Origin of the sequence: Limnospira indica PCC 8005 (assembly GCF_000973065.1) — a bacterium.
Taxonomy (GTDB): Bacteria; Cyanobacteriota; Cyanobacteriia; order Cyanobacteriales; family Microcoleaceae; genus Limnospira; species Limnospira fusiformis.
Window position 1 is genome coordinate 1,899,323 of record NZ_FO818640.1, and the last position, 57,671, is coordinate 1,956,993.

The following is a 57,671-nucleotide window of genomic DNA, read 5'->3' on the forward strand; positions in this document are numbered from 1 at the left end:
CTACCGACTCCAACCCGATACCCCTAAACAACTTTTCAACTGGTGACAATTACCGAGATGGGAATCGATACCCACATAATCCTCAGCAAGTCTCCAATCTTTGATGGTAATCATCCCGTGCGGAAACCGATACCAACATAATCAGTTCACCCCCAAAACCTTAGCCGTAAGTTGTAGGTAAAGCTATCTGTTAGGGGTAAAGTAGTTCTGGGTATTATGTGGACATTATAGGGTGAGCATTCATATAATCTAATTCTCATAATGAGTTCTCATAATGAGAGTAAAAAAATATGCAGACACCCCCTACAGTCAGAAACCATAGGGGGCAATTTAAGTTACAGCCTTTACACAAAACACAAAACACAAAGTACAGTATAATGTATGGCTATTGTATAAGTTATCACAACCAACTACCATGAGCCGTTACTCTTTAGATTTTCGGAAAAAGATAGTAGAAGCCTATGAAAAAGGAGACACTTCTATCCGAAAAGTAGCGAAACGCTTTTTGGTGAGTCCAGACACGGTAAGGCGACTGGTCAAACAGTATCGATTAACGGGAGACTTATCTCCTCGTAAGTGTGGCACTAAAAAGAAAAGCATTTTATCTAAGCATGAGGAAGCCGTGATAGATATTGTAGAAGCCCACCCCGACCTGACCTTATGGCAATATAGTGATAAGCTCAGAGACAAGCTGGGCATAAATGTCAGTACGACCATGATAGATAGATTTTTAAAGCAGCACGATATAAGTCTCAAAAAAAACATACAGGAGCGAAAAAGTAGTAACAGAAGAAGTACAGAAAGCGCGAGTAGATTATTGGTAAAGAATTAGAGATGTGGCTCCTGAAAAGCTTGTGTTTATTGATGAAAGTGGGTTATGGGTAGGGATGAGCAGACCGTTAGCCAGAGCGACGAAAGGGAAAAAAGTCTATGAACTGCGGAAATCCTATCGAGGTCAAAAAATGACAATAATTGGTGCAATTAAGCTCTCCGGAGTGGTAGCGACTCAAACATTAGAAGGGTCCATGAAAAAAGAGGATTTTCTCCAATTAATCAAGTTAGATTTATTGCCAAAATTAAAAAAAGGAGATGTAGTGGTAATGGATAACTGAAATTCTCATCATCGAGAAGAAGTCAAAGAAATGATAGAGTCAGTAGGAGCCAGGGTAGAATATCTGCCGGTGTATTCCCCTGAGTTTAACCCGATAGAGATGATGTGGTCACAGCTCAAAAGTTTAGTGTGCAAGTTCAGGACGGAGACCATGGAATTATTAGTGAGATTGGTAGAAGTGGCGGTAAGCCTTGTGGATTTACAGTGTTTTAATAACTGGTTTACCAAGTGTTGTTACTGTGCTTAATGATTGAAATAAAGGCTGTACTAGATGATTGCGAAAAAGAATTAACCATTACTGAACTCAAAAGACAATTGCTGATTAAAGAACTGAATTACACAAAACACTTAATGGATAAAGTCCAATAAATATCCGTCCGCCATGACGGTAAACTACGGCAAACAACACACTAAGAGGATAAAACCATATCATGAACGAAGAACAAGCAAGGTTGATGGTTATCGCGGAATTAGCACGTGATATTTACACCCAAATGATGTCACGAGATATCCCCTACTCTAACCAAGATATCAGGGTGAAATTAGCCGAAATCGCCCATAACGCCGCTGTTGATTTTATGGCGGTACAAGAAAAGTGGGTATCGTCTCAAGAGACAGTTATTCAGCCAGCATCATTTATGCCCGACTTTAGTGGCAATGGTTACAGTAGCGATATCTTTATGGGGGGTGACTTCAATGCCTAAGTTATTGCCAGTAATCAGCCTACATACTGGAAATTTCAGCAATTTCCTACAGGGCCCCGGTGGAACTTGTGTAGAACTAGATACGCCCGAGTGGTTTGACTACCTGAGAAAAAACAAGTCATTTTCGGTTGAGTTAAACGGCAAAAGGTTTACAGCTTGCAAAAAAACATCTATCAACGGTTTCGCGTACTGGAACCTAAAGGGCTGGGACGGTAAAATCAACCACCATATCTATATCGGAAAATCTGACCAGACTACCAATGAAAAGATTCAACAGGCTGCTATAGCTATGTTTTATCGGTGCAACCCCAAACTGGCGTAAACCCTAACACCTAATATCAAGTCCGGATAATCAATTATAGTAAAGTCTCGGTTTGAGGCCACCAATGAAAACTGGTCAAGCCTCGAATTAATTCGCGCTGTTTCCACAAACTTCGGCAGCGAGCACACAAGAGTTCCTCTAGCTGATCAAGATTCTCAAATGAACGATTGGCAATGGGTTCATCTACCAGAGGCCACAGTCTTTCTGCTGGTTGTAGTTCCGGGGAATGGGACGGTAGAAACATTAAATGCAGTCCTTCGGGTACTTTCAGATTCTTACTGATATGCCATCCGGCTTGATCAACCACTAACATAATGTGTTGATTTGGACCTAATTTAAATTCGGCAGCAAACTCCTGTAACACTCGACTAAATAGAGTTGTATTGACGTAAGGTATAATCCACCAATAAGTCTCTCCCGTTTCCGGTCTCACAAAACCATATAGCCATAACCACTCGAATTTCCAATTAATATGGGCGAGTGGTTGACAATCTTCCGCTACATAAATACGTCGCATCACCGGTTTGAGTCCCAGACGGTGTTCATCTTCGCTCCACAATTGCACCTGTGCATCAGGGTATCTCCGGCGAAGTCCCTCTAACTCCGTTACCAGTTTTTTTTTCCAGGCTTGCTGCTCGTCTTCGTCACTTTCGATGTGAGCCGGTCTCGGTACACGAAGCCGAAATGTCATTTGTCGCAGAATCTCCCATCCCCTTTGTCGGCTAATTTTTCGTCCAGTTACTCCTGTCAACCAGTCTGCCACCTGGCGACCGTTCCACAGTCCCCCATCCGGCGCTGTTCCTTGCAGGGCTTGCCATAACTGAGCTTGAGTCACATCATCAATTAACGGTGGATGTCCGGGATTTCCTTTTCGGCGCGCACCCAGCCCTTTTAATCCCAATTGGTTGTATCTCTTTACCAATTCATAAATCCAGATGCGACTGTAGCCCGTAATTTCTTGGACTTCCTCCGTGGTCTTCCCCTTAGCCAACAACCAAATAATTTGATATTGGCGACTTTCCAAGCCCTCTTGGGCTTGGTGATCAGCCCGGCCAAGTTCTTCGGTACTTAAGTGGGGAGCTATACTAATTCGTCTGGGCATAACGCAAGTTTGGCATTGGTCACTGATATTATAACCGATTAAGCGAACTTGATATAACACCTAACAGCTACCCCAATAACTTAAATTGCCCCCTATGGTTTCTGACTGTAGGGGGTGTCTGCATATTTTCCCAACACAGGCCTGAGAACACAGGCCTGAGAACGGTTTATATGAATGGGGGTGTCTGCATATTTTCCCAACACAGGCCTGAGAACACAGGCCTGAGAACGGTTTATATGAATGCTCACCCTATAATGTCCACATAATACCCAGAACTACTTTACCCCTAACAGATAGCTTTACCTACAACTTACGGCTAAGATTTTGGGGGTGAACTGATTATGTTGGTATCGGTTTCCACACGGGATGATTACCATCAAAGATTGGAGACTTGCTGAGGATTATGTGGGTATCGATTCCCATCTCGGTAATTGTCACCAGTTGAAAAGTTGTTTAGGGGTATCGGGTTGGTTCCGGTAGGAGATAGTTTAGATTAGGCGATCGCACATAGGTTTACCTATAGGTATAGTCCACGGAAAGGCGGTCTGATATCTTTGTACATTGATAGCTTGGGGAATTATCTTCTGCTGTTGTCGTGGTTGATTTTGAAACATATCCTCCCCCCAACCGGAACAAACACTCTTTGGGGAAACGACCGACGTGATAGCAGTCAAGGGTGAGGCACGAACCGATAGGGATACCCTTGACGGGTATCACAAGGGAGTTAACCTATCGCGTGTTTGGTTGGGGGGTGATATGGATATTTGACAGATTGACTAAGTTGTGCTTGTTGACTGAGTAATCATCCTATTGACAGAATTATTTTCCTGTGCTAGGACTAGATTGTGAGTAATATCTGAGTAATTAGGTACGACTACCGGGTTAAGTGTTCCCCGGCTATCGCAGTCAGGATCAGGTTTTTCCAAAAATGCCAGGAGGCGGACTTGAACCGCCGACACGAGGATTTTCAGTCCTCTGCTCTACCGACTGAGCTATCCCGGCTTATTCCCACGATTAACTATCGTATCAGCAGTAAATCGATTTTGTCAACCCCCTAGGCGGAATTTTTTTGATAGTGAACTCAAAAGCCGATGTATATGGGTTGATCAGCTATTGGGGGTCAATAGGGAAAACTCATCAAATTTGATCACTTGACTATTAGGCTGTTCTGTGTTAAAGAGATAGCTGCTAACAGTAGCCGTCCCCGTGTCCAAAATACTAAAAACTGTAATATCATTACTAGCGATATAGGGTTGAGGTGCGCCATCTCTATCAGAAACGGGACTAAGGTTAGGAATGATAGGTTGGAGTCCGTTGGGGTCTCCTAGGGGGGTATATTCTTCGGTAAATGCTGGGGGAACAAATCGGCGATTATTTCCCCAAGCCGCACCATAACTATTTCCGACATTGGAAGATTCTAAAAAGTTAATTCCGGTGGGTCCTATAAATCGGTTCCACAGGTGGGAATGTCCGTAATACACCAGTTGCACTCCGGCGGCTTCTAATAATGGCATAACATCCCTAATTAAATAATCAGATGGTTTGGGATATTCATAGCGAATCATAATAATCTTGCCGTTATTATCAACAGTCTTAATTTGCACAGGGTCTGTATAGGCGGGAACTATATTATCCCCTAAAGTGTGGGGAGGGTGATGGAACATAACGATTTTATATTTAGCCTGTTGAAATTCCGGGCTATTGAGTTCCTGTTGTAACCATATATATTGTTCGCTTCCGGCGGAAATAGGTTCAAACAAATGTTGTCCATAGCCCCAATTTTCCGGACGGTCAAAGTCTGCGTCTCTTTCTCGATAACGTCCTCTAGCGTGGGAGTCTAACCTATCAACTCGCCAAACATTAGTCGCCAATAAAACTACTAACCGGACATCTCCAAAGGTAGTAGCATAATAATTTTGAGGAGAATTGGGGAGAGTAAATATTTGTTTATAGGTATCTAAGTTGAAGCTATGGTCTTGGATCCATTGTTGTGCTATGTCGGGGTCATTATTGGGGTTGATGGTGGCAGAATTTTGTTGATAAAGCTGTTGGGCGGCAAATTGAGGGTAACTATTATTAAACTGGTTGTTTAAGCTGTCGGTTTCGGAAAAAGCCCCCATGATTTCATGATTTCCAATAGCGGGGAATAAGGGTACATTTTGAATTAAAGCGCCGCCTTTATAAGTAGTGGTAACACCATTTTTTTCGAGTTGATAATGGGCGCGACCTTGCAGACAGGGGAAAAAGGCCCCGCCGCGATTATCGTCGAACCATTCGGAAGCGCGATCGGGAATATTGACTAAATCACCAGCCATAAAAACAGCATCAATATCGACTGTTCTTGCACCTATATTGAGATTGGCGGCGGTCATGGGTTTAAGTTGGTGGTCGGAGGTGAGGAGGATTTTTAAAGGTGTCCCGGGTTGGGGTAAGCCAGCTAGGCTGAACACTTGGCTACTGATGGGGATGCCGTTGTCTGTGGTACTGTGAACTTGATAGGGAACCCGTTGGCCTGGGGTTAGGTCTGTAATAGTGGCTTCGTGTCGCCAAATGGGTCTGGAAATAGGTTGGGTGTAGATGCGGTTGTTTGGGGTTTGGACCCCTACCCAGGAATTTTGGTCTTCCCGAGTGCGAGTTAGTTGGGAGGTGGTGGCGATCGCATTTTGTTGGAGGTCTACCCCATAACTCACCTGATGATCAGAACCAGAAAACTCGGTAAACCACACGACCCGGACTGAGTTTTCTGTGGGTAGCTGTAAAAAAGGATCGCTAAGGAGATGAGGTTGTAAGGCTATTGAAACCATAATCAAAATCGAGATCACACTAGACAGTAACAGACCAAAAATCCCAAAATAGCGGGTAGCAGGAATCATGGGTGGAGGGGCGATCGCACCCGACTACAAACCGATCATAAGAAACCTATTAAGTTAAACGGTATCAGAAAAGCCGGCAATTTTTCCCGAATCTTTCCGATACAATATGGGGGATGTCGCGCCCTCGGTCTGGTGAACATGGGCAACCGCGTACAATCCTGGGTGTAACCTATTGTTGAGTTTCCTTATGGTGGAATTACTATGCTGATTGTTCAAAAATATGGTGGTACTTCTGTTGGGTCAGTAGATCGCATTCAAACGGTAGCCCGTCGGGTGGCGCAAACAGCCCAAGACCATTCAGTGGTGGTGGTGGTTTCGGCTATGGGAAAAACTACTGATGGTTTGGTGAAACTAGCCCAGGAAATTTCTAGCCATCCCTCTCGCCGGGAAATGGATATGTTGTTATCTACTGGCGAACAGGTGACGATCGCTTTAATGAGTATGGCACTACAGGAAATGGGACAACCAGCCATTTCCATGACCGGGGCGCAGGTGGGAATTGTCACAGAGGCTGAACATAGCCGCGCCCGGATTTTAAATATCCAAACTGAACGTCTAACTCGTCACCTAAAAGAAGGCAAGGTGGTAGTAGTGGCCGGTTTCCAGGGAATTAGCGATCGCGAAGAATTGGAAATTACCACCCTAGGACGAGGAGGGTCGGATACTTCTGCAGTCGCTTTAGCCGCAGCATTACAAGCCGATCGATGCGAAATTTATACCGATGTACCTGGAATTTTAACTACAGACCCCCGCATTGTTCCTAAAGCACAGTTGATGGATGAAATAACCTGTGATGAAATGCTGGAACTTGCTAGTTTGGGGGCAAAAGTTCTCCATCCCCGGGCCGTGGAAATTGCCCGAAATTATGGGATTCCTTTAGTAGTGCGATCGAGTTGGACTGATGATCCTGGTACACGGGTGACTTCCCCACCACCAGAGGTGCGACCTGTGGAAGGGTTGGAACTGGTGCGACCTGTGGATGGGGTAGAATTCGATCGCGATCAGGCGGCGGTTTCCTTATTGCGTATTCCCGATCGCCCCGGAATTGCAGCCCGTTTATTCGGGGGAATTGCCCTCCAGAAGCTGAATGTGGATTTGATTATTCAGTCGATCCATGAGGCGAATATTAATGATATTACCTTTACCGTCACTCATAACTGCTATAAACGGGCGATCGCTGTAGCTGACGCAATTTTACCAACTTTGGGACGCAACAATGACCCCGAAATTGGAGAACCGGAAGTGCGAGGCTATGATAGCCCTATTGCTAAAGTTAGCATTGTTGGGGCCGGGATGATTGGTCGCCCCAAAGTCGCTTCCCAAATGTTCCGCACTTTGGCGGAAGCCGGAATTAATATTCAGATGATTTCCACCTCCGAGGTTAAGGTTAGTTGTGTGATTGATGCCAATGAGTGCGATCGGGCGGTGGCTGCCCTCTGTCAAACCTTTGATGTGCTAACCCGTAACACCAAAAATATTCCAACTGTTGATCGACCTCATCTTCCGCCAGTGCGAGGGGTCGCCCTAGACCGTAACCAAGCCCGTTTGGCGATCCGCCATGTTCCCGATCGCCCCGGAATGGCTGCCGAGTTGTTTACTCTGCTGGCACATCACAATATTAGCGTTGATATGATTATCCAATCGCAGCGCTGTCACCAGGTTAATGATATTCTCACCCGTGATATTGCTTTTACTGTCGCTCAAGGTGATGCAGAAGAGGCTAAACTCGTGATTAAAAAGGCGATCGCTAAATGGGGTTATGGAGAAGTTACCCTGAATTCAGCGATCGCTAAAGTTAGCGCCGTAGGGGCTGGAATGGTCGATCACCCCGGAGTCGCCGCCCGTATGTTTGAAGCCCTCGCCGCCGAAAATATCAACATCTCCATGATTGCCACTTCCGAAATTAAAATCAGTTGTGTAGTCGATGACAAAGATGGCATCAAAGCCGTCCAGGCGATTCATGATGCCTTTGGTTTGTCCGGTGATGAGGTCGTGACTATTCCCACCCCCGCCGCTGCCTTGTAGAGTCAATAAACCCCCTAGGGCGGGTTGATTAATCTGCTCATCTATACCAGGTGATGATTAATCAGGGAACCCGCCCCCTCCAGACCATTACTCGTGGACAATCGCCAACTGATCAATAATAACTACCATCGGAAGGTGTACAATGTAGCCGTTAACCAGAGAGTGTGTAGTGCGAAAGTAGTGTCAACCATTCAAATTGAGACAGGATGCCATCAATAATAGTTAGCAAACTGAACGCTGTTTTCACCCTGTTTCTCAGCCTGTTAGTGGAGGCTATGCCCTTCCTGTTACTGGGTGTCATGTTGTCCAGTCTACTGCTGTGGTTAGTGGATGAACGCAAACTTCTATACTACGTTCCAACTAACCCTTTCCTGGGGGCGATTTTTGGCAGTCTGTTCGGGTTTATGTTTCCCGTGTGTGAGTGTGGAAATGTTCCCGTTGCCCGTCGCCTCTTGAGTCAAGGAGTACCTGCCTCAGCAGCGATCGGCTTTTTATTTGCTGCCCCCACCATTAATCCTATTGTGATTTGGTCAACTTGGGTAGCCTTCCGGGGACAACCAGAAGTCGTCGTTTTACGGATTTTATTTTCCCTGATAATTGCCATAACATTAGGCTTGGTTTTTAGCGCCCAAAAAGACCTGCGGCCGTTTCTACAAAAAGCCCTCGCCCGTTTAGTTCCTCAACCTGACTTCACCGAAAAAGCCGTCGATGAGATGCCCAAATCTTCCCTACTAACATCGGGAACTTATATTATGGGTCAGTCAGCCACACCCGTGCGTTTGCAGTCCATGCCTATGTGGAAAGCTGAGGGAAAAGGCGTTCAAGCCGTGGCTACTATGCCTCAAACAAGTGTCAGTTTCTCCTCTATTTTTATCCGCCCCACCCGCGACCGGGTTGGTTTAATGATTGAAAGTGGGGTGCAGGAGTTTCGAGAATTGGGGGGAATGTTGGTAGTCGGAAGTGCGATCGCTGCTATTATTCAAACAGTAATACCCCGCGAAATTATCCTCAGCCTAGGTTACGGTCCCATTTCCTCCATTCTGGCTATGTTATTACTAGCCGGAGTAGTTTCTATTTGTTCCACAGTTGACGCATTTTTTGCCCTCTCTTTTGCCGCCACTTTTACCACTGGTTCTTTACTAGCATTTTTAGTATTCGGACCCATGATTGATATTAAAACCGTCGGCTTGATGATGTCGATTTTCCAAACTCGCGCCATCATTTATCTGATGATTCTCGCTGCCCAGCTTACCTTTTTGCTAACCTTGGCTGTCAATCTCAATCTGAACTATTAATCTCAGCGCCTATGAACCGTGTTAGACCTCCATTAAATGGATTACCATCTCGTTTACAACTGTGGTTGCAGTCTCCTTGGGTGGACGCTATAGCTATATTAGCTTGGGGATTCCTCCTCCTCAGATATTGGCTGGCTGGACGACTTTATATCCTCATTCATCCTAACTATTTCCCCCTCGCTATCGGTGGCGGTTTTCTGTTATTAATTTTTGGAGGATTTCGGATTTGGGAACTGTCCCATAATTACCAAAAAACTGAAGCTCAGATAGACCAACAATCCCTACAACATATTAGTTTATTTCCCAAAGGTTGGAGTACCGCCCTACTCTTAATTTCTGTCCTGTTAGGTCTTTTCATTACCCCCCGAAATCTTGGTAGTTATGTCGCCTTACAACGGGGTATCATGGAGTCTTTACCCGCTACACAAATTCAGCCCCAAGAATTTCGTACCGCTTCTCGACCAGAAGAGCGATCGCTGATAGAATGGATTAGGCTACTTAATGTCAATCCCGAACCGGAGACATATAGAGGTCAAAGAGTCAATGTCACCGGGTTTGTCGTTTATCCCCCTAACCTTCCCCAAAATTTTATCTTTATTACCCGGTTTGTAATCACCTGCTGTGCCGCTGATGCTTACCCCATTGCGCTTCCTGTCATGCTTCCTGACAATAACCGGGGGGCATATCCCCAAGACAGTTGGCTACAGGTTGAGGGTGAAATGACTACCGAAGTTCTCAATAATCAACGGAGGTTAACTATCAAAGCCGACAGATTAACCCCTATTCCAGAACCTCGAAATCCCTATGAGTATTGATGTTTGATAATTGCAAATTGTTTTCGGAGACTTGGAAATGCAGCTAATCGATTTCATGAGTTTGATTCATCCATTTCTAGCCATAGTTGTCGTATTTCCCATAATTGGAATTTCTACCCACATGGCTTGGCAAACTCGTCAGCGTCGCCTACAAACCCTAGAAAAAGGAAGCACAAGTCGCATTCCCCCAATGGTAGGTCGGGAACACTTAAAAATGGGGCGTTGGCTGACCGGAACCGTCGTAGGAGTGACCCTGATTGCTTTAGCGTATTCCATTGGATTTAAGGGGGTATTTAAGGAACTTTCTGATGAGAATATGTTTGAGGCTATTTTTATAGTTTTAATCTTTATCGGAACGATCGCCTCCTTAGTTTTTCTGTACCGCGCTAATGCTAATCAACCCCTGTGGCGGGGTGTTTTTGCCACCTTAACTGGGGCAGGATTAGTAATTTTGGGAGCGCAAGATGGGGTATTTCGCCGAGGTTATGAATGGCACGTCTCCCATTACTATTATGGTATTACTTCCTCTTTATTGATGATTTTTGCCTTGGCAATTGTTCCCGATATTTACAAATCCTACAAATGGCGCATGGCTCATACCATACTTAATTGTATAGCCTTATTGCTATTTATAGGACAGGGATTTACCGGGTCTCGCGATTTGTTGGAAATACCCCTGAGTTGGCAACTAGACCATCTGAGAAAGTGCGATTGGGGCGCGCAAACTTGCCCTAATAATTCCCAGTCTCGCACACCGGAAGAGTTGATAATTCAGGCTATGTCGAAATAGTCTCTAATTGTCGGATAGCAGCGATCGCATGAAATTTGACACTATCATTAACATCCGTTTTGAGGACTTGCAGAACCTCCATAGTTTTGGCATCTCCTAACTGACCTAAAGCGTAAGCTACAGCCTGTTTAATCCGTGTTTCGCTGAGGCTAGGATGTTCGGTTCTGAATAAATCTAGCAACATTTGACCCGCCTGATTTTTGAGATTAGCAGTTTTTAAGCGACCTAACAACTGGATAGTTTCCAGGATAACTGTTTCGTGAAAACCTGATATACATTGAGCAATGCAGTCTAAACCTGCTGAACTTTCCATCCAAATTAACGCTTTAATACAGGCAATTTGTAAAGGAATTGGGGTCAGCGAAGATTGTAAAATTGTTGATAGACTTTCAATAGCTGCATCCGTTTTTAAGCGCCCCAGAGCCATTGCGGCTTGCTGACAAACAGTGAGGTTAATATCATACAGTAATGGGTCTATAGACTCTACCAAGTGCCATTGTGTGGCTATATCTGACCGAAATCCTAAACTAATCACCGCTTCCGATCGCACTATGGCTGCATGGTCTTCTAGGGCATTAATTAAAGCCGGAATTACCCGATCATCCCGAAAACTTCCCAAGGTTTCAATGGCGATCGCCCTCACCTGGGGGTCGGGGTCTTCAACAACAGTTAACAGGGGAGAAATCACCTCGGAAATCCGAATTTGAGATAAGGAGCGCACACCCATAAGACGGGTTTTGGGGTCTTCTAAAAGAGTGGTTAAACTTGCTACCGTCTCCGGTCCTAAATTAGCTAAAGCACTAGCAGCGATCGCTATCAATTCATCATCAGCATCGCTACTGAGGAAATTCACCAAACAGGCGATCGCTTCTGGGGTATGAAAATCGCCTAAAATTCGCCCCGCAAACCATCTATATTCTAGATCTGCTGCTTCATCCTCGAAAATTTCTATCAACCGCACACAGGCTGATTTACCCAATTTCGGCAACAGTTTAGCTACATCCCAACGGGTGTGAAAATCTCCATATTGTAAAGCGGTTAAAGCTAAAGCGATCGCCTCTTCCCAGCCATCATTTTCCCCACTCACACCAAACTGTTGTAGGCAATAAACAACCTGAGACCAATCTTGATTATCACTAGCAACCTTAGCCAAATTAACCAATTCATTCATATCATCAAATTCCATTATTTAGTGATGATTTTCAGAGGTACAGGACGACATCCAGACAGAACATTATTTAAGCCAACCACCTCACCAATAACAGCAATAGCTGGCGCTTCAAAACCCGTATTTTCAACCTGTTCAATAATAGTGGCTAAAGTACCTTGTAATTCCTCCTGGTGCGGACAAGTTCCCCAACGAATTAAAGCTATGGGAGTTTGGAGGCTTAAACCACCAGCCACCAAAGCCTCAATAATATTACCCAAATTCTGAACCCCCATATAAATAACAATAGTTTCAGAACCCTTAGCAATAGCCCCCCAATTAACCTCTGGGCGATACTTTCCCGCCGCTTCATGACCTGTTACAAAAGTCACAGAAGAACTATAATCACGGTGAGTTAAAGGAATCCCCGCATAAGCTGGCGCGGCAATACCAGAAGTCACACCCGGAACCACCTCTACCGGAACTCCCGCCGCGATTAAAGCCTCCATTTCCTCCCCACCACGACCAAAAACAAATGGATCGCCGCCTTTTAAACGTACAACTACCCCATGAGTTTGGGCTTGCTCAATCATTAATTGTGTCGTTTCCTCTTGAGGTAAAGAATGGCGACCCCGACGCTTTCCGGCATGGATTTTTTCAGCCTTGGGGTTAATCATTGCTAAAATTTCTTCACTCACCAAAGCATCATAAATAACCACATCCGCTGATTCAATCAAAACCTTGCCTTTTAATGTCAGCAAACCCGGATCACCAGGCCCTGCACCCACTAAATACACCTTGCCAATAGCTTGATTTTTTTCCATAATTGCACCTCGTTAATTAATTACTAAATAATACCCAGACATTAGATAAGTTTAAACTTTCGGTCATCAGGTTGATGAACCCAAATTATGGTGAATTTCCCCGTAATTTGGTATTCAAAAATACTAAAATCTGATTAATATGCGTTTTTTACATATTATATATGCAATAACTGCAAACTCTTGGATTTTATGTATCTTAAACTACAAATTATCACTGATTCTGAATTTAATCTACAAATCATTGTTAACCTCAGTTATAGATAAACTCATGGTTGTCGCCTCTGAACCCAAAGTCAAACTCAATAAAATCGAAAAAGCTAAAGCTGATAAAGATGGATTAGCTGTTAAAGACGAGTTAGAATATTTTGCCAAAATCGGTTGGGAAGCCATGGATAAAACCGATTTAGAAATGCGTCTTAAATGGCTGGGGGTGTTCTTCCGACCTGTTACTCCCGGTAAATTTATGTTGAGATTACGGATTGCTAATGGTACTCTCAACAGCGCACAAATGAGGGTATTAGCCGAAATTGTCCAACGCTATGGAGATGATGGTAGCGCCGATATTACTACCCGCCAAAATATCCAATTACGCGGTATTCGTTTGGAAGACCTCCCGGATATTTTTGCCCAAATGAAAGCTATAGGAATGACCAGCATTCAATCGGGTATGGATAATGTTCGCAACCTGACGGGTTCTCCCATTGCTGGTATTGACCCGGATGAATTGTTCGACACCCGAGAATTGTTGCAAAAATTGGAGAGTGTAATCACCAATCAAGGTGAGGGTAATTATGCTTTTTCTAACCTTCCCCGTAAATTCAATATTGCTATTGAAGGGGGACGAGATAATTCCATTCATGCTGAAATTAATGATTTGGCTTTTGTGCCTGCTTATCGCGATCGCATATTAGGATTTAATGTCCTCGTAGGTGGGTATTTATCCGCACAACGTCAGGTGGAAGCTGTGCCGATTAATGTTTGGGTTCCTGCTAACGATGATGTGATTAAACTTTCCATCGCTATCCTAACAGTTTACACCCAAAATGGTCTCTCTGAAGGATTGCGGGAAAATCGCCAACGGGCACGTTTGATGTGGTTGGTGGATAAATGGGGCGTAGAAGGCTTCCGGGCTAAGGTGGAGGAAGAATTTGGTCAAACTCTCGCACCAGCCGCCTTAAAGGATGAAATAACCCAGGATAAGAAAGATTATTTGGGTGTTCACCCCCAGAAACAACAGGGATATAAGTTTGTTGGGTTGCACGTTCCGGTGGGGCGTTTATCCGCAGACCAAATGTTTGAAGTAGCCCGTTTGGCGGAGGTTTATGGCGAGGGAGAAATTCGCCTGACGGTTGAGCAAAATTTGATTATTCCTTATATTTCGGAGGATAAATTAGAGGCGTTTTTGGCAGAACCTTTGTTAGAGATTTTCTCGATTAATCCTGCCCCTTTGACTCGATCGCTTGTCTCTTGTACGGGAAATAATTATTGCAATTTTGCTTTGATTGAAACTAAACAACGGGCTTTAAAATTAGCTCGAGAACTTGATGAGGAGTTGGAAATAAGCGATCGCGTTCGTATTCACTGGACTGGTTGCCCTAACTCTTGCGGACAGCCGCAAGTGGCTGATATCGGTTTCATCGGTACTAAAGCCCGTAAAGATGGTAAAACAGTGGAAGGTGTTGATATCTATACCGGCGGAAAAGTAGGTCATGAGGCTGAGTTGGGAAGTCGTTTAGAAAAGGGTGTAGCTTGCGATGACCTCAAGCCAATTATCCGGGATTTATTAATTCAAAAGTTTGGCGCACGTCCTAAAAATCCATAATTATCTCAGCACCATGTCTAGCCCTATAGCCCATGGTGCTGTCTATCTCACCCTATAGCCAACAGCCACAGCTATGATATAATGAATCAAAGAAATATCATCATAGCCATGATGACAAGTCTATGACAAGCACTCAAGACAAAATCACGGTCATTTATCCCGAATCCGATGGCAATCCTATGTCAGATAATACTAAACAATTTCGCTGGATTGTTGTTATTAAAGAAAACCTAGAAATCTTGTTTGATGATGATCCTAATGTGTTTGTGGCTGGAGACTTACTCTGGTATCCTCAGCAGGGTGATAATAAAATACGTCAAGCCCCTGATACGATGGTAGTATTTGGGCGACCTAAAGGCGATCGCGGTTCCTATCAACAATGGGAAGAAGGTAACATACCACCACAAGTGGTTTTTGAAATTCTTTCACCGGGAAATCGCTTGAAAGAAATGGCGAGAAAATTTAAGTTTTATGAACAATATGGGGTTGAAGAATACTATATTTTAGACCCCGATCGCCTAGATTTCAACGGTTGGCTGCGTAGTAGTGATGGGACTCTCGAAGTGATCGACGAACCGGAAAATTGGACGAGTCCCCGCTTAGGTATCCGGTTTGAATTGAAAGACGGAAACTTTACGATTTATCGCCCAGACGGTGAACGATTCCTTACACCCACCGAATTGGCTAAACAGGTGCAAACTGAACGCCAAAGGGCTGAAGCCGCCGAGGACAGGGTGCGTGAATTAGAAGAACGTTTGCGACAGCTAGAAGGCGATCGCCATAATTAATCTATATTTTTTGGGGTAAAATTGGGTAAAATCTGAAGATATGATAATAATTCCGTCTTACCCAAAATGCTCGATTATGATGTAGTTATCATTGGTGGCACTTTAGCCGGACGTAAAGCCGCTATAAACGCCTCTAAAATGCAGGGTCGGGTAGCACTATTGGAACCTGACCCACCCCCTGTTCCTGGTCAAATTCTTGGGGCTAACAGACACCACCCCCTTTTACAGATAGCTAAGGTAGCTAAACAAATGCGCCAGGTGTCACAATTCGGCATCGGTTGGGAAACCGCCGATCGCACCCTACCAGAAAATATTTTGATACAGTGGGACTCTAGTTGTCAATGGAGTGAATATATCACCACTAACCTAGAAAGTATTTATTCTCCGGCGGCGATCGCTTCTTTGGGGGTAGATATGATTTTTGGGGTAGGGGAATTTATTAGAGAACCTCGGCTGGCTTTGAAGGTCAATAATCGAATTTTGCGATCGCGTACTTTTTTACTGGCTATGGGTTCCCAACCCCAAATTCCCGACATAGAAGGATTGACTCTTACCGGATATTTCACCGCCGATACTCTTCATAAAATTACCAAAATTCCTAATCATGTTGCCCTCATTGGCGGCGACCCTAGCGCTGTGGAATTAGCCCAAATATTTAGGCGTTTGGGAAGTGATGTTACCATCATAGTTCGCAGTAACCACATACTACCGAGAGCAGAACCCCACACCGCTTTTTTGCTGCAATCTTTGTTAGAAGCTGAAGGGGTGCGGGTGCTGACTAAAACCCCTGTGATTCAGGCTAAACAAATTGATGATACCAAATGGATACAAGCCGGAAATAAGGCGATCGAAGTTGATGAAATTATCCTAGGTATCGGTCGTCAGCCTAATTTGTGTGGCTTAAATTTGGATGATATCGGAGTTCAATTTATTGGGGGTTATTTGCAGCTAAACTCCCGAAGGCAAACCACTAATCATCGAGTTTATGCTTGTGGAGAATTGGCGGGGGGTTATCCTATGCCTCATCTAGCTGAATATGAAGCCCAAATCGCCATAAAAAATGCCCTATATTTACCCATATTTCAGGTCAGTTATGATCATGTTCCTTGGGTGATTTTTACTGACCCACCTTTAGCTAGGGTCGGTTTGACTGAAACTCAGGCACGACGGCGCTATGGAGACCGGGTACAAGTTAGCCGCCAGATGTTTAAACAGGTTCCTAAAACTCAAATTTTGGGGGAAATTATGGGTTTTTGTGAGTTGGTCGGACATTCTGATGGTCGGCTTTTGGGGGCTACTATTTTCGGGGTTGGCGCTGATGAGATCATTAATTTTTTGGCGATCGCTATTCAAAAACGTATTACCATCAATGCGATCGCTAATTTTACCCCTCCCTGGCCAACTCTTACCGGGATAATTTCCCCAACCGCCGCCGCTTGGGTTCATCAACGACATCGAAACCAAAAATTTTGGTATAATACCCTAGAAAATATCTTTCACTGGCGCAGGTCTAATAATTAATTACTCAGATAGTGGATTTACATCATGCTGAAAGCGATTATTTTTGACTTAGATGGGACTCTGGCTAATACCGACCCTATTCATTATCAGACTTGGGTTGATGTCCTCAAAAATTATGATCTGGAAATTAACCCGGATTTTTATCGAGCTAACATTAGCGGACGTTTAAACCCTGATATTGTCCGGGATATTCTCCCGCAACTTTCCCCCGCAAAAGGGCAGATTTTGGCTGACCAAAAAGAAGCTATATTTCGTGAAATTGCCGGGAATTTAAAACCTTTACCCGGTTTAACCAAGTTGTTGGCTTGGATACAAAAACAGCAACTGCAAACTGCTATTGTTACTAATGCGCCTAGGGAAAATGCCGCCTTTATGCTGAAGGTTTTAAACTTGGTTGATTATTTCCAGACCGTTATTGTCTCTGAAGATGTCGGGGTGGGTAAGCCTGACCCGAAACCTTACCAGGTCTGTTTACAACAGTTGAATATATCCCCTCAAGATGCTATCGTTTTTGAGGATTCTACCTCCGGAATTAGATCAGCCGTTGCTGCTGGAATAACTACTATTGGTGTCGCCTCTACCCATGACCCCCAGATCTTAAAAAATTTCGGCGCAACTTATGTCATTGAGGATTTTAATAATCCCCAGTTATGGCAGGATTTGGGCAATTGTAAATAGTTGTAAATAATGCTTGACTTTGTGCTTGACTTTACTTATGCTTTTATCATAATGGGATATTGGCGAGATTCCAAATCAGGCACACATCTAATTTTTTAATATATTATAGTTTGATGTTACCAAAATCGTGAGCAATAGTCAACCTTTTTTGGGGGGGGAATTTTCAGATTTAACTTTTTTTTAATATTACAGTTAACAGTTGCCAGGTAAGCGATCGCCTGGGGGGGGGTAGTTTAAACACAGCACAACGATATAAACTAATAGTATAGCTCAATCGTGAGTCGGGGTCTGCCGCGTCACGGAGGGAAAGATAATCAATGTCTGTTAATCAAAGTAGTCAACAAGCAACCGTCCTAGCAGTAGATGACAGTACAGTTATGCAGGGCCTAGTCAAACAAGCCCTATCTAATACTTATAACGTTTTGCTGGCTGATAATGCCGTCGATGCCTTATCAGTTATATATCATAACAAAGTTTCCGTGCTACTGCTAGATGTATCGATGCCAGGAATAGATGGATTAGAACTATGTCGGACAATTCGGAGTATCCCGCAATTTCAGGCATTGCCAATTATTATGCTAACAGCCCGAGACGGGGCCTTTGATAAAGTGCAGGGGCGACTAGCCGGGGCCACAGAATACCTAACCAAGCCTTTTGATGCCCAGAAATTGTGCGAGGTAATTGATTCGGTATTGAACGTTAAGACTTGATGCCCAAATTAATCATATTTAAAATCAAGGGAGCGATCGCCTCTACCGGGAGAATGTGGCTCGCCGCCCCCAGAGCGATCGCTTCTCGGGGCATTCCAAAAACCACACAGCTTTCCTCATTTTGAGCGATAGTGATACCGCCCCATTGTGTAATTTCCATCATTCCCTCAGCCCCATCGCGGCCCATACCCGTTAATAATACTCCCAGAGTGTGACTACCGTAGAAATTAGCCACAGACTTCATAGTTGCGGTCACCGAAGGTCGATGTCCCCCCAAAGCCGGACTAGAAGAATACAAAAACCGACCATTGCGATCGATTTCCAGGTGTTTCCCCTCCGGGGCGAAATAGACATTTCCCCGTTGAGGCAAATCTCCTGCCTGAGCAATTTTAACCGATATAGAACACTGACAATTCAACCAATTGACCAATCCCTGCAAAAACCCCTCACTAATATGTTGAACACAGATAATCGGAACCGGGAGCTGAGGGGAAAACTGAGTCAGAAGGGTATGGAGAGCCTGGGGTCCTCCCGTAGAGGCACCAATCACCACCACCCGAACAGATTGAGAGCGATGGGGTGAAGTCTTTTTCTGAGGGGAAAAAGAAGTTTTCTGAGGAGTAGGAACCGCCACCGGACTATTAACTCTGCTCCCCGAATAGGATGGACTCGCCGCCGGGGAAGTCGCCTTAACAGTAGCCCCCCGTCGATGCTTAGTAAACACCTTAACCCCAGCCAGAACTCTAATTTTATGGATCAGTTCCCTACCCGCTTGCTGATAGTCAGAAGCCAGCCCAGTTTTCGGCTTAGGAAAAACATCAACCGCCCCCGCATTGAGAAGTTGAAACACATTGTAAGTATCCTCAGCCTGGACAGATGCACTAATTACCAGAATCGGCTTAGGGAAATTAGCCATCACCTCTCCAGTAAATTCCAGGCCATCCATGTGAGGCATATGTAAATCTGTGCAAATCACATCTGGCTGCAATTGAGGAATTAAAGACAAAGCCTCCAAACCGCTGCGAGCAGTACCCACAACCAGAATATCGTTGCATTCAGCCAAAATGCGTTTGAGAATAATCAGAGCAACTGGGGAATCTTCCACCAGCAAAACTCGAATCGCCATGTTGATTTTGCGTGTGTTAAAATACCGGGTGGGTCTAGCGGTTACAGTATATGACCGCCAGCCAGACCAATGAGCTCATCCCCCGTTGGATGCAGTCAAACTAATCGGCTGAGAGTTTGCAGGAGGATATCCTGGTTAAATGAGCCTTTAGTGATGTAGGCATTAGCTCCCGCTTCAGCACCCCGGCGTTTATCGTCATCAGAAGCAAGAGATGTCACCAAGATAATTGGTAACTCGCTATATTCTTGATGTTCGCGGATTTTGGCAGTGAATCCCAAACCATCTAAATTAGGCATTTGGATGTCGGAGATTACCGCATCAAAGGAGCGAGTTTTGAGTTTATTTAATCCGTCTAGTCCATCGACTGCTGTAACCACCTCATAACCTGCTGCTTCCAAAATACGCTTTTCTTGAGTGCGAGTAGCAATGGAGTCCTCCACTAATAGAATAACAGATGGGCGATCGCTTTCTAAATCCAACTCATCTGAATCAGAAAGACTAATAGAAGCCGAGGATTTCCAATTTTTCCGCACCGAGCGAATCATATCTTGGGGATTAAGCACCATACACACTTCCCCCGTGCCCAAAATAGTCGCCCCAGCAACGTTCCTTACTCGTCGCAGTAGTTGGCTTTGGGGCTTGAGGACAACATCTTGTTCATCAATAAGCGTGTCAACGAATAGGCCTAGTCGATTTTCCCCCATCCTTAGAATTATACAAGATCTAGCCTTCGATGGTTGAGATTGATTTCGGTCATGGCTCAGATTAGCTTCCCAGGGTCTGACATTTTCCCTCAGCCTTACCGATAGCATATCCCCTGTTGTTTCTCGTTCCGACTCATCTCGCTGAGACTTCCGTTGGTGATTCCAACCCCTGATAGCATTACGGTTAGATTGCAATTCTAGCAAGTCCACTAAACACATCACCGACACAGGTTGGTCATCAAAAAGAATCGTATCTCGACCCTCAATGGCAAAAATATCCGCATCATCCACCAATAGGGTAGTTTGCACATACTCTACAGGAATCGCATAGGAAATGCTATCAACCGCCACAATCAACACATGGGCTGTAGCCAGGGTAGTTCCCAATTGAATGCGGAAAGTAGATCCCCTTCCAGAGGTCGAATCAACGTTAATCGTCCCTTTGAGGTGTTCAACATTAGTCCTAACCACATCCATACCCACACCCCGCCCCGAAACCTCTGTCACCGATTTACGGGTAGAAAAACCGGGAGTAAAAATCAACGCTTGAATTTGTGGGATAGTCATTCCCACCAATTCTTCTGGCTGACAAATTCCCCGTTTAATGGCGGTTTGTTTAATTTGCTCAATATCTAAACCTCGGCCATCATCGCTCACCTCAATCACCACACTGGTAGCCGTTTGATATCCCCGTAGGCGGATAGTCGCCTTGGGTGGTTTTGCCCTTTTTTGACGTTCCGTGGGAGTTTCTATGCCATGATCAACAGCATTACGCAAAATGTGCATTAGGGGGTCTTTCATCTCCTCTAGGATGCGTTTATCCGCCCTAGTTTCGCCGCCCTCAATTACCAATTCTATCTGTTTATTCTGTTCCCTAGCTAAATCCCGCACCATGCGCGGAAATAGGTTAAATATCGTCGATAGGGGTAACAGTCGCAGGGTACGCACTCCCTCTTCTAGTTCGTCAGAAATTAAATCCAGACGAGCCATATCTTCATAGATGGAAGTTCTTAGCTGATTGACTAATGTGCTAAGAACCTCTAAGCGATCGCCTGTTCTTTGGTGGTAACTTTGTAATTGTCCCATCGTACCCTTACCATTAGATAAACCCTCCTTAGCTTCCAGGTCATGGAGAGCAAATCTATTGATAAAAGCATCCCGACTCCATTCTTCCAATAGGTTGGTAATTTCCTCAATTTCTGCTAACCTATGGGCAATGCGAATTTTAGTTACCGTCAACTCTCCCGTTTGAGTCATCAGAGCATCCAGGTTTCGTGTCGCTACCCGAATTGTCTCAATTTTATAGGTCGAACTAGGGACAACTGCTCGACTAGCAGGGGCTGGATTTTCTACTTCAATAATTGGACTAGCCCCTTGTTCCGGGTTCTCTGGGGTTTGCTCATCCTTCCTGAAACCATCTAGCGGGGCTGGTGTTTCTTCCGTCTCTGGGATAGTTTCCGCCTCTTCCTCCTCGTCTTCCGTGGTTGTTGGCGCTGTCAGGTTCTCATCCCCAGAGTCATCAGAATCAGCTACAGCAGCCGTCTCGGTCTCTGTGGGTGGCGTAGTTTCCCCTTCTGGCTTCGCCCCCATTAAATTCGCTAACACATAAAAAGCATTAATCCCCGAAGGCTCCCCAGTAACAGCTTCTGTCACCAGTTTCCGAATTGCATCAAGTCCTTGACCCATGCGATCGCTCATTTCATGGGAAAACGTATCCTCTCCCCTATTTATAGCCCCTAACAGGTGTTCTAGTTGGTGAGCCAGGGTAGAAACATCCTTAACCCCCAACATTCCCGCATCTCCCTTCAAACTGTGAGCTTCCCGCAGCAGTTCATCTATTTTCCCCTTATCGTGAGGGTTTTGTTCTAGGTACAGAAAACCATCATCAAGTTTTTGTAAATGTTCCTCACTGGCAATTTTAAAGACTTCCCGCAATTCGTCATCTTCAATCATGGTAATTTCTCCTAGCCATAAACTCTTGCTAAACCAGATTTTTTAAGCCCTGGGCGGTATTATTAAGTTGCTCAGTACCTGCTCGACTTTGAGCCAAACCGTTCGCTGTTTCTTGCGCCGCAGTATTTAGGCTATTCATCGCATCAATCACCTGCTCTACCGCCATCGCCTGTTGTTTAGTATTCAGAGAAATTTGTTGAATATTCACCGCCACATCATTGATAGAAACGATAATTTTTTCCACAGCCTTCGTCCCCTCTTCCGTTACTATCACAGTAGAATTAGCCGAATTTTGAATATCAGCAATTAGAGAGCCAATTTTTTCCGCCGACTTGCGACTTTGATCAGCTAATTTGCGGATTTCACTAGCCACCACCCCGAAACCTTTACCATGTTCCCCTGCTCTGACCGCTTCCACCGAAGCATTCAAAGCCAGCATATTAGTTTGATTAGCTAAATCACTAACCAAATTAGTAATATTATATATCTGGCTGAGGTTTTCACTCAAACGCAGGATTTGAGCCTGAACCTGTGACATTTTTTCCCGCAAACTCGGACTACCATCTAATGTATCTTCTTGGCGATTACTTCCCGCCAAAGCCAGCACCTGACGCGCTCCCGAAGACGCAGCAGAAGCCTGTTCAGAACACTGACGGGAGGAAGCCCCCAACTCATCCATACTCGTGCTAGTTTCATTCACAGAAGCAGCCTGTTGAACAGCCACCCTTTCCTGTTCTTCAATAGTAGTAGCAATCTCCGTAGCTGCTAGGGCGATGTTATTGGCTTCTTGGGTAATTTTCTGAACAATAGTAGTGATAATCCAACTTCCTAAAATAATCGAAACTATCACCGCTAGACCAATACTAACCCACACAGATGATAACAGATTATTCAGAGCTTGGCTTTGGCTGGCTACTCGCATATTTACCAGTTCCGCTTCCCGACTCTTCATCTGATCAATTAACTTAGCAGTATCCTCAGCAACTCTGATCCCTATGCCATTTGCTATCCAGGTTTGACGAGCTGCTTCTATGTCACCAGCCCCTACTATTTGGATTAGACCCTCGTGAAATTCGACTAAATCATCATACTGTTTCCGAATTTCCTCCATGGTTTTAAGTTGATTTTCATCAGTCATAGTTTCTGTTAACGAACCTATGATTTGATTAGCATCATTTTTGGCTTGATTCCAGCTATTTATAGATGTAGGATTGTTGGCAATCAAATAGCCTCTCAGGGTTCTGGACATAGCCTGAAGATTCCAGGATATCTCAGCAATATCTTCAGCTATTTGACGAGATACATTTAGTTGCTGGGCTTCGCTTTGCACCCGACCGACGTTAACAGAAACCACCGTGGCACTAGCAATCATCAGGAATATGGGAATAGTATATCCTCCCACAATCCAGTATCTTAACTTTTTAAACATCAGCATTTTTCGTAACTCCTAAAAATGTTAAATAATCGTCAATCCGCTAAATTTACTGTCTGAATATCCCCGGTTTATGAATATTCAAATTATCCCTAAATAATGGACTCCAGCTCATCAGCTATATGTTTTAGCTGTTCCATGCCTTTTTTGGTTTGTCCGATACCATTGGCGGTTTCGTTGGCTCCCTGCTTTAGGGAATTCATGGCTTCCAAAACCTGATTAATGGCGAGGGTTTGTTGCTTAATATTCAGAGATATTTGTTGATTATTCACAACTACATCATTTACTGCTTCTTTGACACCTAAAAAGGCTTCGGCAGTTTTTTGGGCGACATCAACATTGGAGCGAACTGTTTTAGTTCCCTCTTCTGTGACCATCACGGTGGAATTAATCGCGGTCTGAATATCGGAAACTAAAGTACCGATTTTTTGGGCGGATTTCTGACTCTCATCAGCCAGTTTGCGGATTTCGGTGGCAACTACCCCAAAACCGCGACCATGTTCTCCGGCTCGTACTGCTTCAACAGCGGCATTTAGGGCTAACATATTAGTTTGATTAGCCAAATCAGCGACTAATTGGGAGATGTTACCAATTTGATTGGTCTGTTCACTGAGGCGGAGAATTTGTTGGGCTATTCCCTCTACTTTATCTTGGAGGGTTGCCATCCCTTCTAAGGTGCTATTAACTGCAGTTTGACCACTTTCGGACAGGGATAAAGCCTTTTTCGCTCCGGTGACGGCGGCTTCTGCTTGTTGGGTAGCGGCTTCGGAGGAGGCTCCTAATTCATCCATGGTGGAGGTGGTTTCGCTAACGGCTGCTGCTTGTTCTGTAGCAATGCGTTCATGTTGTTCTGTGGCGACAGCAATTTCTGTGGAACTCTCGGAAATAGCTTTAATGGTTTGTTTAAAGGTGTTAGCAATAGATTGGCTTAAAAAGTAACCTAGGGGAGAGGCGATTACTATGGAAAGTAAGATTAATAATCCAAATAATAACAGGGTTTCATTTAATACGGCGCGAGCTTTCTCCCTTTCGATTGAGGCTACCCGCAGTTGTAAATCAATTAACTCCTGAAGTCTGGCGGTGAGGGGGTCTATGACATCATATAATTGTCCGTCAAAGGCGGCTAAGTCTTCGGGATTGCCTCTTTGTAGGGCTTGTTGCAGTTCGGTAATGCGATTTTGGGCGGGAAGAAATAATCGGTCAATTTCGTTGACGAGTTCTCTTTCTTCTCGTGTTAATTCGGTGTTTTTATAACTTTCCCAGTTAGTGCTAATTGTTTCTATGGAACGATTAACAGTGTTTAAGGCTGCATTGGTGCTGATTAAGCCACTATTGGCTTTATTGACGGCATCAATTATCTGAATAGCATAGGCATCGGAGATATTTTTGATTTGCTGAAGGGGTATAACCCGATCATCATAGATAGTGCCAATGCGCGAATCGATGCGCCAGAATGAAAAAACCGAATAGCTACTTATAGCTAGGATGACTGTGGCGGGTATCAGGAAGAAACCGCAGTAAAGTTTGGTGGTTAATCTTTGCATCATGTTAGTAAAAATAGGCGCTGATTGGCATTGCTGTCTATAAATGGTCGAGGGTCGGAGGGTCGGCAACTGTGGCTAATCTGAAAAAATAGCTAAACTCTGATTATCACTACTATTTTACGCGGGAATATGCCAAACGATAGAGTTTTTATAATTAGTTAACAATTGGTTTATATTTCTTCATTAACTACCAGGGTTTCTTGGACTAGGATTTTTTCGAGGTCTAATAAACTCATCATCCGGTTTTGTGCTTGGGGATTTTGGCGATCGCGATAAATTGCTGTCCCTCGTAAATATTCATCTTGGGTAGAATGAACAGCGGCGGGAACTAGCTTAATAGCGGAGGGGTTTAGATAGGTGACATCAAAAATATCATTAACAATAATTCCGGCGACTACTTCACCAACTTGGACGATCGCGGCTTTTTGAGAATTACCGTTAATATCCATTGGTAGACCCAAAATTCCCCTAATATCAACCAAGGTGACAATTTCACCCCGCAGGTTCATATTACCGACGATATGAGGGGGCGTGCAAGGAATAGGGGTAACATTATGAATATCGGTAAATTCCCGAATAATCGAGAGATTTACGCCAAAGTATTCACCGTTTAAACCAATGACAGCCAAGGACATTAACCCGGACAATTCATCTTTCTCGGTCTTGCGCCTCAAATTCTCGGCACGTTCCCGAAAAATCTGCCTTTCTTCTGGTGTTGCGTCAGGACAGAAAGCGGGAATTTTACGGTTTTTGGGGACTGGATAATCATGGTCATCTCGATGAGTTTCACTCCCTAAACTATCTCGATGAGAATTACTGCGATCGGAGATAATTTCGGGACTATCAGATATAATATGATCCCGTAAAGATTCGGGATTTATGATCATAATAATCTGGTCTTCAATTTCGGCATATCCAGCGATCGCATGATGATGAGAGCCGGAACTATGGTAACTTGGTATTTCTACCATCATACTATAGGGAATCTTACTGGTTATATCCTCGGAGGAAATCATCTGCACTTCGCACACTTCATTCACCAAAATTCCCAACTTTTCATCACCTAACTGTAGGACAATAATAATATCATCAATTGCATAAGGATTTTGACTATATGCAAGTCCAAAATGAATATTTAAGTCAATGATTGATAATAGTTCACTGCGTAAATTCAGAATACCTACTAATTCGGGGGCTGCTTCGACAATGGGGGTGAGTTCAGGTAAGGAGAAAATCTCTTGAACTAAGAAGCCATCTACGCCATAATTCAATCCTCCCAACTTAAACATCAGATAAGGTTTAGTTTCCATAATTTTCAGTGCCTTATTTATTAATACAAAATCAGATTTAATTTTTGTTGGAGATAAGCCTTTAAGTCTCCTCCTAAAATTTCCCCTAAATAGGGTACAGGAAGATGAGCAGGAACTGTATTTAACAGGGATAATGCAGTTAAGTACAGTTTTTTGGCTTGGGGTAAATTTCCTTCCCTTTCGTGGACAGTTGCTAATTCGAGATGAGCGCAAATTGACGAAGCAGAAACATCGGATAAATAGATGATTCTTTTGGAGAAAATTTTAGCGTTTTGTAAGTCCCCTTGCTCCTGGGCAATGTGCAACAAAATATAATAAGGTTCAATGGACAATGACTGAATTTCCAAGGCTTTTTGACAATGTAAAATTGCCTGATCATGCTGTCCGCTATTGGCATAAATTTTCGCCATTAAATAATGAGCATCAAAATTTTGGGGATGGTTAGCGACAAATTCTTGAACTTTTTTGAGGGCTTCATTATAGGCTTTTTGGTTGATGAGCTTTTTGGCTTCTTCGAGGCTTTGACTAATGGCGATCGCCTGTTCTGATGCAGTGGGTATCGCGGAAATGGGTGGCGGTACAATCGATAAAGTCGAGAGATTACCTTGTTTCTGTTGACCGTGATTGGCGGGAGGTTGAGAAGGGGATGGTAAACGGCTACCATTGGGGTGATAATAGGCTCGATTTAGCAACGGGGATAAAGGCTGGCGATGGTTTAGGGAGACATTGGGGGAGGATACAGAGAGATTTTGGGGAGGTTTTTCCCGTTGATAAATCACGGACTCTGGAAAAATGCAGGCTTTAAACTCATCAAGTAATAATCCCTGAATTTCTGCATGGGCTGTCATCAGATACCCACCGGGCCTAAGTACCTGATAGAATTTTCTCAGAACCTGTACAATATAGGGTTTCTCGAAATAAACAAAAACATTTCTACATAAAATTAAATCGATTTTACCAAGACTGGCGATCGCATTGGTACAATTATCACTCACCAAGTTAAGTTTCAGGAACCTAACCAAACTTTTAGCGGCGGGATTAACTAACCAATTCTGTCCTTGGGGATAGAAATATTGACGTTGCACCTCGGGGTCAACCATGCGAAAAGACCAATGGCTATATACGCCATCTCTAGCGCGTTGTAGGGCGACTTCATTAACATCAGTTCCGGTAATCTCAATTAACCAATTTGACCAGTCTGGGAGCAACTGTTGCACTAAAATAGCTAAAGAGTAGGCTTCTTCCCCGGTAGAACATCCAGCACTCCACAAACGCAGAGTTTTAGAGGATTTTCGGGCGGCGATCAACTCGGGTAGTATGACCTCACGCAATAACTTAAACTGACCGCGATCGCGAAAAAAGTAGGTTTCCGTGGTGGTCAACAAAGGCATCAATTCCGACCATTCGGTTTGACTCTCGGTATTGGCGGCGGTGAGCAAATTATAGTATTCATTCAAACTAGAAAGATGTAGTTGCTGAACCCGTCGCCAAATTTTTTGGGAGAAAGTCCCATAATCCTGGGGTCGAATATGTAGCCCAGTCATGGTAGCAATTAGTTGAATAAGCTGTTGAATCATTGACCATTAAGTTAAGTTATTTGCCCAAACAACACTATCAAAGGCAAGAGGGAACAGTAGAGAGTGAATTAATTTTTCCTTAAACTTGCTAAAGTTGAAAGGGAAAATAGTTATATTTTAATTATCTATTGTAAACGGAGGCAACCCGAACAGGCTGCCTCTATAGTTGTGATGTGTTTGCTATGCTGGATAAATCCTGATCCGGCGGTTGGGTTCCTCGCCGAAACTGTTAGATTTCAGGCGATAGTGTTCGACCAGTTCATGCTGCATTTTTCGCACTTTTGGGGAACGAGGTAAAAGTTCCACAGGTTGACCCTTGGGAATGACAATTTCCTCTACTGCTAGTCTGGCTTCCTCTAAGGCTTCGAGTTCATCAGAGGAATTCCCGGAAGCAAACAGAGTCAGATCAGGAACTTCTGGAGTGCTAGGATCTGACCTGTGTAGTAACCGATGCAGAGCCTTAGCAATCTGAGGGGGACTGCCAGATTTAACGGTGTGAATGGGTATATGGCGATTTTTTGCCATTTGTCGCAGCTTGGACTGATTGCGAATATGCGATCGCAAAGCCAAGACGACATCAGCACTGTCAATATCCTTAGTCACCACCACAGGCAACATCAGAGTGCGAATCACCTGATCTATCTGATAGCGAGCGATCGCATAGGGATAGATATGCAGAGGCAAATCATCCTCATTAAATCCATTATCCCCCAGATCCAAACCATTGTCATCCCCCAATCCTTGACTATCAAAGGAGGCATTCAGCAACTGTTCAAATTCCTGGGTGGCGGGTTTATTTTCCGGCGCAGACCCTTCGCGAACAGTAGTGCTAGTGGGAAGTGGCATCATTTTCCCGGAAGCCCGCAGACCCCCCAAACCCGGTGCAGACAAAGGGGGTAAGGGTCGGGATGAACCAGTAGATGCTCCTGCTGGCACCGCATTCCGAGCGGCGGGGGTGCTATAACGTTCTTGGGTAACAGTGACTTCACCGCGATCGTTCATTTGTCTGACCTGTAAAGTCGGCTGCATTCCCCGCAGCAAACCATCAACAGTAGTTGATACCGACTCATGGACAACCCAACGTTCCCGTTCCAACATTTCTATGGCAATATCAAAAGTTGGGGGAGCCTTACGTTCCAAAACGGTTTTTTGAGAACCCCGCCGCCGTGCTTCATCATCTCCCAGAGTGACGGCTTGAATTCCGCCAATCAGATCTGCTAAAGTGGGGTTCTTCATCAGGTTTTCAATGCGGTTACCGTGGGCGGTTCCGATTAATTGCACACCCCGCTCGGAAATTGTGCGGGCGGCGAGGGCTTCCAATTCTGTGCCTATTTCGTCAATGACAATCACTTCGGGCATATGGTTTTCCACCGCCTCGATCATGACCTGATGTTGCAGTTCTGGACTGGCTACCTGCATACGTCTGGCTCGTCCAATGGCGGGGTGCGGAATATCTCCATCCCCGGCAATTTCGTTAGATGTATCGATAATTACGACCCGTTTATGGAGTTCATCAGCTAGGACGCGGGCAATTTCTCGCAGGGCAGTAGTTTTGCCGACACCAGGACGACCTAGCATCAAAATTGAGCCTCCGGTTTCTACCAAGTCTCGGATCATGCCGATTTTGCCAAATACGGCGCGACCAACTCGACAGGTTAAGCCGATAATTTTCCCGGTGCGGTTGCGAATGGCACTAATCCGGTGTAGGGTTTTTTCAATACCGGCTCGGTTGTCACCGCTAAACTCACCAATGCGGGATATGCAATGGCCCAAGTCATCCCAGGTAACAGGCTGTTGGGATAGGTATTCGGCATTGCTGGGAAAACGAGCCTCTGGGAGACGACCCAAATCCATAACTATTTCAATCAAACATTCGCGTTCTGGGTGGTTGATCAGGTTTTTTCGGACTGTTGGGGGAACAATATCAAGCAATCTGTTAAGGTCGTCTGTGATCTGCATACTTCTCAGGTTGAAGTGTTCAATCAATAGGGTGAGAACTGGTTGAGGGATTGGGAGGCAGGAAACCTCAAAATCCTTTGATTTGGGCAACTAGGGAACTTGCTAGGTTAACGGCTTTCCATAGTAGGTCTGCTTGGGTTTCTAATTGAGTGATTTTTGACATTTCTAGGGGGTCAGATTCCTGATTAGGAGATTCTAGGGATTCCCAAATGGGGGAAAGTAAGGTGCGAGCATAGCTACCATAGGCGACTCCGGCGACTTTTGGGGAAGTGGAGTTTTTCTCGGTTCCCTCATCGGGGAGAAGTTTTAGCGATCGCAGCTTGGCTACAGTATAATCATTTGTGCCTCCTGCTAGTTGCACATATCCTGGTAGTTGGGCGGATAACACCTTTTGGCTCAGTTGAATGCTGGCTCTGGTGGTGCCACTACCTATGTCGCCACTCATGGGTCTACCGTCGGTTTGCCAAATTAAGGCGGTTGTTGACGGTAGGGGAGTGATTAGCTGGTGCAGACTCCACAAATAATCGATTAGGTCGGGGCTGTTGGGACAGCTAATGGCGATCGCTTTGAGTTGGTGTATCCAAGGCTGAATATGATTCCACAGGCGACGGAAGTCGGCTTCGCGATCGCTTTGGGTGTGGATTTCGATGGCATCAACTCCGGTTTGAAATATCAGCGGCGCGACGGCTTCTGGGGTAAATACATAGGACCGAGCGCGGATCAAATTTGATGGACAAACGGGAATACACCGACCACAGCCATAGCATAGTTCATCTATAACCCCAGCTTGTAGGTCGCTAAAAGCGATCGCCCCCGCCGGACAAATGCTTTCACAGGGACGGGGACAATGGCTGGGACAGGCTGTGGCTTCAAATTCAGCTTTCCGAAAATGGGGATCTTCTCCGTCGTTGAGGCTGACCATTAACCACGGTCTCCCTCGATAGCCAAAACCTCGGCGACGAGCCTGATTTCCTAAATCAGCACATAATGCGATCGCTTCCAGGGTAGCCTTGATCACGGCTGGGTCCGCCGCCACATCAATGCAGTCCGCCCCCGCTAGGGTATAAGCTAGGGCCAAATGGCGCACTGATGGCAGGTGCTGGTAACTGGCTCCACAAATGAGTTTGAACCAGCGACCTGTTTTCAGTGATGTTAGAGGGGAATCAGTAGTGATCACATTTTCTATGTTTACATGGATGCGGGAAATGGTTGGCGCTTAGGCAACGGCGATCGCATTTTTTAAAGGTTTCCAGCTAAATTGGCGATCGCCTCCCATCTCTATGGCAATTTTAACCCGAGGTTCAATACTCGGTAGGCGACTGAGAAAATCGACCTCTTGGCTTGACAAAATATGCCCTTCTATGATCCATAATACTAATCCCTTGGAGTTAGGGGGCAGATTCTCTAACTGATAGTTGACCACCGGAGGAAGATAATAAATATCTCCCACCGCCGCATCATTACCACTGCTTTTTTTACCTAGGTGAGGCGGTCGGACACCATGAACCCCCAACAAGTACGCCGCCAAGTCACCCAATCCCCTGGCTGATAGGCTATAGGTAGTATAACCAGCTATCCTGAGACGGCGGCGGTAACGTCCCTCAAATCCTCCCTCCAACGGAACATAGAGCGCTAAAGCTCCTTCCGACTCCAAATCTCGAATTAGTTTCCCACCGGTTGTAATCAGTGCCATAGGTTCAATTACCGTCTGTTTGCTCAACTGTTACCTTAAATTTACCAGATTTAGGCGATCGGGCAACCTTCCGGCCACACAATTGATAATTCTAGGGGCGGGTTCTTCTATAACCTCGCCCCGGAAATTAATAATTAATTATTAATTATTAATAATTAATAATTAATAATTAATAACTGCTAATTATCAACCTCGCCCCGGAAATTAATAATTAATAATTAATAACTGCTAATTATCTACCTCGCATCCCCACCTAGAAATTGATGATTCATTACAGCCTTTTGAGTAATCATGCCATAGGCTGTCAAAGTCCCTCTCCCCCCTGGGAGAGGGATTTAGGGTGAGGGTAATAGCACGATTTCTGAAGCTGTATTCATTGTTAATTATTCATTGTTAATTATTCATTGCTAATTATTAATTATTAACTGCTAATTATCTACCTCGCATCCCCACCTAGAAATTGATGATTCATTACAGCCTTTTGAGTAATCATGCCATAGGCTGTCAAAGTCCCTCTCCCCCCTGGGAGAGGGATTTAGGGTGAGGGTAATAGCACGATTTCTGAAGCTGTATTCATTGTTAATTATTCATTGTTAATTATTCATTGCTAATTATTAATTATTAACTGCTAATTATCTACCTCGCATCCCCACCTAGAAATTGATGATTCATTACAGCCTTTTGAGTAATCATGCCATAGGCTGTCAAAGTCCCTCTCCCCCCTGGGAGAGGGATTTAGGGTGAGGGTAATAGCACGATTTCTGAAGCTGTATTCATTGTTAATTATTCATTGTTAATTATTCATTGCTAATTATTAATTATTAACTGCTAATTATCTACCTCGCATCCCCACCTAGAAATTGATGATTCATTACAGCCTTTTGAGTAATCATGCCATAGGCTGTCAAAGTCCCTCTCCCCCCTGGGAGAGGGATTTAGGGTGAGGGTAATAGCACGATTTCTGAAGCTGTATTCATTGTTAATTATTCATTGTTAATTATTCATTGCTAATTATTAATTATTAACTGCTAATTATCTACCTCGCATCCCCACCTAGAAATTGATGATTCATTACAGCCTTTTGAGTAATCATGCCATAGGCTGTCAAAGTCCCTCTCCCCCCTGGGAGAGGGATTTAGGGTGAGGGTAATAGCACGATTTCTGAAGCTGTATTCATTGTTAATTATTCATTGTTAATTATTCATTGCTAATTATTAATTATTAACTGCTAATTATCTACCTCGCATCCCCACCTAGAAATTGATGATTCATTACAGCCTTTTGAGTAATCATGCCATAGGCTGTCAAAGTCCCTCTCCCCCCTGGGAGAGGGATTTAGGGTGAGGGTAATAGCACGATTTCTGAAGCTGTATTCATTGTTAATTATTCATTGTTAATTATTCATTGCTAATTATTAATTATTAACTGCTAATTATCTACCTCGCATCCCCACCTAGAAATTGATGATTCATTACAGCCTTTTGAGTAATCATGCCATAGGCTGTCAAAGTCCCTCTCCCCCCTGGGAGAGGGATTTAGGGTGAGGGTAATAGCACGATTTCTGAAGCTGTATTCATTGTTAATTATTCATTGTTAATTATTCATTGCTAATTATTAATTATTTAACTGCTAATTATCTACCTCGCATCCCCACCTAGAAATTGATGATTCATTACAGCCTTTTGAGTAATCATGCCATAGGCTGTCAAAGTCCCTCTCCCCCCTGGGAGAGGGATTTAGGGTGAGGGTAATAGCACGATTTCTGAAGCTGTATTCATTGTTAACTATTAATTATTAATTGTTAATTATTAATTGTTAATTATTAATTGCTAATTATTAATTATTAACTGCTAATTATCAACCTCGCATCCCCACCTAGAAATTGATGATTCATTACAGCCTTTTGAGTAATCATGCCATAGGCTGTCAAAGTCCCTCTCCCCCCTGGGAGAGGGATTTAGGGTGAGGGTAATAGCACGATTTCTGAAGCTGTATTCATTGTTAATTGTTAATTGTTAATTGTTAATTGTTAATTATTAATTAATAACTGCTAATTATCAACCTCGTCTCCCCACCTAGAAATTGATTATTCATTACAGCCTTTTGAGTAATCATGCCATAGGCTGTCAAAGTCCCTCTCCCCCCTGGGAGAGGGATTTAGGGTGAGGGTAATAGCACGATTTCTGAAGCTGTATTCATTGTTAATTATTCATTGTTAATTATTCATTGTTAATTGGGAACTATAATGGCGGGTTCGATGGGGTCAGCATCAAAGACAGCTTGCAGAGATTCATCTAAAGTAGGACGCATGACAATGCGGTTTTCATAAGCCACAATAACCCTGACTAGAGTAGGTAAACTGTTATCAGTCGCCTCGAGATAAATTGGTTCTACATACAACAAAGACTGTTCAATGGGAATTACTAATAAATTACCCTGAAGTACCCGTGAACCTTGACGATTCCACAGTGAGATTTGCTCAGATATTCGGGGTTCTTGGTTGATTAGTGCCTCCACCTGTTCGGGTCCAAATACTAATCGCTGCTTAGGAAACTGATATAATAATAGTTTACCATATTGGGGGGAGTCCGATCGCGCCGCTAACCAAGCAATTAAATTGAGGCGACTGGCGGGAGTAAATGGCTGCAATAGAATAAACTCCGCCATGGCTTCGGTGGGTAGTTTCATAATCAAATAATAAGGCGCGACCCGTTGAGTTTGACCGCCATAAATTTCGGTGGGAATGCGCCAGACATCTTCCCGGTTATAGAACACCCTAGCATCCTGCATGTGGTAAGTTAATAGGCGTTCTGATTGGACTCTAAATAAATCTTGGGGATATCGAATATGCTCATACAAAGATTTTGGCATATTTTCGATAGGTTCCAATAAATCCGGAAAAATCTTACGCAAAGTGATTAAAAGCGGGTCTCTGGGTTCACTGAGATAGTAGAATTTAATGGAGCCATTATAGGCATCAATTACCACTTTAACTGAGTTGCGAATATAGTTAAATTCGCCATCTTCCGGGTCAGAATAGGGGTAGCGACTGCTGGTGGTGTAAGCATCTAAAATCCAATAGAGATATTTACCCTCCTGTGCATTTTCGGGAACCACATCTTGCCCTAAACTGCTATCTGCGGCTACCAAATAGGGATTTTTATCATACCGTAAAAAGGGAGCGATCGCTTTAACTCGCTGTTGAATTTGACGACGAAATAGCACTTTAGTTTCCGGCAAAAAATTCCGGGTAAAAATCATTTGCCAGTTTTTTAAATACTTAGCAAAAAGTAACCGCCGCCATAGGGAATTAATCCGAATACCCCCATCACCGCTATAGGTATTATAGACATTTTCATCACCGGAGGGAAAGTCAAATTCCAAAACTCTAGTACCAGTCATCACATTGGTATTAGTGAGTTGACCGTAATAAATGCGAGGCTTTCCGATAGGGATACTATCTTCAACGCGAGGATCGACTTCTAGGGTAGTATCTGGGTTAAACCGAGGCGCAGGGCCGATATTTTTGATAAAATATTTAGGTAGTCCTCCTTCCGCTACTTTGTTAACTGGAGATAGGGTAAATCCATAACCGTGGGTATAGACGAGGTGTTGATTAATCCAAGTTTGCGCTTTTTCGGGAACTAACTGATAGTCTAATTCCCGTCCTGCAATAATCACCTGTTGTTTTTGAGTACGATTATCTGGTGTTTGTTCCTCTTCTGGTTTCAGCAAAGTATAGCGGTCAATAGCAGCATCAAGAAATTCATAATAAGGTCGAATTTGCTGGAGTTGACGATTAGTTTGTAATAGGGGTCGCTGGTCCCACAGCCGAATATTATCAATGGTGAGAGAATTGCTTTCTAGGTCAGCGAGGGTTAGTTGAGCGTCTGGGTCAAAGGTTTGAATATCAATATTATCAAGATGAAAACCCTTTTGGGTAAATTGAATATTGCGTTCAATATATGGCAATTCTCGCTCTAATTCGTTAGGCTGAACTATGACTCTTTGCACAATTTCTGGCAGCCAAACATTAGCAAAAAATCCCATTAAAATATATACAGATAAAATCGCCCTCAAAGAATAGCTATCTGCGAATAATTTGGCATAGCGTTTTGGCTGCGATCGCCAACGACGCAAGCCCATTCTTTTCAAGAAAAACTCGACATAAGGTTTAATGACTTCTACGGAAAAGAAAGCCTGCCAGAATAAAAACAGTGCAAATAATATACTAATGAAAAACAACCAGGAATAGGCTGGTTCAGCCACATTGGCATCAGTATAGCCAGCCCCAAATACGACCCCGCGTTCTGAATATAGTAACTCATATCGATTTAACCAATAGCGCAGAGCCATAGATAGCATAAACACACCAGCCAAGCCATGTAAATGGCGCTGCTGAAACCGAGAAAATCCGGGAAATTTTCCTTGGTTAAAGCTATCACCAGACAGGAGATAAATCAAGGTGCAGGAAATTAAGGTCAAGATAAATAGACCGAATAGCCAAAATTCTACTAAGTCAATGGCGGAGATGATAAAAATATAAAAACTAATATCTTTGTTAAAAACACCTTCTGTAATCTGAAAATCGGTGGGGTAGAAAAATCCCAGTACATTAATCCAGTGACTAGAGAGAACCCAACCAAAACCGAGGCTAAAAAATACAGCGATCGCACTTAGAGAAAGCTGTGGTTTAATGATAACTACCATAGTCAGAACCACACTAATGGCAATTTGCCACCATTGGATAGGTTGCTGAGTCATCATTTCCCAAATGACGGCAAAATCAAACCGACGGGGTAGCAAGGGAACAACCAAATCCTGCTCTAGGCTGATGTTGAAATCTGTAATAAACTCATAGCCATAGTGGAGTGTCATCACCACCATGAACATAGTTGGCCCAATTACCAGAAAAGATAGCCATGGCAAATTTAAGGCTGGGGGTCGGCTAGGGGGAGGCGGTGAAAATAGGGCATCCTCAAATCGGTGGTAAGATTTAATGGCGGATTGATAGCGAAATTTGTCAGCAATAGCCAAATTGAAGAACAGAAAGGCTGCACTCAAACCCACCCCTAGGACCCATAATCCTACTTGGGTTAGCAGTCGTCGCCTGAATACGGATAAATAGCCAACTTCATCAAACCATAGGTATTCGGCGATCACCCAGGTGATCATATCAAATATCAACCATGCGCCGAACAGAAACAGAAGCGCTTTTAGGACCCAGTTTTTGGATATCATGGCATTGAGTAGGTTAGATTTACGCCCTTTGACCATTTTAGCGTCTGGAGTCGATCGCGTGTCAGGCGATCGCTTTTGATGGTATCGACCATGGGTAGAAGTTTCGGCCCCAGCCATAATTGGCCCTAATGTATGGACGCTCTCACTCAGAACCGTTTACAATCCCAATGGTTAGTCAATTTATCGGGAGGGATACCCCAAATATGGATATCAAGTTAATTTTAGTCGGGTTAACCGTGGTATTTAGCATCGCCTGCATATTCTTCGGCACACAAAACGGCTTCTACGACAGCGACGACTATCATGGTAACGGTTCCGCTCATTAGGAACCCACCACCTCTCAAACCCCTCGGAGACAAGGCCAGCCTTGTCTCTACCCCTTTTGGGGTATTTAGCAAAATTGTTAAAATTTTCTAAAGAAATCCCATAGACCCTTGACATTTATTTGGTAAACGGTAACAATAGATACAGAAACAAAAACAAATCGTTCATCTCTTTTCGCTCTAAGGGTTTTCTAGCCCTAATGTTCAGAGGAGGGGAGACGGAAGTAGGGAGTAATCCCGAAGGAACGCGCCTCACTAAAGTTAACCAATTTGAACAAGAGAGGCGAAAATCATGGGACTTACATATCGCGGCGTTAGCTACAGCCAAAATACCGAATCCGTTGAAACCACCGTTGGTCAAGTAGGTGGCAAGTATCGTGGTCAAGACTGGCGCTTCCGTAACTTGAAAAAAGCACCTGTTCTGCAACCTAGCCATAACCTGACTTATCGTGGGGTGAAATATTGCAATAACCCCGAAGCAGTGGCTACACCTTCTCAAACTCCGCTGTCGGTAGCCGATCGCTCTCGGGAATTAATCCTGAAGCAGCAACGGTCAGCCTGGAAACGGGAAAAATCAATGTTTAATCGTCTGGCTGATCAGGTTGGGTTAGATGCCAACAGTGCCGAAATCTATAACCCAGCTTGGTAGATAACATCTGATTAGCTGTCAATAAATACCTTAATGCACCCCTGTTGGGGTGTTTTTTTTGGCGATCGACTACCCTATTAACGCCCTGGGACTAGCAATCAAGACACCGAATGTGGCACACTTGTCCTCAAACCATTGTCTCTAATAAGATATTTGGCTGTGGTGTGTGTAGTGGACGAGGGACAAAAAATTGCTTAGGTCAATGAAAGGTGTTGTACACAGAGTTTGGGGGGGGATATCTCCAGTTGCCTATAGTCAGTGGCGCACAAAACTCAACTTACTCGCTACCCTTGTACAACGGGACCTAGAGGCGCGATACAAAGGGTCTATTCTGGGAAACCTCTGGCCTTTACTCAATCAGTTGGCGCAACTGCTGATCTATACCTATGTTTTCTCTATTGTTTTGCAGGTTAAACTAAGCATTACAGGAATGCCAGAAGACAGTAAACTGGCTTTTGGACTTTGGCTGTTTGCTGGTCTAATTCCTTGGTTTGCATTTATCAATGGCTTGACCCAGGCGGCTACTTCTGTGATTGGACAAACTAATCTGGTCAAAAAAGTAGTCTTTCCCCTGGGGCTGTTACCAATGGTGCCAATTTTGTCGGCTTTTATTGAGAGTACCTTTGGTTTAGCGGTGTTGATTATCTTTGTGGGCTTCTCCTATCAAGGTCTTCACCAAACCCTCTGGCTACTACCGATGATTTGGGTTCCACAACTTTTGTTAACTGCTGGCTTAGGATATTTGACGGCGGCGCTGACAGTCTTTCTGCGAGACATCCCCCAAACTTTGGGGGTAATTCTCAATTTGTGGTTTTATGTCACACCAATTGTCTACCCAGCCAGCAAAATTCCTGAAGGGTGGCGAGTTTGGGTGTTTTGGCTGAACCCGGTTACGGCGATCGCTGAAAGTTATCGAGATCTAGTCCTAGTTGGAACTATCCAACATGGGGGAGAATTAGCCGTGGCTACAGCCGTATCCATTGTGATTTTCTCTATAGGCTTAGGAGTCTATCGGCGCTTACGTCCTGCCTTTGCTGATGTACTTTAGACCACAACATATAGACAATTGACAATTATCGCTGTTCGCCACCTTACCATTGATAGCCTAATCCTCAATCAGAATCCATGACTGATATTGCAATTTCCGTCAATCAAGTTTCCAAATGTTTTAAGCGATATAAACATCCCGTAGACCGTCTCAAAGAAATATTTTGGCCAAAAACCAGTCTGGCTGAAAATTTTTGGGCGCTACAAGATATCAACCTACAAGTTTTTCGGGGTCAAACTCTGGGAATTGTCGGACGAAATGGATCAGGTAAAAGCACCCTCCTACAAATTATTGCCGGAACCTTAACCCCTACTCATGGCGAAGTTAAAGTTAATGGCCGTGTGTCCGCTTTGCTAGAGTTAGGTAGTGGATTTAATCCTGAATTTACTGGACGACAAAATGTGTTCTTTAATGGTCAGTTGTTGGGATTAAAACCCGAAGAAATTGCGACCAAGTTTGATGATATTGCCGCCTTCGCTGATATCGGGGATTTTATCGATCAGCCTGTCAAAACCTATTCTAGTGGGATGTATATTCGCCTAGGTTTTGCTGTGGCTACTAGCGTTGACCCTGATATCTTGATTGTTGATGAAGCCCTATCTGTGGGAGATGAGGCTTTTCAACGTAAGTGTTTTAGCCGCATTCACGAAATCCAAGACCGGGGCGGTACTATTCTCTTTGTATCCCATTCTGCCCCCTCTATTATCCAGTTATGCGATTCGGCGGTACTTATGGATAAGGGGGAAATGTTATTAGAACATACCCCGAAGATGATTGTTTCTAAATATCAAAAAATGATCTATGCTGATGCTGATGCAGCCGCCCAAGTGCGCGCCGAAATTAAGCAGATTAAAGCCTCATTGCCTCCTCAACATCAAGTCCATAAAGTAGTTAGTATCTCTCAACAAAATGGTAATCATAGTCAGGGTCAGAGTCAGGGAATGATTAAACATAATCCTGATTATCGAGACTATTACGATCCAAATTTAGTCCCTGACCAATTGATTCGTTATCCTAGCCGGGGTGCAACTATCCAAGACCCCCATATTAGAACTTTAAAAGGTAAGCGAGTTAATCATTTGGTCGCCCGTCAAACCTATACTTATAACTACGAAGTTGAGTTTATGAAGTCCGCCTCCCATGTCCGCTTTGGGATGTTGGTTAAAACTGTTAGTGGCTATGAATTGGCGGGGGCTTCTTTTTTGGCAACCTCTCAGTTAATTAAATATGTTGATGCCGGAACTAAAATCATGTTAGAATTTCAGTTTAAGTGCCTCCTGGCTCCTGATGTGTATTTCTTGAATGCTGGTGTATCCGGTATCGTCGAGGGAGAATTTACTTATTTAGATAGGTGCGTTGATGTGGCTATGTTTAGGGTTCAGCCCTGCGAAGAGTCCTGTGGTACGGGTGTTGTTGACCTGTTGGTTGAACCACAACTAACTATTACCTCTGGTAAGGTTCATTGGGAAAATTTAGATGGTGTATCCGTGGGATAAATAACATCTGCCATGAAAACTAATATTTTTGTTAATGATAATCCCCTGGTGGATGCTTTGATTCAGACCTTAGCCCGATCGCCTCAAACTTTTCGACGGGAAATTATGGCGATCGATGAAATGTACTCCTATGTATTTAATCAACTCGATGATAAAAACTCCCATCGTGCTTTAACCTATTACTATACTATCGGTCGCGCGATTTTGGACACTGTAAAACAGTTTGTGGATTGGCATTTTGGCGGATTTGATGCGGTGGAGTCCTTCTTAGATTTTGCCTGTGGATATGGTAGGTTCACTCGCTTTTTAATCGAAGAAATACCACCGGAAAGAATCTGGGTTTCTGATATCTATAAAAAGGCGGTTCAATTTCAAAGCGAATACTTGGGAGTACAGGGAATTGTGTCTGCGTCGGTCCCTGAAGATTACCAAGTTGATCGCGACTTTGATTTGATTATGGCGACTTCCTTTTTTAGCCATATGCCAGCCACTACTTTTGAACGCTGGATGCAAAAACTTTATGATTTAAAATCAAAACGGGGTTTACTATTATTTAGTGTCTTGGATATGGAATTATTGCCCCCCCATATCCCTAGGTCAGAAACGGGGTTGGTATTTAGTCCAGATAGTGAAAGTCAATCTCTCGATAAACAAGAGTATGGCACTACCTGGGTGACAGAAGAATATGTGCGGCGAATACTTGATAGCATTAGTGATGGTAATGCTGAAATTACCCGCATTCCTAAAGGCTTAAACCGCTATCAAGACCTTTATGCGGTAAGCGATCGCTCTGTAGCATCCCCTCATCCCCTGACATTCTATCATCATCCAGAAGGCAAAATTGACTATTGCTATATTCAACCTAACGGAGAAGTCCGCCTGAGTGGATGGGCCATTGATTTGAACCCTGGGGTAACTGTAGAAGTTCAATTATGGTCAGACTCTCGCCTTATTGGTGTCTATCCCTGTTCTGAGGAACGCCCCGATATTGTTGCCCACTACCAACAGCCAGATTTTTTACTCTCAGGTTGGTCCTGTGTCCTCTCTAGTGACCAGATTTCCCCCCAGGATATATTAATCATCAAAATTGTCTCTAGTAAGGGCTTACAGGCGATTATAGAAGGCGATCGCTTAGTGGCCATCTCCAGTCGCAGAAATTGGGAAATTAAACTATCTGCGGCACGCCAGCAACTTAGCCAAACTCAGGCACAGTTGACAGCCACCGTAGACCAATATAACCAGCAAATAGCCCAATATCAATCCCAAATAGACCAATATGAATCCCAGAAAAGCGAATGGGAACATCTAAAATCCCAAATGCAGATAATGGGTCATCAGCTTGATACCCTGGAAAATCGTATTCAGGCAATGGAGAGTAGCAAGTTTTGGAAACTGCGGACAAAATGGTTTAAACTAAAGCGTGTTCTCGGCTTGCCTGTAAATGAATAGGCTGCATGGATGTCAAAAAATTATACATACTGAATTAGTGAAGTAAAATCTATGGATACAGCATCAGAGGGTCAATCACCAACTTTAATTATCACAGGAATGCACCGTTCTGGAACTTCTTTAACGGCTTCTTTACTCCAGAAGTATGGTGTCAATATTGGTCAAAATTTGGTGGGTTCCAATTATGGAAATATCAAGGGACATTTTGAAAATGTTGATTTTGTGGAATTTCATAAAGAGATTTTGCGTGATCATGGTATTGATGAATTGGGCTGCGTCGCGGAAGATAAGATATCAGTAACACCGACTCAAAGACAACAGGCACAACAACTAATCGCCCAAAATCAAGATCCATTATCTCCATGGGGATGGAAAGATCCTAGGACGACTCTGCTGTTGGATTTTTGGGCGGAACTGATACCAGAAGCCAAGTTTATTTTTGTTTATAGAACTCCCTGGGAAGTGGTAGACTCTCTTTATCGTAGGTCTACAGATGAAGCCTTGATTACCTCCCCAGAAATGGCGGTTAAAATGTGGATTTTTTATAATCGACAAATCCTGAATTTTTATCAAAATCATCCTCAAAGATGCTTGCTGGCAAATGTTTATAAAGTAGGCAACTATTCTAAAGATGTGGTCAAAGCACTTAATCAAAAGTTTGATTTAGAGCTAAGAATTGATGATAGCAAAGATAATTTTGACGACAAGCTGTTAAGTAATGATATTATTAAAAGTAAAAAGCCGGGACTAATTGGAGCTTATTTTCCGGAAGCACTGACCCTATATCAAGAACTAGAAGAAGCAGCGAAAAACTTAGGCAGTGGTTTAAATCATTTTGAACGAGAAGCTGTGCAACAACAGCCTAGTCCTAGTTGGGCGTTTAAAGATTGGTCAACTATTCGCAAACTGGAAAAAGAATGCGGTATTTTAGAAGCTGATGTTAAATTGTGGCAAGACCATTTCCATGATGCTGTAGATAGGTTGGTTAGTAAGGAAACTGAACTAGGTAGAACTCAACTAAAACTGAATGGTTTAGAGATTAAACAACAAGATGCGATCGCCAAATTAGTCACTACCGAAGAACAATTAGGAAAAACCCAGGGGGAACTGGAAGCCACGACCCTAGAATTGCGGGGAATGACAGCCCACGCGCACAACCTAGAAGTGGGTTTGCAAGAAGCCACAACTAAACTGGTAGCCACAGAAAAAGAACTCGGAAGAACCCAGGGTGAACTGCAAAATATCCCAGAAAAATATCAGGATTTTGATATCAAATATCAAGATGTCTTGAGTAAATTAATTAATACCGAAACCGAACTGGGAATTACCGACTTTAAACTACATAACGCCCATTTGAAAATTAGCAGTTTAGAAACCGAATTAGGACAGACTCAATTTAGACTACAAACTAGCCAAGTCCAATTTAAACAAGCCTTTGCTAAACTCCGAGAACTAGAAGAGGAACTCGGACAGACCCAAATGGCGCGGAACTTGGCGGAAGGGGAATTAGCCGCTATTAAATCCTCTAAATTGTGGAAAATTCGCACTAAATATGCTACGGCGAAAAGGCAAGCCAGACGCACCCTCAAACCTCGGTTTGTGTCTTCTATTGATAACCCGACTAATTGGGAATTGCTGGGATGTCTCGATACTTATATGCAAATTCAGGGCTGGTGTTTACATACCGGGAAACTTAATTTAGAGGAAGTTCGCGCCCGTATTAATGAGCAAATATTCGAGGGAACCTATAATATAGAACGTCTGGACGTGGGGAATATATATGATTACATCCCCGGTAGTTCTCACTGTGGGTTTCGGGTGCAAATTCCTCTAATTCCAGGTAATCATAGAGTGCAATTAGAAGTTAAAGACACTAGGGGAAAATGGCATCAGTTTGGAGAATATCCCCTGCGAGTTTCACCCCTACAAGCTGCATTTGATGTACCTAATACAAATATCGTCCCCGTAGGAGAAACTCTATTTGCGGGTTGGTGTTGTCACCCTCAATACCAAATTACTAAACTATTCCTGCGTTATGGACAGGAAACTGTAGAATGTGCTTATGGACTTCCCCGGGGTGACGTGGGGGAAATTTTCTCCGACTGGGTAGGTAGTTCCAATAGTGGTTGGGAAGTCTTAATTAATTTACCTCCGGGAACTTGGAATATTTCCCTTGAGGCGCAACTAGAAAATGGGGAAACAGTAGCCGTAGACAAAAAACAGCCCCTCACTGTTAAGCGAATTAGCCCTATCAATAAAGTTTCTGGTAAGACTAAACAGTTAATTAAACTTAGCGCGGCTATTCGACAACGCGCGGCGGAACGTAAACAGCGCCTTGGTCGTTTAATTCCCATGCCTTGGGAAATTCCGACTATTATACGGCGAATGTCGGAAATGTACGACCAAACCAGTCAAATTCCTGGGGAAGTTTTGTTACCAACAGGTTTTGAAGTTCCGGCGACTATTGACCCTTATGATGCTTGGTTAAAAGCTAACACCTGGACAGAAAAAGCGGCTGATATTTTGCGTAACCGTTTGGCGGCGGTTCCGGCGACAGCCCTGCCCAAAATTTCGGTGGTGATGCCAGTTTATAACCCTCCTATAGAGTTTTTACAACAAGCGATCGCCAGTGTTTGTAGTCAAATATACAGCCATTGGGAACTCTGTATAGCTGATGATTGTAGCAGCGACCCCGAAGTTGCTAAAACCCTCAATCAACTAGCCGAAACCGAACCCCGTATCAGGCTACATTTCCGGTCAGAAAATGGCAATATTAGCGCCGCCACCAATAGCGCCGCCTCACTCGCTACCGGAGACTTTATCCTATTTCTCGATAATGATGACGAACTCACTCCCGACGCTTTAGCCGAAATTGCCCTTTATCTAGTCCAACACCCAGAAACTGATATTCTTTATAGTGATGATGACAAAATAGATACCCAAGGTAAACGGTTTGCGCCCCAATTTAAACCCGACTGGTCGCCCGAATTACTACTATCTTATATGTATATGGGTCACGCCCTAGTAGTGCGTCATTCCCTCTTCCAAGAATTAGGAGGGTTTCGCATTGGTTATGAAGGTTCCCAAGACTATGATTTTGCCCTCAGAGCCACCGAAAAAGCTCGCCAAATTGGTCACATTCCCTTAGTATTATATCATTGGCGTACTGCGCCCGGTTCTACTGCTGTTTCCGGTGCCGCCAAACCTGCTAGTTTCCAGGCGGGTCAGAATGCCATAACTGATGCTATCACCCGCCGTCAAAGCGCCGCTACTGTTCATCAACCCCAATGGGCGGTTAAATTAAATCTAGGTATATTTAGCCATACTTTCCCCCATACCGGACCTTCCGTAGCTATTATAATTCCCACCAAAAATCAATTAAAGCTACTGCAAGCCTGTATTAATTCCCTGGCAAAAACCACATATCAAAACTATCAAATTGTAGTCATTGACAACCAAAGTGATGACCCCCAAACTTTGGCATATTTAGCAAGTTTGTCAGAGTTAGATAAATGTAGGGTTATGAAAATTCCTAATCCGGCAACTGGGTTTAGTTTTGCCTACATTAATAATCGCGCCGCCGAACAGGTAGAAGCTGATTATTTGCTATTCCTCAATAATGACACAGAAATACTTAACCCAGACTGGTTATCTCAAATGATTGGTTATGGTCAATTTGAGGGCGTGGGTGCTGTGGGTGCGCGGTTGATTTTCCCCAATGATACTATTCAACACGCCGGAATTATTCATGGGTTACATCATGGGTTAGCCGGTCATGCTTTTAAACTGACTCATCGAGATGATTTTGGTTATTTAGCCTATTCTAAAGTAGTCAAAAATTACTCAGCCGTCACCGCCGCTTGTTTACTAACTCCTAAAGCACTATTTTTAGAAATGGGGGGTTTTAATCAAACGGATTTTGCTGTAGCCTATAACGACGCAGACTATGGCTATCGACTATCTGAGGCGGGATATCGTTGTGTTTATTGTCCTGATGCTGAATTAATTCACCGAGAAGGAACCAGTCGCGGTTTTGGGGATAACCCCAAAGAAGTGGCTACCTTCCGCCGTCGCTATGCTGATAAAATTGACCCCTTTTATAGCCCCCATTTATCCCTAGCTAATGAGTGGTTCCAGATACAACCCAGACGCTATTTTTGGCATAACTTAACTGTAAAAATTCAGCCCAAAGTTTTGATGTGTAGTAATGCTTTGGAATACACAGGAGCCCCTTTACATCAGTTGGAAATCGCCCTAAAATTAGCGGGAGATGGGGATATAGAACCTGTCATCTTTAGTGTCACAGATGGACCCCTGCGACAAGTATATGAACAGCAGGGAATTAAAGTGATAGTCCGAGAACATCCCTTAACTGGTGTTTACGATAGACAGGGTTATCATCAGGCTATTTCGGCTTTAGCTGAAGAGTTAAGCCTTGATAGCTATGACCTGGTTTATGCTAATACCTTAGAGAATTTCTTTATGGTAGCCGCCGCCGAAAATGTGGGGGTCCCCTGTGTGTGGAATGTCCATGAGAGTGAACCATGGCAGACCTATTTTAATCGCTTTGGGGGTGAAATTGCCGCCCAGGCTTTGGAATGTTTCCGCTTCCCCTATCGGGTGATTTTTGTGGCTGATGCTACCCGTAACCAATATTTGCCATTGAATAGCCACCATAATTTTATCACGATTCATAATGGTTTGGATGTCGATCGCCTCTTAACCCAAGCCGAAAAATGGAATCGTAAATCCGCCCGCGAAACCCTGGATATAGACCCCGGAGAAATCGCGATTTTACTATTAGGAACAGTTTGCGATCGCAAAGGTCAACAGGACCTAGTTAAAGCCCTCCCCTTACTACCCCCCCAATGGCATTCTCGCATCCGTTGTTTAATTATAGGCGATCGACCCAGCCTTTACAGTAGTCAATTAGCCAACCTAGTTAATCAACTACCAGAGTCCTTACGCAGTCGCGTTTCCGTAGTCCCAGAAACCCCCGAAACAGCCCTTTATTATCGCGCGGCGGATATCTTCATTTGCACCTCCCGCATCGAAAGTTATCCCCGCGTAATTTTAGAAGCCATGGGTTTTGATTTACCAATTATCACCACCCCTGTATTTGGCATTCCTGAACAAGTGCGCCGTGAAATTAATGCCCTATTTTATACACCCAATCAACCCGATGAGTTAGCCAAATGTCTCACCGAACTGCTCGAAAATGAGCCTAAAAGGCAGCAATTCGCCCAAAATGCCAAATATGTCCTAGACTCCCTCAATCGCTTTGAGGAGATGACAGCAGCCTATGGTGAGATTTTCCAAGAAGCCTATTTAATGAATCCTCATCAGTTATCCCAGGAAGCGCCCGAATTAGAAGCCGCAGAATTAGAACTTGTAGCAACAGAAACAGCCCCAGAAACTCCAGTGCTACCAGAAACCCTTACCATAGAAGCACCCCAGGATAAAAACTACTGGGAAACCAACCCCACTGCAGCCATAGCCAGTCAGTGGGTATCTAACCCCATTGTAGCTGATACCATTTATAAGCGAATGTCTGGTGGTCAGAGTGAAAAATATTGGCTACGATGGCTAATTGAAGACTATTTTTGCCAGCGAAATTTCGACCAATTAATCTCCCTCGGTTGTGGTATCGGCAACCATGAAATCGTCATGGCACAACAACGGTTTGCCAACCATATTGATGCCTTTGATTTCTCCGAAGCATCCCTAAATATTGCCCGCCAAACTGCGGCTAATGTGGGAGTTAATATCAACTTTTATCAGGACGATTTCAATACCTTTACTCTTGATAAAGGCAAAAAATACGATATTGCCTTCTGTTCGGGATCCTTACATCACGTCAAAGAAATCGAGAGATTTTTAGGCATAGTTCACGGCTGCCTTCACCCCGATGGCTACTTTATCATCAATGAATATGTAGGGGATAATTACTGCATTTATAGCCCCCATCAGGTGAAAATAATTAACCGCCTGTATAAATGCTTTGGGGAAATCTTGCGTTCTGGAATTCAAGAAAACTTTATCAATCCCACCATTCATCAAGTCTTCGCCACCGACCCATCCGAAGCCGTGCGTTCTAAGCTAATTTTACCATTCATCGAATACTACTTTAATATCGAGGTATACAATCCCTTTGGCGGTGCTATTCTGCATCCTCTGTATCCCCTGTTAGAACATACGCAACTGTTACCCGGCGACCCCAAATCAGAAGCATTAGTTAGGCTATTATTAGAATTTGAAGAAATCCTGATGGAAATACCCGGAGGTTTAGCGTCAGATTTCTGTTTATGTGTTTTACGCCCCAAACAGTTCTAAAATCATCCGACTCCGTGTGGGAACTTCCCTCTCCCGGAAACCCCAAAACCAGATATCTGCTCCTTGTTCAACATCCCCGCTAAATTTTTCGCCCTCATTCCGTTTCTCATAACCAAAATAACGGTAAACTAAAAACTACAAGACCTAGACTGAAAAACCCATGCTAGACGAACAAGCAAAAACAACCATTCTCCGAAAAATGCCCCACGCCCTATATATTTGTGGAGTCAAAGAAGGAGACGAAATCAATGGTTTTACCGCCAGTTGGGTGATGCAGTCATCCTTTAAACCACCCCTAGTGGTAAACTGCGTTCGCAATGACTCCCGGTCCCACGCCATGATTAAAGCCAGCGGTGTGTTCGCCCTTACCTTTTTAGAATTGGGACAAAAAGACATTGCCCAAAAATTCTTTAAGCCGCAGCGTTTAGTCGGTAGCAAATTCGAGGACCTGGAATTTTACCTAGGAGAAACAGGCTGCCCCATTCTCTCAGATTCTCTAGGCTACATCGAGTGTAATGTAGTTGGTAGCGTCGAAAAAGGTGACCACTCCGTTTTCGTCGGGGAAGTAATCGCGGCTGGAGTTCACCGAGAGGGGGAAATTCTCTCCTTAGCGAGTACAGGATGGAATTACGGAGGTTAAAACAGGATTTATGCCACTGATTAAAGTCAAAACATCGGTTTCTCAACCGGAAAAATCCCAAGTCGAAAGTTTACTCAAGGATTTGTCAGCATCCCTGGCTAAACATCTAAGTAAACCCGAATCCTATGTGATGACTGCTTTTGAACCTGATGTTCCTATGACCTTTGGCGGTACCACAGACCCGGTTTGCTATATGGAAATCAAAAGTATTGGTAACATCACCCCAACCACTACTAAAGCTATGAGTCAGGATTTCTGCCAAAAAATTAATCAGGCTTTAGGTGTCCCCAGCGATCGCATATATATTGAGTTTGCTGATGCACCCCGGACTATGTGGGGCCGGAATGGTGGCACATTCGACTAGGTGACTTAACAGATCCTTAACAGTTGACATCAGACCTGCTGTGAAATTAACGGCAATTGGCAACCCTCTCCCACCGGGAGGGGGAATCAGTTTTAATTATGCCACTGATTAAAGTCAAAACATCGATTTCTCAACCGGAAAAATCCCAAGTTGAAAGTTTACTCAAGGATTTGTCAGCATCCCTGGCTAAACATCTAAGTAAACCCGAATCCTATGTGATGACTGCTTTTGAACCTGATGTTCCTATGACCTTTGGCGGTACCACGGACCCGGTCTGCTATATGGAAGCGTTTACCGTTGTCTTGGAATTGTAGAAGTCCAGATTGGTGTCAAGGGACTTAACGCGATCGCTTTTTTGTCCTAGCTGGGAATTTGTACTTATCTTGTCCATTTTCCCAGTAGGTTGTCCTCGATTTGGCCAGTATGATTAATTACTCCTTGGCTTTTCCTCTGGGATGGTTAATCCGGCTAGCGCGATCGCTTAATCCTGTTGGGTAATGCCTATATTGATTTAGGATTGTGTAAATCGTGCGAGACGTTCAGGTATGAAATAAGGCTGAGATGCCTGAAATAATTACCTGGTGGGGACTTCAGCCCCTTGGTAGAATATAAGAAGCTCGCTTCTGACCATCCCCATAACTGTTTATATGTCCCGACGTTTAGTATCAGACGATACCAAAACCAGGTAGGGAACCCAAGGTCAACACACTTTGCAAAAAAACGTAATAATTCTTAACATAACGGAATAGTTACGGCAAAGGTGAGGGTAACGGCGATAGCCGCCCCCGGTTCCAGGAATCACAAACCTGGGGTTGAAGCGGGGAACGGAAGGCTCCGAGGTGTAATCTAACACCGGAATCGAGACCACTGCTAACCGTCTATGATTAGGGAAACCGAATGTCCGGCTTGAACCACCGTCACAATCTAGCAGCGAAATAGATTGATACGCTGCGCTCAAAAGAGCAAGGGGAAAAGTGGAGGATTGATTATACCATCTACACAGACCTTTAAAAGTACCCCGGTGGATAGGACAAATCTAAGGATGGAATGCCCATATAAACGGAATGTTTTAATCCCTCTTAGGCTCTGATTATTTGGTCGAAGTAATCAGTAGTGAGAAGTGTAAGCGCAAGCCTTTGAGGGGGTGAGATGTGACCAGAAGCTAATGCCCTTCTGTAATGGAAGGGATATGCTAACAGGTCACGGTTTGATTGTAAGGTAAAGAGTTTAGTAGGGGTCAATATGACGAAATCGAGAGTAGGACAAGACTTTGGAAGACAAAGACCTACCAAGACGTGCGTTTGTATGGAGAAGTATCAATTGGGCGAAAGTCCAACGATACGTCTTTAAGCTCCAAAAGAGGATATATAGCACAAGACAGAAAAGTTAGGACGTATAATGGCAAGGATATCTACAGAAGACCCAAAATGCCAGCCCCCTACAGTTACGACCTTAGACAAAAAGTTATCAATGCAATTGAACTATACGGTATGTCCAAAACCAAAGCCAGTCAATTTTTCCATCTCAGCCGGAACACCATTAATCTCTGGCTGCCAAGAAAAGCACAGACCGGAGACTTCCTCCCTAAACCTAATCACCCACCTGGCAATAACCACAAAATTACCGACTGGCATAAATTCAAAGCTTTTGCCCAAGAGCATGGCGATCAAACCTCCGCTCAAATGGCTGAACTTTGGGATGACGACATCTCTCCTCGCACCATATCCAGAGCCTTGAAGAAAATTGGCTTCACCAGAAAAAAAACTTACGGCTACCAAGAACGTGATGAGCAACAGCGAGAGGAGTTTATGGCTCAGATTGAACAGATGGAGCCGGAAGGGTTGGTTTACCTCGATGAAGCTGGCATCAATAGTCAAGACTCGGATTATCCTTATGGTTACTGTGAGCAAGGACAACGCTTCCATGTCCTCAAATCCGGGAAGAGGCAGGGCAGGGTAAGTATGATAGCCGCATGGTGTCATCAACAACTCTTAGCTCCCTTTAGCTTTGAGGGTTGTTGTAATCGGACAGTGTTTGAGTTGTGGTTGGAGTTCATCTTAATTCCAACATTGAAGCCAGGTCAGACTCTAGTATTGGACAATGCAACGTTTCATAAAGGGGGACGGATTGCTGAACTGGTGGAGGCAGCTCAATGCCGTTTACTCTATAGCACCAGACAGGAAAGTTAGGACGTATAATGGAGAGGACGAGATGACTAAGAAGACCCAAAATGCCAGCCCCCTATAGTTACGACCTCAGACAAAAAGTTATTGATGCAATTGAACTAGACGGTATGCCCAAAACAGAAGCCAGTCAAGTTTTCCATGTCAGCCGGAACACCATTAATCTCTGGCTGCAAAGAAAAGCACAGACCGGAGACTTCCTCCCTAAACCTAATCACCCACCTGGCAATAACCACAAAATTACCGACTGGCATAAATTCAAAGCTTTTGCCCAAGAGCATGGCGATCAAACCTCCGCTCAAATGGCTGAACTTTGGGATGACGACATCTCTCCTCGCACCATATCCAGAGCCTTGAAGAAAATTGGCTTCACCAGAAAAAAAACTTACGGCTACCAAGAACGTGATGAGCAACAGCGAGAGGAGTTTATGGCTCAGATTGAACAGATGGAGCCGGAAGGGTTGGTTTACCTCGATGAAGCTGGCATCAATAGTCAAGACTCGGATTATCCTTATGGTTACTGTGAGCAAGGACAACGCTTCCATGTCCTCAAATCAGGGAAGAGGCAGGGCAGGGTAAGTATGATAGCCGCATGGTGTCATCAACAACTCTTAGCTCCCTTTAGCTTTGAGGGTTGTTGTAATCGGACAGTGTTTGAGTTGTGGTTGGAGTTCATCTTAATTCCAACATTGAAGCCAGGTCAGACTCTAGTATTGGACAATGCAACGTTTCATAAAGGGGGACGGATTGCTGAACTGGTGGAGGCAGCTCAATGCCGTTTACTCTATCTTCCGCCTTATTCGCCAGACCTCAACAAGATAGAGAAATGTTGGTCGTGGCTGAAAGCCCGTATTCGCCACTGCACGTGAGCAGTTTGATTCTCTCCATGATGCCATGGATTCCGTTCTCAAAGCTGCGTCCTAACCACCTTGACTAATGCTATATCTTCCGCCTTATTCGCCAGACCTCAACAAGATAGAGAAATGTTGGTCGTGGCTGAAAGCCCGTATTCGCCACTGCACGTGAGCAGTTTGATTCTCTCCATGATGCCATGGATTCCGTTCTCAAAGCTGCGTCCTAACCACCTTGACTAATGCTATAGTATAGTGAACCTGCTCTATAAAACTTAAACAAAACCGGACATAGCCGGATATTGATGTTTATTTCTGGCTTCGTCCGGGACTGTCGGCAGCACCCCGTCCACAAGTGTAATCGTCTGAACCAGGCGATTTTTCTAAATTTCTACTGGCGTTCAAATCTCTATCAATCTTCAGGCCACAGTTCGGACATTCAAAAGTCCGACGGACTAGGGGCATTTTTTGACGATAACCGCAATTAGAACACAGTTGACTGGATGGATAAAATCTATCGGCAATAATCAACTTTGAACCATAACGTTCTGCCTTGTAACCTAGTTGCCGACGGAACTCATAAAATGAAGCATCAGCGATAGAACCAGCCAAACCATGATTTTTCAGCATACCTGACACATTCAAATCTTCAATGACGACTTGGCTGTGGTTCTTAGCCAAGAAAGTAGTTATTTTATGAATGGTGTCCCGCCGAATGTTTGCTACTCTTTGATGTAGCTTTTGAACTTTTAAGAGACATTTGGCCCGATTTTTTGAGCCTTTGACTTTGCGACTTAAATGACGTTGTAATCTGGCTAGTTTTTTGGTCGCTGCTTTATAAGCCTTGGGATTAGAGAATTGGGTCCCATCGGAGCAAGTCGCCCAATTGTTAATTCCTAGGTCTACCCCGATTCTCTCTCGATATTTCGGTGTAATTTCTGGTGTGATTTCTACGAAAAAGCTCATATACCAGTCCCCTGCTTGGCGGGCTATAGTGACTTTCTTAACCCAACTTTCGGGTAGAGCCTCAAATGTAGAAACCCAGCCCACAAAAGGCAGCTTATGGCGAGTTCCTGACAGATTGAATGGCTTTCCGGAATTGTCAAGCGTAAAACTATCATGGTGGCCTTTCTTCTTAAATTTAGGATAACTGCTTATTCCCTTGAAGAAGCGCTTAAAGGCATCCCCTAGATTAATGAAGGCATATTGATCAACTTTAGAAGACAATTCGGACATCCAAGGATATTGAGGTTTCACATAATTAGTAAAAACCTTTTTAATGGAGTTTATATTAGGCTTGAGTCCCTCTTCATAAGCTGACCTCCATAAGTGTAATCCCCAATTAAACACGAACCGAGCATAACCGGCGTGTTTGGCCATCAAGGTGGCTTGACGGTCATTGAGTTTTAGTTTGGTTCGGAAAGCTTTGATTGGTTATGGTCGAAAGGGAAGTCACCTTCCCCAACTCCACTTCCAAACCGTACTTGAGACTTTCACCTCATACGGCTCCTAATGTAGATACCCTTTTTGTCACTAGGAACAGGGTTACGAACCCCCGCTTTATGATTCCAACTTTGGGAGCTTGGCATACAACTCGTAGTCTTTAAACTCGCTCTCGTCATATTACTCCTACTTGTCGCAGTCTCCATATCTACACCGTGACTAGTGGGCATATCCTAATCATTACAATTAGGCATTGGCTTTCAGTCACATCCTTTCCCCTCAATGGTATACGCTTACACTTTTCACTACTCCTTGTGAGTAATATTGCTCACTTTTTTGATAAGGAGAACCAATGAGGAGTTTAAACGTTCCGTTTATATGGGCATTCCATCTTTAGACTTGTCCTCTCCACCGGGGTACTTAAAAAGGTCTGTGTAGGTGTTTTATGCAAAACCCTACTTTTCCCCTTGCTCTTTTGAGCGCAGCGTGGCAACCTATTACGCTGCTAAATCATTACGATGGTTCAAGCCAGACATTCGGTTTCCCTAGTCATGGATGGTTGGCAGTGGTCGCATTTGGTAGTAGGTTCTACCTCACGCCTTCCGTTCCCCGCTTCAATCCCAGAATCGTGTATCCTGAAATTGGGGGTGGCTATCGCCTTTACTCTCTACTCCCTGATTTCTCAGTTTGTTTATGACCTTGAGTCCCCTGCCTTGCTCAGATTTCTCCAAGCGTCGGGACATATAAACAGTTATGGGATGGTCAGGATACGAGTCCCTTATATTCCACCAAGGGGTGGAAGTCCCACTAGGAGGCTATTTCGGGCATTGCATCCCTATTTCACTCCTAAACGTCTCGCACGGTTATGGTCGAAAGGGAAGTCACCTTCCCCAACTCCACTTCCAAACCGTACTTGAGACTTTCACCTCATACGGCTCCTAATGTAGATACCCTTTTTGTCACTAGGAACAGGGTTACGAACCCCCGCTTTATGATTCCAACTTTGGGAGCTTGGCATACAACTCGTAGTCTTTAAACTCGCTCTCGTCATATTACTCCTGCTTGTCGCAGTCTCCATATCTACACCGTGACTAGTGGGCATATCCTAATCATTACAATTAGGCATTGGCTTTCAGTCACATCCTTTCCCCTCAATGGTATACGCTTACACTTTTCACTACTCCTTGTGAGTAATATTGCTCACTTTTTTGATAAGGAGAACCAATGAGGAGTTTAAACGTTCCGTTTATATGGGCATTCCATCTTTAGACTTGTCCTCTCCACCGGGGTACTTAAAAAGGTCTGTGTAGGTGTTTTATGCAAAACCCTACTTTTCCCCTTGCTCTTTTGAGCGCAGCGTGGCAACCTATTACGCTGCTAAATCATTACGATGGTTCAAGCCGGACATTCGGTTTCCCTAATCATGGATGGTTGGCAGTGGTCGCATTTGGTAGTAGGTTCTACTTCACGCCTTCCGTTCCCCGCTTCAATCCTGGGGTTATGATTCCCAAAACTGGGGGTGGCTATCGCCGTTACTCTCAACGCAATTGTTAAGGAATCATTAATATTTCCAGTTGGGCGTTTTGACCTTGAGTTCCCTGCCTTGTTTTGTATATTTCTATACCAAACGTTGGGACATATAAACAGTTATGGGATGGTCAGGGTACGAGTCCCTTATATTTCACCAAGGGGTGAAAGTCCCACTAGGAGGTTATTTCAGGCATTGCAGCCTTATTTGACTCCTAAACGTCTCGCACCATGATTGGATTTTACCATGAATCCGACTTGATGAGTATGTCGTCAGGGAAATTTGGCATGGTCTGGGGTTTGACCGTATATTCATTATTGAGTTGCGAATCTTTTGGGGTATTGTACCTTATTGTCTTAAGATGTTAAGCAAATCTTGGATTAAATTCTTGCTCCTACTTTTCCCCTTGTTCTTTTGAACGCAGCGTATCAACCTATTTCGCTGCTTAGTATTGACGATGGTTCAAGCCGGACATTTGGTTTCCCTAATCATGGATGGTTGGCAGTGGTCTCGATTCTGGTGTTGGGTTACACCTCGGAGCCTTCCGTTCCCCGCTTCAATCCCAGGATTGTGGGTCCTGAAACTAGGAGTGGCTATCGCCGTTACCCTCACCTCTGTTTCGTTACGTTTCCGTTATGTTAAGAATTGTTACGAATTGTTACAGAGTATGTTAACCTGGGGTTCCCTGCCGGGTTTTGGTATCGTATGATACCAAACGTCGGGACATATAAACAGTTATGGGGTCGGTCAGAGGCGAGCCTCTTATATTCAACCAAGGGGTTGAAGCCCCACCAGATAGCTATTTCAGGCATTACCGCCTTATTTCGTATCTGAACGTCTCGCACCACCAAGTATAAACTAATATTTTTGCCCAAGTTTGAAGTGAAAAATCTGGTCAAGAGAGGAAAACGACGCTTGGCCACGAAAACGGGACGCGCCATGGTGACATGGGCTCATTACCGTTTTCAGACTTTGTTGAAGCATCAAGCAGCTAAGTATGGCTGTGTGTAGGGGCGGGTTCTGCGATCAGCCCCCACTAAGAAGAATCAGCTTTGTAAACCCGCCCCCGGACGTAACGAAAGAGTACACCAGCAAAACCTGTTCAAAATGTGGTCACATTCACACCCAACTAGGAGGCAACAAACAATTTGTTTGCCCTAATTGTGGTCATAGGATAGGACGTGATATTAATGGAGCCTTTAACATTCTGCCCTTGGCTTTGAGAGATACCTCCACTAATGGCGTGATTACCTCATTCCAGATGGTGCCATACTCATAAACTTCCGGCTATTGCCAGATTTTTCCTGGTTAAATGTATCTGTCAAAAACACCGTAGCAGTTGTATGCTAAAAGTTTCGGCCGGTAAGGGGCTGATCACATTTTGGCGGTTTAAGGTAAATCTGTGGACTTAAATCAAATTTTTAACACTGAAAATCCCATCATTGGAGTAGTGCATCTGCTGCCGCTTCCCACCTCCCCTCGATGGGGTGGGGATATCAAAGCAGTAATCGATCGCGCTGAACAAGAAGCAACTGCCCTCGCCTCCGGGGGTGTACATGGTATAATTGTCGAGAACTTTTTTGATTCTCCCTTTGCTAAAGATAAGGTAGATCCAGCGGTGGTCAGCGCCATGACCATGATTATCCAACGGCTGATGAATCTAGTTACAGTCCCCGTGGGAGTCAATGTCTTGCGAAATGACGGTGAAAGCGCTTTGGCGATCGCATCCTGTGTAGGAGCCCAATTCATTCGTGTCAACGTCTTAAACGGCGTGATGGCTACCGACCAGGGAATAATTGAAGGCAATGCTCACCGACTCCTGCGCTATCGTCGAGAATTAGGAAGCGATGTTAAAATATTGGCAGATGTCCTAGTCAAACATGGCCGACCTCTGGGTTCTCCCAATCTGACAACAGCAGTTAAGGAAACCACAGAACGAGCCTTAGCTGATGGAATTATTCTATCAGGCTGGTCTACTGGTAGTCCCCCTAGTCTGGAAGACCTGGAACTAGCGCGGACTGCAGCGGGTGATACTCCCGTATTTATCGGCAGTGGGGCTGATTATGAAAATATTTCTACCCTCATTAAAGCTGCTGATGGCGTGATTGTTGCCAGTTCCCTTAAACGACATGGCCGCATTAGCCAACCTATTGATCCCAGTCGCGTTAGTCAGTTTGTCGAGGCTATGCAGCGTGGTTTACAGCCAGGAACAACAGACCCCTGGACACTTAAACCACAGTCGGAACTACCTAGTAAACTGAAACCCTAATCAGAAACTGAAAACATTTCCTATGGTTA

41 protein-coding genes, 1 tRNA gene, 3 pseudogenes and 1 riboswitch (1 of these 46 cut by a window edge) are annotated in these 57,671 nt (G+C 44.1%); of the genes and pseudogenes, 28 read left to right on the plus strand and 17 right to left on the minus strand.

Annotated elements, in window-relative coordinates; translation table 11 throughout:
* Positions 1 to 415: 415 nt before the first annotated feature.
* The 3 genes and pseudogenes from XZ46_RS32065 to XZ46_RS08405 all read left to right on the plus strand — a co-directional run bounded on the left by XZ46_RS32065 (position 416) and on the right by XZ46_RS08405 (position 2,137).
* Positions 416 to 1,358: pseudogene (locus tag XZ46_RS32065) on the plus strand (IS630-like element ISAtsp7 family transposase).
* Positions 1,359 to 1,542: 184 nt separating this feature from the next.
* On the plus strand, positions 1,543 to 1,815 hold the full coding sequence (locus tag XZ46_RS08400; RefSeq protein ID WP_006669907.1) for a hypothetical protein: 273 nt from the start codon (positions 1,543 to 1,545) through the stop codon (positions 1,813 to 1,815).
* Complete coding sequence (locus XZ46_RS08405; RefSeq protein WP_006669906.1) at positions 1,808 to 2,137, plus strand: hypothetical protein; 330 nt, start codon at positions 1,808 to 1,810, stop codon at positions 2,135 to 2,137. The genes XZ46_RS08400 and XZ46_RS08405 overlap by 8 nt, the downstream gene beginning before the upstream one ends.
* Before the next feature lie 34 nt (positions 2,138 to 2,171).
* On the opposite strand, the gene XZ46_RS08410 is transcribed toward XZ46_RS08405, so the two are convergent.
* From XZ46_RS08410 to XZ46_RS08420, 4 genes are all read right to left on the minus strand, one after another.
* A complete protein-coding gene (locus tag XZ46_RS08410) occupies positions 2,172 to 3,239 on the minus strand; it encodes an IS630-like element ISAtsp4 family transposase (protein WP_006668373.1) in 1,068 nt (355 codons plus the stop codon).
* A gap of 488 nt (positions 3,240 to 3,727) precedes the next feature.
* A complete protein-coding gene (locus XZ46_RS37495; protein ID WP_006620473.1) occupies positions 3,728 to 3,853 on the minus strand; it encodes a hypothetical protein in 126 nt (41 codons plus the stop codon).
* A 315-nt stretch (positions 3,854 to 4,168) separates the two neighbouring features.
* Positions 4,169 to 4,241 (minus strand) — tRNA-Phe (locus XZ46_RS08415).
* A 104-nt stretch (positions 4,242 to 4,345) separates the two neighbouring features.
* Positions 4,346 to 6,112, minus strand: a complete 1,767-nt coding sequence (locus XZ46_RS08420) for a purple acid phosphatase family protein (protein ID WP_006620472.1) — start codon at positions 6,110 to 6,112, stop codon at positions 4,346 to 4,348.
* 201 nt (positions 6,113 to 6,313) lie between these two features.
* On the opposite strand from XZ46_RS08420, the gene XZ46_RS08425 reads away from it, so the two are divergent.
* From XZ46_RS08425 to XZ46_RS08440, 4 genes are all read left to right on the plus strand, one after another.
* The gene (locus XZ46_RS08425; RefSeq protein ID WP_008049631.1) at positions 6,314 to 8,137 is read left to right on the plus strand and encodes an aspartate kinase; all 1,824 of its coding nucleotides are present in this window, start codon (positions 6,314 to 6,316) and stop codon (positions 8,135 to 8,137) included.
* A 206-nt stretch (positions 8,138 to 8,343) separates the two neighbouring features.
* Entirely contained in the window at positions 8,344 to 9,432 is a 1,089-nt protein-coding gene (locus XZ46_RS08430) for a permease (RefSeq protein ID WP_006620470.1), read from the plus strand.
* 11 nt (positions 9,433 to 9,443) lie between these two features.
* Positions 9,444 to 10,247: a TIGR03943 family putative permease subunit gene (locus XZ46_RS08435; RefSeq protein WP_006669904.1), complete on the plus strand. Its 804-nt coding sequence runs from the start codon at positions 9,444 to 9,446 to the stop codon at positions 10,245 to 10,247.
* 37 nt (positions 10,248 to 10,284) lie between these two features.
* Positions 10,285 to 11,037: a DUF4079 domain-containing protein gene (locus XZ46_RS08440; RefSeq protein ID WP_048895006.1), complete on the plus strand. Its 753-nt coding sequence runs from the start codon at positions 10,285 to 10,287 to the stop codon at positions 11,035 to 11,037.
* Here XZ46_RS08440 and XZ46_RS08445 read toward each other — a convergent pair.
* Positions 11,024 to 12,208: a HEAT repeat domain-containing protein gene (locus XZ46_RS08445; RefSeq protein WP_228116514.1), complete on the minus strand. Its 1,185-nt coding sequence runs from the start codon at positions 12,206 to 12,208 to the stop codon at positions 11,024 to 11,026. The genes XZ46_RS08440 and XZ46_RS08445 overlap by 14 nt on opposite strands.
* Positions 12,209 to 12,222: 14 nt before the next feature.
* Positions 12,223 to 13,008, minus strand: coding sequence for a uroporphyrinogen-III C-methyltransferase (gene cobA / locus XZ46_RS08450; RefSeq protein WP_006620466.1), 786 nt, complete (start codon positions 13,006 to 13,008; stop codon positions 12,223 to 12,225).
* 268 nt (positions 13,009 to 13,276) lie between these two features.
* Here cobA and XZ46_RS08455 point away from each other — a divergent pair, with 268 nt between their 5' ends.
* From XZ46_RS08455 to XZ46_RS08475, 5 genes are all read left to right on the plus strand, one after another.
* Complete coding sequence (locus tag XZ46_RS08455; RefSeq protein WP_008049634.1) at positions 13,277 to 14,830, plus strand: ferredoxin--nitrite reductase; 1,554 nt, start codon at positions 13,277 to 13,279, stop codon at positions 14,828 to 14,830.
* 122 nt (positions 14,831 to 14,952) lie between these two features.
* Positions 14,953 to 15,618: a Uma2 family endonuclease gene (locus XZ46_RS08460; protein WP_008049641.1), complete on the plus strand. Its 666-nt coding sequence runs from the start codon at positions 14,953 to 14,955 to the stop codon at positions 15,616 to 15,618.
* Between the two features lie 66 nt (positions 15,619 to 15,684).
* Positions 15,685 to 17,139: a dihydrolipoyl dehydrogenase family protein gene (locus XZ46_RS08465; RefSeq protein ID WP_008049642.1), complete on the plus strand. Its 1,455-nt coding sequence runs from the start codon at positions 15,685 to 15,687 to the stop codon at positions 17,137 to 17,139.
* 24 nt (positions 17,140 to 17,163) lie between these two features.
* Positions 17,164 to 17,817 carry an HAD family hydrolase gene (locus XZ46_RS08470; RefSeq protein ID WP_008049643.1) on the plus strand — a complete coding sequence of 218 codons (654 nt, stop codon included), beginning with the start codon at positions 17,164 to 17,166 and terminating at the stop codon, positions 17,815 to 17,817.
* A gap of 317 nt (positions 17,818 to 18,134) precedes the next feature.
* Positions 18,135 to 18,527: a response regulator gene (locus tag XZ46_RS08475; protein ID WP_006620460.1), complete on the plus strand. Its 393-nt coding sequence runs from the start codon at positions 18,135 to 18,137 to the stop codon at positions 18,525 to 18,527.
* Here XZ46_RS08475 and cheB read toward each other — a convergent pair.
* From cheB to XZ46_RS08525, 10 genes are all read right to left on the minus strand, one after another.
* Positions 18,517 to 19,653 carry a chemotaxis-specific protein-glutamate methyltransferase CheB gene (gene cheB / locus XZ46_RS08480; protein WP_006620459.1) on the minus strand — a complete coding sequence of 379 codons (1,137 nt, stop codon included), beginning with the start codon at positions 19,651 to 19,653 and terminating at the stop codon, positions 18,517 to 18,519. The genes XZ46_RS08475 and cheB overlap by 11 nt on opposite strands.
* Before the next feature lie 95 nt (positions 19,654 to 19,748).
* Entirely contained in the window at positions 19,749 to 22,310 is a 2,562-nt protein-coding gene (locus tag XZ46_RS08485; RefSeq protein WP_008049644.1) for a hybrid sensor histidine kinase/response regulator, read from the minus strand.
* Positions 22,311 to 22,338: 28 nt separating this feature from the next.
* The gene (locus tag XZ46_RS08490; RefSeq protein ID WP_008049645.1) at positions 22,339 to 23,745 is read right to left on the minus strand and encodes a methyl-accepting chemotaxis protein; all 1,407 of its coding nucleotides are present in this window, start codon (positions 23,743 to 23,745) and stop codon (positions 22,339 to 22,341) included.
* 89 nt (positions 23,746 to 23,834) lie between these two features.
* Positions 23,835 to 25,289 carry a HAMP domain-containing methyl-accepting chemotaxis protein gene (locus tag XZ46_RS08495; RefSeq protein ID WP_008049646.1) on the minus strand — a complete coding sequence of 485 codons (1,455 nt, stop codon included), beginning with the start codon at positions 25,287 to 25,289 and terminating at the stop codon, positions 23,835 to 23,837.
* A gap of 167 nt (positions 25,290 to 25,456) precedes the next feature.
* A complete protein-coding gene (locus XZ46_RS08500; protein WP_006669641.1) occupies positions 25,457 to 26,596 on the minus strand; it encodes a chemotaxis protein CheW in 1,140 nt (379 codons plus the stop codon).
* A 20-nt stretch (positions 26,597 to 26,616) separates the two neighbouring features.
* Positions 26,617 to 28,173, minus strand: coding sequence for a CheR family methyltransferase (locus tag XZ46_RS08505; protein ID WP_006620454.1), 1,557 nt, complete (start codon positions 28,171 to 28,173; stop codon positions 26,617 to 26,619).
* A gap of 180 nt (positions 28,174 to 28,353) precedes the next feature.
* Entirely contained in the window at positions 28,354 to 30,132 is a 1,779-nt protein-coding gene (locus XZ46_RS08510; RefSeq protein WP_006620453.1) for a R3H domain-containing nucleic acid-binding protein, read from the minus strand.
* A 67-nt stretch (positions 30,133 to 30,199) separates the two neighbouring features.
* Positions 30,200 to 31,309, minus strand: a complete 1,110-nt coding sequence (ldpA, locus tag XZ46_RS08515; RefSeq protein ID WP_006620452.1) for a circadian clock protein LdpA — start codon at positions 31,307 to 31,309, stop codon at positions 30,200 to 30,202.
* 39 nt (positions 31,310 to 31,348) lie between these two features.
* Positions 31,349 to 31,825 (minus strand): NAD(P)H-quinone oxidoreductase subunit N, encoded by a 477-nt coding sequence (locus XZ46_RS08520; protein ID WP_006669642.1) that lies wholly within the window; start codon positions 31,823 to 31,825, stop codon positions 31,349 to 31,351.
* Positions 31,826 to 34,054: 2,229 nt separating this feature from the next.
* Positions 34,055 to 37,183: a UPF0182 family protein gene (locus tag XZ46_RS08525; protein WP_008052834.1), complete on the minus strand. Its 3,129-nt coding sequence runs from the start codon at positions 37,181 to 37,183 to the stop codon at positions 34,055 to 34,057.
* 86 nt (positions 37,184 to 37,269) lie between these two features.
* On the opposite strand from XZ46_RS08525, the gene XZ46_RS38540 reads away from it, so the two are divergent.
* The 13 genes and pseudogenes from XZ46_RS38540 (at position 37,270) to XZ46_RS38255 (ending at position 52,577) form a co-directional block, all read left to right on the plus strand.
* Positions 37,270 to 37,392 carry a DUF8629 family protein gene (locus XZ46_RS38540; RefSeq protein ID WP_035759729.1) on the plus strand — a complete coding sequence of 41 codons (123 nt, stop codon included), beginning with the start codon at positions 37,270 to 37,272 and terminating at the stop codon, positions 37,390 to 37,392.
* A gap of 157 nt (positions 37,393 to 37,549) precedes the next feature.
* Positions 37,550 to 37,641: riboswitch (Glutamine riboswitch) on the plus strand.
* 40 nt (positions 37,642 to 37,681) lie between these two features.
* Positions 37,682 to 38,038, plus strand: a complete 357-nt coding sequence (locus XZ46_RS08530) for a DUF4278 domain-containing protein (RefSeq protein WP_006669644.1) — start codon at positions 37,682 to 37,684, stop codon at positions 38,036 to 38,038.
* A gap of 202 nt (positions 38,039 to 38,240) precedes the next feature.
* Entirely contained in the window at positions 38,241 to 39,086 is an 846-nt protein-coding gene (locus tag XZ46_RS08535) for an ABC transporter permease (RefSeq protein ID WP_048895007.1), read from the plus strand.
* A gap of 77 nt (positions 39,087 to 39,163) precedes the next feature.
* Positions 39,164 to 40,582, plus strand: a complete 1,419-nt coding sequence (locus XZ46_RS08540; RefSeq protein WP_006669645.1) for an ABC transporter ATP-binding protein — start codon at positions 39,164 to 39,166, stop codon at positions 40,580 to 40,582.
* 12 nt (positions 40,583 to 40,594) lie between these two features.
* Positions 40,595 to 42,031: a class I SAM-dependent methyltransferase gene (locus tag XZ46_RS08545; protein ID WP_048895008.1), complete on the plus strand. Its 1,437-nt coding sequence runs from the start codon at positions 40,595 to 40,597 to the stop codon at positions 42,029 to 42,031.
* Positions 42,032 to 42,082: 51 nt separating this feature from the next.
* Positions 42,083 to 48,364, plus strand: a complete 6,282-nt coding sequence (locus XZ46_RS08550) for a glycosyltransferase (RefSeq protein ID WP_048895009.1) — start codon at positions 42,083 to 42,085, stop codon at positions 48,362 to 48,364.
* Positions 48,365 to 48,524: 160 nt separating this feature from the next.
* A complete protein-coding gene (locus XZ46_RS08555; protein WP_006620443.1) occupies positions 48,525 to 49,004 on the plus strand; it encodes a flavin reductase family protein in 480 nt (159 codons plus the stop codon).
* Between the two features lie 10 nt (positions 49,005 to 49,014).
* Entirely contained in the window at positions 49,015 to 49,368 is a 354-nt protein-coding gene (locus XZ46_RS08560) for a phenylpyruvate tautomerase MIF-related protein (RefSeq protein WP_048895010.1), read from the plus strand.
* Between the two features lie 98 nt (positions 49,369 to 49,466).
* Positions 49,467 to 49,655, plus strand: a pseudogene (locus tag XZ46_RS08565) (phenylpyruvate tautomerase MIF-related protein); the annotation flags it as partial.
* A 983-nt stretch (positions 49,656 to 50,638) separates the two neighbouring features.
* Positions 50,639 to 50,758: a reverse transcriptase N-terminal domain-containing protein gene (locus tag XZ46_RS34090; RefSeq protein ID WP_228116515.1), complete on the plus strand. Its 120-nt coding sequence runs from the start codon at positions 50,639 to 50,641 to the stop codon at positions 50,756 to 50,758.
* Positions 50,759 to 50,795: 37 nt separating this feature from the next.
* Positions 50,796 to 51,536, plus strand: a pseudogene (locus tag XZ46_RS08570) (IS630 family transposase); the annotation flags it as partial.
* Between the two features lie 62 nt (positions 51,537 to 51,598).
* Positions 51,599 to 52,475, plus strand: a protein-coding gene (locus XZ46_RS08575) for an IS630 family transposase (RefSeq protein WP_228116516.1) whose coding sequence is annotated in 2 segments (ribosomal slippage) — positions 51,599 to 52,411 and positions 52,413 to 52,475 — 876 coding nt in all. Because the reading frame shifts where the segments join, the coding sequence is not laid out codon by codon here.
* 12 nt (positions 52,476 to 52,487) lie between these two features.
* Entirely contained in the window at positions 52,488 to 52,577 is a 90-nt protein-coding gene (locus tag XZ46_RS38255) for a transposase (RefSeq protein ID WP_081587631.1), read from the plus strand.
* 134 nt (positions 52,578 to 52,711) lie between these two features.
* On the opposite strand, the gene XZ46_RS08580 is transcribed toward XZ46_RS38255, so the two are convergent.
* Positions 52,712 to 53,782 (minus strand): RNA-guided endonuclease InsQ/TnpB family protein, encoded by a 1,071-nt coding sequence (locus XZ46_RS08580; protein ID WP_048895011.1) that lies wholly within the window; start codon positions 53,780 to 53,782, stop codon positions 52,712 to 52,714.
* A gap of 2,588 nt (positions 53,783 to 56,370) precedes the next feature.
* Here XZ46_RS08580 and XZ46_RS32105 point away from each other — a divergent pair.
* The 3 genes from XZ46_RS32105 to XZ46_RS08590 all read left to right on the plus strand — a co-directional run.
* Complete coding sequence (locus XZ46_RS32105) at positions 56,371 to 56,652, plus strand: zinc ribbon domain-containing protein (protein WP_215905439.1); 282 nt, start codon at positions 56,371 to 56,373, stop codon at positions 56,650 to 56,652.
* A gap of 123 nt (positions 56,653 to 56,775) precedes the next feature.
* Positions 56,776 to 57,642: a photosystem I biogenesis protein BtpA gene (gene btpA / locus XZ46_RS08585; RefSeq protein WP_008049654.1), complete on the plus strand. Its 867-nt coding sequence runs from the start codon at positions 56,776 to 56,778 to the stop codon at positions 57,640 to 57,642.
* A 22-nt stretch (positions 57,643 to 57,664) separates the two neighbouring features.
* Positions 57,665 to 57,671, plus strand: the 5' end (the start) of a protein-coding gene (locus XZ46_RS08590; protein WP_008049656.1) for a vitamin K epoxide reductase family protein. Its footprint extends 914 nt past the window's final position; the window shows 7 of its 921 coding nt (coding positions 1-7); the start codon lies at positions 57,665 to 57,667; its stop codon lies beyond the right edge, outside the window.

What these genes read in the sequence shown, in the direction of transcription:
- XZ46_RS08465 (WP_008049642.1), top strand. Translation starts at nt 15,685, where the DNA reads ATGCTCGATTATGATGTAGTTATCATTGGTGGCACTTTAGCCGGACGT.
- XZ46_RS08460 (WP_008049641.1), top strand. Translation starts at nt 14,953, where the DNA reads ATGACAAGCACTCAAGACAAAATCACGGTCATTTATCCCGAATCCGAT.
- XZ46_RS32105 (WP_215905439.1), top strand. Translation starts at nt 56,371, where the DNA reads ATGGCTGTGTGTAGGGGCGGGTTCTGCGATCAGCCCCCACTAAGAAGA.
- XZ46_RS08430 (WP_006620470.1), top strand. Translation starts at nt 8,344, where the DNA reads ATGCCATCAATAATAGTTAGCAAACTGAACGCTGTTTTCACCCTGTTT.
- XZ46_RS08435 (WP_006669904.1), top strand. Translation starts at nt 9,444, where the DNA reads ATGAACCGTGTTAGACCTCCATTAAATGGATTACCATCTCGTTTACAA.
- XZ46_RS08410 (WP_006668373.1), bottom strand. Translation starts at nt 3,239, where the DNA reads ATGCCCAGACGAATTAGTATAGCTCCCCACTTAAGTACCGAAGAACTT.
- XZ46_RS08405 (WP_006669906.1), top strand. Translation starts at nt 1,808, where the DNA reads ATGCCTAAGTTATTGCCAGTAATCAGCCTACATACTGGAAATTTCAGC.
- XZ46_RS08555 (WP_006620443.1), top strand. Translation starts at nt 48,525, where the DNA reads ATGCTAGACGAACAAGCAAAAACAACCATTCTCCGAAAAATGCCCCAC.
- XZ46_RS08525 (WP_008052834.1), bottom strand. Translation starts at nt 37,183, where the DNA reads ATGGCTGGGGCCGAAACTTCTACCCATGGTCGATACCATCAAAAGCGA.
- XZ46_RS08520 (WP_006669642.1), bottom strand. Translation starts at nt 31,825, where the DNA reads ATGGCACTGATTACAACCGGTGGGAAACTAATTCGAGATTTGGAGTCG.
- XZ46_RS08550 (WP_048895009.1), top strand. Translation starts at nt 42,083, where the DNA reads ATGGATACAGCATCAGAGGGTCAATCACCAACTTTAATTATCACAGGA.
- XZ46_RS08490 (WP_008049645.1), bottom strand. Translation starts at nt 23,745, where the DNA reads ATGCTGATGTTTAAAAAGTTAAGATACTGGATTGTGGGAGGATATACT.
- XZ46_RS08540 (WP_006669645.1), top strand. Translation starts at nt 39,164, where the DNA reads ATGACTGATATTGCAATTTCCGTCAATCAAGTTTCCAAATGTTTTAAG.
- XZ46_RS08510 (WP_006620453.1), bottom strand. Translation starts at nt 30,132, where the DNA reads ATGCAGATCACAGACGACCTTAACAGATTGCTTGATATTGTTCCCCCA.
- XZ46_RS08530 (WP_006669644.1), top strand. Translation starts at nt 37,682, where the DNA reads ATGGGACTTACATATCGCGGCGTTAGCTACAGCCAAAATACCGAATCC.
- XZ46_RS08500 (WP_006669641.1), bottom strand. Translation starts at nt 26,596, where the DNA reads ATGGAAACTAAACCTTATCTGATGTTTAAGTTGGGAGGATTGAATTAT.
- XZ46_RS08495 (WP_008049646.1), bottom strand. Translation starts at nt 25,289, where the DNA reads ATGATGCAAAGATTAACCACCAAACTTTACTGCGGTTTCTTCCTGATA.
- cobA (WP_006620466.1), bottom strand. Translation starts at nt 13,008, where the DNA reads ATGGAAAAAAATCAAGCTATTGGCAAGGTGTATTTAGTGGGTGCAGGG.
- cheB (WP_006620459.1), bottom strand. Translation starts at nt 19,653, where the DNA reads ATGGCGATTCGAGTTTTGCTGGTGGAAGATTCCCCAGTTGCTCTGATT.
- XZ46_RS08560 (WP_048895010.1), top strand. Translation starts at nt 49,015, where the DNA reads ATGCCACTGATTAAAGTCAAAACATCGGTTTCTCAACCGGAAAAATCC.
- XZ46_RS08420 (WP_006620472.1), bottom strand. Translation starts at nt 6,112, where the DNA reads ATGATTCCTGCTACCCGCTATTTTGGGATTTTTGGTCTGTTACTGTCT.
- XZ46_RS08470 (WP_008049643.1), top strand. Translation starts at nt 17,164, where the DNA reads ATGCTGAAAGCGATTATTTTTGACTTAGATGGGACTCTGGCTAATACC.
- XZ46_RS08545 (WP_048895008.1), top strand. Translation starts at nt 40,595, where the DNA reads ATGAAAACTAATATTTTTGTTAATGATAATCCCCTGGTGGATGCTTTG.
- XZ46_RS08580 (WP_048895011.1), bottom strand. Translation starts at nt 53,782, where the DNA reads ATGGCCAAACACGCCGGTTATGCTCGGTTCGTGTTTAATTGGGGATTA.
- XZ46_RS08455 (WP_008049634.1), top strand. Translation starts at nt 13,277, where the DNA reads ATGGTTGTCGCCTCTGAACCCAAAGTCAAACTCAATAAAATCGAAAAA.
- XZ46_RS08445 (WP_228116514.1), bottom strand. Translation starts at nt 12,208, where the DNA reads ATGAATGAATTGGTTAATTTGGCTAAGGTTGCTAGTGATAATCAAGAT.
- XZ46_RS08425 (WP_008049631.1), top strand. Translation starts at nt 6,314, where the DNA reads ATGCTGATTGTTCAAAAATATGGTGGTACTTCTGTTGGGTCAGTAGAT.
- XZ46_RS08440 (WP_048895006.1), top strand. Translation starts at nt 10,285, where the DNA reads ATGCAGCTAATCGATTTCATGAGTTTGATTCATCCATTTCTAGCCATA.
- XZ46_RS08535 (WP_048895007.1), top strand. Translation starts at nt 38,241, where the DNA reads ATGAAAGGTGTTGTACACAGAGTTTGGGGGGGGATATCTCCAGTTGCC.
- XZ46_RS08475 (WP_006620460.1), top strand. Translation starts at nt 18,135, where the DNA reads ATGTCTGTTAATCAAAGTAGTCAACAAGCAACCGTCCTAGCAGTAGAT.
- XZ46_RS08505 (WP_006620454.1), bottom strand. Translation starts at nt 28,173, where the DNA reads ATGATTCAACAGCTTATTCAACTAATTGCTACCATGACTGGGCTACAT.
- XZ46_RS38540 (WP_035759729.1), top strand. Translation starts at nt 37,270, where the DNA reads ATGGATATCAAGTTAATTTTAGTCGGGTTAACCGTGGTATTTAGCATC.
- XZ46_RS38255 (WP_081587631.1), top strand. Translation starts at nt 52,488, where the DNA reads ATGCTATATCTTCCGCCTTATTCGCCAGACCTCAACAAGATAGAGAAA.
- XZ46_RS08485 (WP_008049644.1), bottom strand. Translation starts at nt 22,310, where the DNA reads ATGATTGAAGATGACGAATTGCGGGAAGTCTTTAAAATTGCCAGTGAG.
- XZ46_RS08400 (WP_006669907.1), top strand. Translation starts at nt 1,543, where the DNA reads ATGAACGAAGAACAAGCAAGGTTGATGGTTATCGCGGAATTAGCACGT.
- XZ46_RS37495 (WP_006620473.1), bottom strand. Translation starts at nt 3,853, where the DNA reads ATGTTTCAAAATCAACCACGACAACAGCAGAAGATAATTCCCCAAGCT.